Source organism: Acidovorax sp. SRB_14 (assembly GCF_012932145.1).
In the GTDB taxonomy this organism is placed as follows: domain Bacteria; phylum Pseudomonadota; class Gammaproteobacteria; order Burkholderiales; family Burkholderiaceae_C; genus Simplicispira.
Map to the genome: position 1 here is coordinate 79,454 of NZ_MWOK01000012.1, position 43,696 is coordinate 123,149.

Genomic DNA, 43,696 nt, shown 5'->3' on the forward strand with positions numbered 1-43,696 from the left:
AGCGAAGCGCAGGGGTCGCAGACTTCGGGTCGCCTTTCTTTTGGTTACGTTTCTTTGGCGAAGCAAAGAAAAGTACCTCGCCCGCCGGGGCGAGGCCCGGCCTCCACCCTCAGCAAAAAGCGCACAGCCACTCAATTGAACGGAACGCAGCGACAAGAATAAAAAGATAGCTACCAACATAAGCCCCACAAGCGCCAGCCCCCGATTCACCCCGAAAAACAAACCCCATGCCCTACCACGACCTGCGCGACTTCATCGCCCAGCTGGAGCAGTCCGGCGACCTGCGCCGCATCACCGAGCCCGTCTCGCCGCACCTCGAAATGACCGCGCTGTGCAACCGCGTGCTGCGCGCTGGCGGCCCCGCGCTGCTGTTTGAAAACCCCACCGGCCACTTCATGCCCGTGCTCGCCAACCTGTTCGGCACGCCCGAGCGCGTCGCGCGCGCCATGGGCGTGGACAGCGTCGCCGGACTGCGCCCGTTTGGCGAGTTGCTGGCCGCGCTCAAGGAGCCCGAGGCGCCCAAGGGCTTGAAGGACATGGCCGGCATGGGCGGCCTGCTCAAGACGCTGTGGCACATGGCGCCCAAGGAGCGCAGCTCGGCGCCGTGCCAGGACGTGGTGTGGGAGGGCAGCGATGTGGACCTGGCGCGCCTGCCGATCCAGCACTGCTGGCCCGGCGACGTGGCGCCGCTCATCACCTGGGGGCTGGTCATCACGCGCGGGCCGCACAAGAAGCGGCAGAACCTGGGCATCTACCGCCAGCAGGTGCTCTCGCGCAACCAGCTCATCCTGCGCTGGCTCGCGCACCGCGGCGGGGCGCTCGACTTTGCCGAACACTGCAAGCAGAACCCCGGCCAGCCCTACCCGGTGGCCGTGGCCATTGGCGCCGACCCGGCGACCATCCTGGGCGCCGTCACGCCCGTGCCCGACAGCCTGTCCGAGTACCAGTTCGCCGGCCTGCTGCGCGGTGCGCGCACCGAGACCGTGCCGGCGCTCGGCGTGCCGCTGTCGGTGCCGGCCTCGGCCGAGATCGTGCTCGAAGGCCATATCCAGCCCGACGCCCACCACGCGAGCGGCTGGCAGCACGCGCTCGAAGGGCCGTACGGCGACCACACCGGCTACTACAACGAATGCGCCGAGTTCCCGGTGTTCACCGTCGAGCGCATCACGCTGCGCAAGGGCGCGATCTACCACTCGACCTACACCGGCAAGCCGCCCGACGAGCCGGCCGTGCTCGGCGTGGCGCTCAACGAGCTGTTCATACCGCTCTTGCAGCGCCAGTTCCCCGAGATCGTCGACTTCTACCTGCCGCCCGAAGGCTGCAGCTACCGCATGGCGCTGGTGCGCATCCGCAAGGCCTACCCCGGCCACGCGCGGCGCGTGATGATGGGCGTGTGGAGCCACCTGCGCCAGTTCATGTACACCAAGTTCATCGTCGTCGTCGACGAGGACGTGGACGTGCGCTCATGGCCCGAGGTGGTCTGGGCCATGACGACGCGCATGGACCCGGCGCGCGACACGATGCTGGTCGAGCACACGCCGATCGACTACCTCGACTTTGCCTCGCCCGTGAGCGGCCTGGGCAGCAAGATGGGGCTGGACGCGACGAACAAATGGCCGGGCGAGACGCAGCGCGAATGGGGCCGGCCCATGGCGATGGACGCGGCCGTGGCGGCGCGGATGAAGCTGCTCGGGGATGCGCTGGGGCTGTAGAGCCGGCTCTCAGCCCAGCAGGCCCTTGGGCACCTTGTCGGCCTTGGTTTCGACCGGGTTGGCGGCCAGCCAGTTGGCCGGGTACTGGCGCATGAACTCCTTGGCCTTCTCGGTGCGCGCGCTCAGCCAGGCGCCGTAGGCGCCTTCATTGAGCACCACCGGCATGCGTTTCTCGCTGCCCGGCGGTTGGTAGCGGCGCAGCAGTGCGTGGTTGTTGGCGTTCATGGTCAGCAGGGTGTAGCTGATGAGCTGCTCGCCCTCGGGGCCGGTCCAGACGGCCCAGAGGCCGGCCACGCCCAGGGGCTGGCCGTCCACGCGCGAGATGCGCGTGGGCACGGCCTTGCCGCTGCGCCAGTCGTCTTCGAAGAACGCCGCCATCGGCACGATGCAGCGTTGCCCGGCGAGCCACGCGTCGCGGAAGGCGCGCGTGCTCGACACCGATTCCGAAGCGGCGTTGACCAGCTTGGGCGCGCGCAGCCGGCCGTCCGACGCCGACTTGACCCAGTGCGGTACCAGGCCCCACTGCGCGGCGACCAGCTCGCGCGCGGGCGGCGCGGTGTCGGCGGCAGGCGCCGGCGGGGCGTCGGGCGGCGTGCCGGGTGCTGCGCCCTCGGGCGTGGCCGCCGGGGCCGCCGCGCGGATGAAGAAGCCGCTCTTGCGCGGCCGCATGTGGCGCTCGGGCGCGGCCTCGGGCGGCGCGACGTCGAACGCCTCGCGGTAGCTGGTGGCCTGCGCCAGGGTCTCGTAATGGGTGCTCATGCGCGGATCGTACCCGGGCAGGCGGCAGGCTTTCGATGAAAAAGGCCTCCAGAGCTTATCCTGCATGCGCTGAAAGCTATCAAAATAAGAGCATCTTGGCGGACCATCGCCGCTGTCACCTGCGTTGTGACAGCGCTGCGCACAGCTTTGAAAATATCCCATGGACTTTGCCCACACCCCCCGGGCGCAGGAACTGCGCCAGCGCCTCGATGCCTTCCTGCAGCGCTACCTGCTGCCCTACAACGCGGCCTGGCACCGCAGCGTGCAGGACGGCGTCTACCCGCCGCCCTTCCTCGAAGACCTCAAGGCCCTGGCGCGCGACGAAGGGCTGTGGAACCTGTTCCTGCCCACCTTGCGCGACGACGAGCCCGGCACGCGCCTGTCGCACCTCGACTACGCGCCGCTGGCCGAGTCCATGGGCCGCCTGCCCTGGGCGGCCGAGGTCTTCAACTGCAGTGCGCCCGACACCGGCAACATCGAGCTGCTGCACCGCTTTGCCAGCGCCGCCCAGCGCGCGCAGTGGCTCGCGCCGCTGCTGGACGGCCGCATGCGCTCGGCGTTCGCCATGTCCGAGCCCGACGTGGCCTCGTCCGACCCGACCAACCTGCAGACCACGGTGCGGCGCGAGGGCGACACCTTGGTGGTCCACGGGCGCAAGTGGTTCATCACCGGCGCGGCGCACCCGCACTGCCGGCTGCTGGTCGTGATGTGCCGCAACGCCGGCGCGGCGGGCCTGCAAGGGGAGGGCGCAGACCCCGCGGCGCACCACCGGCAGCACAGCATGGTGCTGGTGCCGCTGGCCACGCCCGGCGTGCAGGTGCTGCGCAACATCAGCGTGCTGCACCACCATGCGCCCGAGGGCCACTGCGAAATCCTACTGCAGGGCGTGCGCGTGCCGGCCGACCATGTGCTCGGCGACTGGGGCGCGGGCTTTGCGATGGCGCAGGCGCGCCTGGGGCCGGGGCGCGTGCACCACTGCATGCGCACCATCGGCCAGTGCGAGCTGGCGCTGCAGCTGGCGGCCGAGCGCACGCTCGAGCGCCAGATGTTCGGGCGCTACGAGTCCCAGTTCTCCAACGTGCAGGACTGGCTGGCCGAGTCGCGCATCGAGATCGACCAGGCGCGCCTCCTGGTGCTGCAGACGGCCTGGCTGCTCGACCAGGGCGGTGCGGTGGACGCGGCGCAGGCGCGCACCCAGGTCGCCGCCATCAAGGTGGTGGCGGCGCGCCTGCAAAGCCGCGTCGTCGACCGCGCCATGCAGGTGTTCGGCGCCATGGGCCTGTCGCCCGACACGCCGCTGGCGCAGTTCTGGAGCTGGGGCCGCGCGCTGCACCTGATGGACGGGCCCGACGAGGTGCACCTGCGCAGCGTGGCGCGCCACGAACTGGCGCAGGCACGGGCGCGCGCCGGCGCTGGCAGCGCCTGGTTCACCACGCCCGAGCAGCTGCAGGCGGCGCCGCGCATCCGCTGAAGTCTGCTCTTGAATCAATAGCGCGCAGCGCTGTGCGGGCGGGCGTTGCAGGCCTAAAACACCGCAATGTCTGACACCGCCGCCGCGGCGGGCGCGGGCGGCGGCGCGGCCTCGACCACGCGGTTGCGCCCCTGCGATTTGGCCTGGTACAGCGCCTGGTCGGCCTGCTCCAGCAGCTGCACCACGCTTTTGCCGGGCGTGCGCGCGGCCACGCCGATCGACACCGTGATGCCCACCCGCTGGCCCTGCACCACCACATCCTGCGCCCGTACGGCCTCGCGCACGCGCTCGAGCACCGGCCGTGCGGCGGACGGCTCTGTGTCGTGCAGCAGCAGCAGGAATTCCTCGCCGCCCCAGCGCGCCAGCACGTCGGTGCCGCGCACCGCCGCGCGCACCGTGGCGGCAAAGGCCTGCAGCACCTGGTCGCCGGCGGCGTGCCCGTGCGTGTCGTTGACCTGCTTGAACAGGTCCACATCGAGCAGCGCGGCCATCCACACGCGCCCGTCGCGCTGGCTGCGCAGGTGCTCGGCCTCCAGCAGCGCCATCATGTGGCGGCGGTTGGGCAGGCCGGTGAGCTCGTCGTGCGTGGCCAGTTGCTGGATCAGCGCCATGGCGCGCGTCAGTTCAAGCTTTTGCCGCGCCACGTGGGCGCGGATCCTCTGCAGGCGCATCGCCAAAAAGGTGCTGCCCAGCAGCACCATGACGGTGATGGCCGCGTTGGCCGCTTCCAGCGCCGAAATGCGGCCGGGCTCGTCCAGCCAGGCCACCAGGCCAAACGCCGCGCTGAACAGCAGCAACGCATAGGCCATGTTCCAGCGTATCTGGTGCGCCGACATGCCGAAGATGCCAAATACCAGGATCAACGACAGGATCACCGGCACGCCGCCGCGCGCCTGACCGGCCAGCACATAGGCCGCCGCCGTGCAGGCCAGCGCATAGCGGATCTGGAACTGCGTGAGCGCAGGGTCGCGCCAGTGCCGCGTGCGGCCGCTGCGGATCAGCAGGATCGCCGCTACCGGGCCGCAGCCGGTGGCCAGCGTCCACCAGATCGTCCAGTCCTGGCGCATCAGGCCGGCCATGGCCATCAGGTTCATGAGGACCATGCAGCCCAGCACCAACAGGCCCGCAGAGCCGGCCATCGCCATGCGGATGCGCTGGTGCGGGTCGGTGGTCAGTAGCCAATCCGTCAGCGCCTTGCCGTGCTTGCCAAGGGGCATGCCTGTCCTTTGTGTGGGAGGGAAATGGATGGGCGTGGCAGGCAGGGTGTGCGCTGCGCTGCATATGTGACAAATTGTGCCAAATGTTTCGCCCGTGGCAATAGGGGAAGCTGCCTGCGTGACCACGGCGCCGCCGTGGTCGCGGGCCAAGCGGGCGCCTGGCGGCGCCGTTTGGCGCAGGCGCCGCACCTGCTTGCGGTGCGGGGGCTGGGTTCTGCTATTGCAAGAAAAGCATTCAGCGCTGGCCCAGCAAGCGTTTGAGGACGATTTAAGTAAAAACTTAGCGCAGCGTGAGCGCCGCCAGTGCGGCCAGCGGCGCGGTTTCGGCGCGCAGCACGCGCGTGCCCAAGGTGACCGGCGCAAAGCCGTGCTGCAGCGCCAGGTCTTCCTCGGCGCCCGACAGGCCGCCCTCGGGGCCCGAGAGAAAGAGCACGGGAGCGCTGCCCGGCGCCGCCGCGTGCAGCGGCTGCGTGCCCGGGCGCAGCGACAGCAGCAGGCGCTGGCCCGCGTCGGCCGGCGCGCTGCGCAGCCAGTCGGCCAGGCTGTGCGCGGGGTGGATCGCGGGCACGCGGTTGCGCCCGCACTGCTCGCAGGCGGCCACGGCCACGGCCTGCCAGTGGGCGAGCTTCTTGTCGGCGCGCTCGCCCTTCAACTTGAGCACGCTGCGCTCGGCCAGCAGCGGCGTGATGCTGGCCACGCCCAGTTCGGTGGCTTTCTCGACCAGCCAGTCCATGCGCTCGTTGGCCGTGATGCCGGCCAGCAGGTGGATGGCGCGCGGCGCCTCGCGCTCGGTGGCGTGGTGCGCGCCGGCCTGCACGCGTACGCTGCTGCGGCCCATGTGGGTGACGGTGGCGTCCCACTCGCCGCCGGCGCGGTCGCCAAACAGCGTGATGCCGTCGCCCGGCTGCAGGCGGAGCACCTGCACATGGCGCGCGGCGCCCGCGGGCAGGTCGATTTCAAAGCCGGTGGCGAGCTCAACAGGGCAGTGGAAGCGGGGCATGCAGTTCTCTTTTGATAGCTGCTTGCGCAAGCCGGGTAAGCGTTAGAGGCCGATTTGGCTTAAATGTCTTCACACGCGGCCAAAGGCGTAGCCGGTGGCGGTTTCAATGCCTTCGATCTGGTCGATCAGCTTGAGCAGCGGGCCGAGCTCGCGGTAGCGGTCGGCCGTGGTGCGGATGTAGTGCAGAAAGCGCGGCGCATCCTTCAGGTACTTGGGCTTGCCGTCGCGCAGCGTCAGGCGCGCAAAGATGCCGGCTACCTTGAGGTGGCGCTGCAGGCCCATCCATTCGACGCTGCGGTAGAACTCGCCGAAGTCGGCGCCCCAGCCGCTGGCGCTGTGCGCGCCCACCAGGCCGGCCTTGCGCGCTTTTTCCCAGTAACGCACGGTAATGTCGATGACAAAGTTCTCGTCCCAGCTGATGAAGGCGTCGCGCAGCAGGCTGGCGATGTCGTAGGTGATCGGGCCGTAGACCGCGTCCTGGAAGTCGAGCACGCCGAGCGGGCCGCCGGGCTGCTGCGGCACCATCAGGTTGCGCATCATGAAGTCGCGGTGCACGAACACGCTCGGCGCGGCCAGGTTGTGCGCGACGATGCGGTCGAAGGCGTGGTCGAGCACGGCCTGCTGCGCGGCGTCCAGCGTGGCGCCGCGGTGCTGCGCCACGTACCAGTCCGGGAACAGCGCCAGCTCGCGCCGCAGCAGGGCCGCGTCGTAGGCGGGCAACACGCCGGGGCGGGACGCCAGCTGCCACTGCAGCAGCGTGTCGGTGGCCTGCTGGTACCAGGCGTAGGCGTCCTGCGGGCGCGCGGGGTCGAGCCGCTCGATCACGGTCTGCGTGCCCAGGTCCGACAGCAACATGAAGCCCTGCGCCTCGTCCCAGGCCAGGATCTGCGGCACGCTCAAGCCGGCCTGCTGCAGCAGCGCCTGCACCTGCACGAAGGGGCGGCAGTCTTCCTGGTCGGGCGGCGCGTCCATCACGATGCAGCTGGCGCCCGGCGTGCCGGTGTCGATGCGCAGGTAGCGGCGAAAGCTCGCGTCGGCCGAGGCCGGGCGCAGGCTGGCGCGTTGCAAACCGTGCACCGGCACCAGCGGCGCGAGCCAGGCCTCGAAGGCGGCGCGGCGCGCGGCGTCGGGCCAGTCCACGGTGGTGGGGAAGGGCGGGGCGGGTGCGGCCGGCAGGGCCGCGGGCGTGGGGGAGGCGGGGTGGCTCATGGATAATCCGATTTTACAAACCCGGCCCGCCCGGCACGGGTGGCTGGCGGGCACGCAGCCTGCGCTCCCGCCCGCCGACTCCATGGACCGACTCCCTTGCCCGACCTGCACCGCCGACTCTCCCCGACCGTGAGGCCCCGCACCCGCCGCGCCCTGGCGCCCCAGCGCACGGTGCTGGCGCAGCTGGCTGCGGGCCTGCTGTGCGGCCTGCCGCTGGCCGCCCTGGCGCAGGGCGCCGCCGTGGCCGACGCGCCGCCTGCGGCCCTGCGCGCCAGCCCCATGCTGCGCGAAACCCTTCCCGACGCCGTGCGCGCGCAGATGCCGGTGTTCGTCTTTGGCGACCGCATCACCGGCCAGCCCGACATCGACACCGTGATCGAGGGCCACGCCGAGCTGCGCCGCGCCGACACCGTGATCCGCGCCGACCGCATGGAATACAGCGTGCCCGACGACCTGGCCAAGGCGCGCGGCCAGGTGCGCATCAACCGCGCCGGCAATGTCTACGAGGGCTCGGCGCTGGACCTGTATGTCAACGCGTTCTCGGGCTTCTTCACCGATGCGCGCTACCGCTTCCTGGCCACGCAGGCGCATGGCGAGGCCACGCGCGTGGACTTCATCGACAGCGACCGCGCCGTGGTGCACAACGCGACCTACACCACCTGCCAGCGCAACGACGAGGCCAGCTGGCAGCCCGCCTGGATCCTGCGCGCCAAGACCATCCACCTCGACAACGAGGAAGAGGTCGGCACGGCCGATGGCGCGGTGCTCGAGTTCAAGGGCGTGCCCATCCTGCCGATTCCGCACATCAGCTTTCCGCTGTCGGACAAGCGCAAGTCGGGCCTGCTGCCGCCCACCATCGGCATCAACAACGTCAATGGCGTCGAGTACGACCAGCCCTACTACTGGAACATCGCACCCAACCGCGACGCCACCTTCCATGCCACGCTGATGGCCAAGCGCGGCATCAACGCCGGCGGCGAGTTCCGCTACCTGGAGCCGACCTACAAAGGCCTGGTGCGCGCCGACTACATGCCCTCGGACCGCCTGCGCCAGCACGACCGCTGGAGCTACACGCTGCAGCACAACGGCACCGTGGCCTCGCCCGTGGGCAACCTGGGGCTGAACCTCAACCTCAGCCGCGTGAGCGACGACAACTACTGGCGCGACTTCAACACGCGCACCATCGGCAGCACCGACCCGCTCACGCAGCGCCTGCTGCCGGGCGACGCGTCGCTGAACTGGGGGCGCGGCGACATGTCGTTGAGCCTGCGCACGCTCAAGTGGCAGACCCTGCAGGACCCGCTCGCGCCGATCGTGCCGCCCTACGACCGGCTGCCGCAGCTGCACTGGCGCTATGCGCCGAGCAATCTCGCGGGCGGGTTTGACGCCAGCGTCGAGGCCGACGCCACGCGCTTTCATGCCGATCCACTGCTGACGCGCCAGCCCAACGCCACGCGCAGCTATGCCCTGGCGCAGATCAGCCGGCCGTTTCTCGCCCCGGCAGGCTTTGTCACGCCGCGCCTGCAGCTGCACGCCACGCAGTACGCGCTCGACACGCCGCTGGCCAACGGCGCGCGCTCGGCCAGCCGCGTGCTGCCCACCTTCAGCCTCGACAGCGGCCTGGTGTTCGAGCGCGACGCACGCTACTTCGGCCGCGCGTTCACGCAGACGCTCGAGCCGCGCGCGTTCTACACCTATACGCCGTTCCGCGACCAGCGCCTGCTGCCGGTCTACGACACGGCGGCCAACGACTTCAACTTCGCCACCATCTACACCGAGAACGCCTACGGCGGCCAGGACCGCATCGCCGACAACAACCTGCTGACCCTGGGCGTGACGACACGCCTGCTCGACCCCGGCACCGGTGCCGAGGCAGTGCGCCTGGGCGTCGCGCAGCGCGTGCGCTTTTCCGACCAGAACGTCACGCTGCCCGGCGAGGTCGCGGCCAACGACCGCCTGTCCGACCTGCTGCTGGGCGCTGGCATCCAGTGGACGCCGCAGTGGGGCCTGGACTCGACCGTGCAGTTCAACCCCAAGACGCAGCGCTCGATCCGCTCCACGGTCAGCGCGCGCTACAGCCCCGGCGCCTACCGCACCATCAGCGCCGCCTACCGCCTGCAGCGTGCCACCAGCACGCAACTGGTGGGCAGCGAACAGATCGACGTGGGCTGGCAGTGGCCGATCAATGACCTCTGGGGCGACAAAGGGCAGGACCTCGGCGCCGGGCGCGGTCAGGGCGGCGGGCGCTGGTACAGCGTGGGCCGCCTCAACTACAGCCTGCCCGACCGCAAGCTGGTCGATGCGGTGGTCGGCTTCGAATACGACGGCTGCTGCTGGATCGGCCGCGTGGTGCTGCAGCGCCTGCAAAGCAGCCTCGTCTCGGCCAACACGCGGCTGCTGTTCCAGCTCGAGTTCGTCGGTTTTTCGCGCCTGAGCCTGGGCGCCAACCCGCTCACCAGCCTGAAGCAGAATATCCCGCGCTACCAGTACCTGCGCGAGCAGGTCAGCCCGCCCAGCCGCTTCAGTAATTACGATTGAGACCATGAACCACCGTGTTTTCGCCCTGGGCCTTGCCTGCCTCGTTTCCTTCCTGTTCCAGGGTGCCGCAGCGCAGGGCCTGCGCCCTTCGGGCACTGCCAGCCAGGGGCTCAACCGGGCCCTCTCGGCACCCCCTTCCGTGCCGTCCCCCGCCCCAGGCAACGCCAGCGCAGTGCGCCAGGCCGACTTCATCGTGGCCGTGGTCAATTCCGAACCCATCACCAACCACGAGGTGCGCGTGCGCCTGGAACGGGTCGAGCAGCAGCTGGCGCGCCAGGGCGGCGCGCAGCCGCCGCGCGAGCTGGTGGCGCGCGAGGTGCTCGAACGCCTGATCCTGGAGAAAGCGCAGCTGCAGGCGGCGCGCGAACTGAACCTGCGCGTCGACGACCTCGCCGTGCAGCAGGCCGAGCAGTCCGTGGCCAGGCAAAACAGTGCCTCGATCGACGAAATGCACCGCCGTCTTGCGGCCGATGGCATCAGCCCCGAGCGCTTTCGCGAAGAGCTGCGCAACCAGCTGCTGCTGCAGCGCCTGCGCGAGCGCGAGATCGAGTCGCGCGTGCGGGTGAGCGAGCTCGACGTCGACCAGTACCTGCGCGACCAGCAGACGAGCGCGCCCGCCGCCAACGCCGAGATCAGCCTGGCCCAGGTGCTGGTGGCGGTGCCCGAGGGCGCCAGCGCCGCTGAGGTGGCGCAGCGGCAGGCGCGCGCGCAGGCGGTGGCCGACAAGGCCCGCGCCGGTGAAGACTTTGCCGCGCTGGCGCGCGAAACCTCCGATGCGCCCGACAAGGCCACGGGCGGCGCCATGGGCCTGCGCCCCGCCGACCGCTACCCGGAGCTGTTTGTCGAGGCCACGCGCGCGCTGCCCGTGGGCGGCATCGCCGGCCCGGTGCGCTCGGGCGCGGGCTTTCACGTGCTCAAGGTAGTCGAGCGGGCACAGGCCGGCGTGGCCACCATGGCGGTGCAAAGCCATGCGCGCCACATCCTGCTGACCACGGGGCCGCAGCTGTCCGAGACGGCCGCGGCCCAGCGCCTGGCCGACTACCGCCGCCGCATCCTCGCCGGCCAAGCCGACTTTGCCGAGCTGGCGCGCGAGTATTCGAAGGACGGCAGCGCCAAGCAGGGCGGCGATCTGGGCTGGGCCACGCCCGGCCGCTACGTGCCCGAGTTCGAGCAGGCCCTGAATGCGCTCAAGCCCGGCGAGATCAGCGAGCCGCTGGTGTCGCGCTTTGGCGTGCACCTGATCCAGCTGCTCGAGCGCCGCGAGGTCAAGCTGGGCCAGCGCGAGCAGCGCGACATGGTGCGCGACATCGTGCGCGAGAAAAAGCTCGACGAGGCCTACGCCAACTGGGCGCGCGAACTGCGCGGCCGCGCCTATGTCGAATACCGGGAAGCGCCGCAGTGAAGCACATCCCGCGCAAACGCTTCGGCCAGCATTTCCTGTCCGACCACGGCATCATCGACGCCATCGTCGCGGCCATCGCGCCGCAGCCGGGCGACCCGATGGTCGAGATCGGGCCGGGTCTGGCGGCGCTCACGCAGCCCCTGGTCGAGCGCCTGGGGCGCCTCACGGTGATCGAGCTCGACCGCGACCTGGCGCTGCGCCTGCGTTTGCACGGCCAGCTCGACGTGATCGAGTCCGATGTGCTCAAAGTGAACTTCACGCAGGTGGCACAAGCGCTGGGTGCTCCTAAAATAAGAGTGGTTGGCAACCTGCCGTACAACATCTCGACGCCCATCCTGTTCCACCTGCTGGGCCATGTGGACGTGATCGCCGACCAGCACTTCATGCTGCAAAAAGAAGTGATCGACCGCATGGTGGCCGACCCTTCCACGTCGGACTATGGCCGCCTGTCGGTCATGCTGCAGTGGCGCTACGCGATGGACAACGTGCTGTTCGTGCCGCCCGAGAGCTTCGATCCGCCGCCGCGCGTGGACAGCGCCGTGGTGCGCATGCTCCCGCGCGCCGCGCCCGTGGCGATGGCGCCCCAACTGCTCGAAGAACTGGTGCAAGTGGCTTTCAGCCAGCGGCGCAAGCTGCTGCGCCACACGCTCGGGCGCTGGCTCGAGGCGCGCGGCTTTGCCGGCAGCTTCGACGTGCAGCGCCGCGCCGAGGAGGTGCCGGTGCACGAGTACACGGCGCTGGCCGCCGGCCTGTCCGCGCCCGCATAGGGCAAGCGCGCGGCGCTGCGGCCGCACGCGCCTGTCAGGCCGCCTGCAGCGCGGCCGCCATGCCCGGCGTGCGCCACAGGCGCTGGTCGCGCTCCGCCACCAGGGCCTGCACCTGCGGCCGGCCGCGCAGCAGCGCGCGCGCGCCCTCGCTGCCCAGCACCATCATGGCGGCGCCCAGGCCGTTGACGCTGGCGGCGTCGCTTGCCAGCAGGCTCACACCGTGCGGCCCGTGCGTGGGCCGGCCGGTGGCTGGGTCGAGGATGTGGTGTTGGCGCTCGCCCTGCGCCATGAAAAAACGCTCGTAGTCGCCCGAGGAGGCCACGAGGGCCTGGCCTTGCAGCGCCAGCACGCCCAGCACGCGCTCTGGCGCGCGCGGGTCGCGCAGGCCCACGCGCCAGGGGCGCCCGCGCAGCTGTCCGGCCACGAGCACGTCGCCGCCGCCGTCGATCAGGGCGTTGGCGATGCCATGGCGCTTCAGGGTCTCCATGCCTGCTTCGAGAATCGGCAGTTTGGCGATGCCGCCCAGGTCGAGCGCCATGCCGCTGCGCGCCAGGCGCGCGGTTCCGGCGCGGGCATCGAGTTCGAGCCCGCGGTAGCCGACCAGGCGGCGCTGGGCTTCGATGTCGACCGCAGAGGGCAGCGCACTCTGGCCAGCATCGAAATGCCAGGCCCGGAGGGCGCCCACGGTGATGTCGAAGGCGCCGTCCGTTTGCGCGGCCAGATGTTGTGCGCTCTGCAGCACTGCCATGAGTTCTGCCGGCACCGCCACGGCGCGCCGTCCGGCTGCGCGGTTGATCGCGCTCACGGCGCTGCCGGGTTCGTAGCGCGTCATCAGGGCCGCCAGGCGTTCCATGTCGCGCCAGGCGTGCGCCATGGCCGCGCGCACGGTGGCGTCGCTCTCGCCTTCGACCACCAGGGTGACTCGCGTGCCCATCAAGGCCTTGGCCTCGCGCTGCACCGTGGCCTGGGGACTGGCCGCCGAAGGCAGCCAGGCAGCGGCGCCCAGCAGGGGCAGCGCCAGGGCCATGCGCCGCCGTGTCAGGCCAAGAGGCCGGTTCGTTCCGTGCATGGCCATCTCCTGCTTACATCGACTGGGCAACCATGAAGTCGACGGCGGCCTTGACTTCGTCGTCGGTCAGGCTCGAGCCGCCGCCGCGCGGCGGCATCATGCCCTTGGCGCCGGTGAAGCCTTCGATCGCGTGCTTGTACAGCGTGTCTTTGCCCTGCGCGATGCGCGGGCCCCAGTCGTCCTTGTCGCCGGGCTTGGGCGCGCCGGCCACGCCTGCCGAGTGGCACAGCGCACAGGTCTTGCCGTACACGCTCTTGCCGACGCTGTTTTCCGCGACCGGGGCGGCTGCTGGCGCTGGCGCTGGTGCGGGCGCAGCTGCCGGGGCCGCAGGTGCTGCGGTCGTGGGCGTCTGGTTTTTGTCGCCGCACGCAACCAGGAAAAGAGACAGGGTTACGGTGGCTACGAGGCTAATTTTTTTTTTCATGGAGTCTTTCGTGCTGAGATGAATTGAAAAAAGCTGGTTGCCAAGCCACTGCAGGAAGCGGTTGCTGGACAGAACGCAGCCCGAGTGCGTTGCGCGCTGGATTGCACGCAAGCGGCCTGGAAAACATCACGGACTGGCCGGATTCGGCGCTTTGACAGGGCCGATAAGAATGATAAGGAGAATCCATCGTTCTACAAAATCTGTTCAGGTAATGTAATTTGATCAAGCCAGATGCATGCATTCCGCCCAAAGCGATGCTTGATCTAAATCAATTGATTCATTTTGCATGACTCTAAACTTGTCAACCATGAAAACCCTCAGAGCACTAACAACGTTGCGCTTGTGGGTAATGGTATGGTTTGCGCTGGCCCACGGGGAAGCAGTGGCATCGCCCCTGGTGAAGCCCCAAGCCACGGAAACCGTCTGCGCTTTCTCGGGCATGGCCAAGGTGGTCGTGCATACCGAAGTCGCCAGCGCAGATGCTGATACGTAGAACCATGATTGCCCCTGTGTCTGATTGCTGCCGCTCCGCTGGTTACCACTTTGGCATTGCTCCAGGTGTTTGCGGTACGGACATACCTCTCAGCGCATCTTCCTGCTTCTCCCGTCGTCGCTATCGCGGCAGCACCACTGCCGGCGCGCGGGCCCCCCTTTTTTCCTGAGCCCATCCTAAAAAGGTAAAACCGTGAACGAGAAAAGAGAGAGCCTCCCCAAAACGACCGGCCTGGGTCGACGTAGTTTCATCAACACGGCCGCCCTGGTCGGGTTGACTGCCGGCGTTGCCGCCTGCAACGACAAGCCGGCCACTGCTGCTGGCGCAACGCCAGCGGCAGCTCCAGGAACAGCACCAAGCGCACACGCCAGTGCCAATGCCACGCACCTCAAGCCGGGCGAACTCGACACCTACTACGGCCTATGGAGCGGCGGCCACACCGGCGACATGCGGGTGCTGGGCCTGCCCTCGGGCCGTGAGATCCACCGCATTCCCTGCTTTGTGCCCGATGCGCTGGTCGGCTGGGGCGTGACCAACGAATCCAAGAAGATCATGGGCACCAAGCCCGATGGCAGCTTGAAGTACACGGTGGCCGATTCGCACCACACGCATGCCTCGTACAAAGATGGCAACTACGACGGCCGCTACGCCTGGATCAACGACAAGATCAACAGCCGTATCGCGCGCATCCGCCTCGACTACTTCGTCTGCGACAAGATCACCGAGCTGCCCAACGTGCAGGGCTTCCATGGCATTTTCCCGGACAAGCGCGATCCGGTCGACCCGGCCATCAACTACACCACGCGCGTGTTCTGTGGCGCCGAGTTCCACATTCCGCTGCCCAACACCGGCGCCGACCTGGAAGCGGCAGAAAAATACCGTGCCATGTTCAGCTGCGTCGATGCCGAGAGCATGGAAGTGCGCTGGCAGGTGCTGATCGACGGCAACTGCGACCTGACCGCCACCTCGTACGACGGCAAGCTGGCCGCCACCAACCAGTACAACATTGAAAACGGCGTGCACTACGAGGACATGATGTCGTCCGAGCGCGATGCCTGCCTGTTCTTCAATATTGCGCGCATCGAAGAGGCCGTCAAGGCCGGCAAATTCAGGACCTTCGGCGACTCCAAGGTGCCCGTGGTTGACGGTACGCGCGCGTCCAACAAGGACCCCAAGACCGCGCTGACGGCCTATGTCAGCACGCCGAAGAACCCGCATGGCGTTAACGCCACGCCCGATGGCAAGTACTTCATCTGCGCCGGCAAGCTCTCGCCCACCTGCACGGTGATCGAGCTGGCCAAGGTGCTCGACTGGTTCGACGGCAAATCCGAAAAGCTCGACGACGCCATCGTGGCCGAGCCCGAAGTCGGCCTGGGTCCACTGCACACCGCCTTTGACGGCCGTGGCAACGCCTACACCACGCTGTTCCTCGACAGCCAGATGGTGAAATGGAACATCGAAGCGGCCATCAAGGCGCACGCTGGCGACAAGAATGCCAAGTATGTGGTCGATCGCCTCGACGTGCAGTACCAGCCCGGCCACGTCAACGCCTCGCACTCCGAAACCGTGGCGGCCGACGGCAAATACATGGCGGTGGGCTGCAAGTTCTCGAAAGACCGCTTCCTGCCGGTGGGTCCGCTGCATCCCGAGAACGAACAGCTGATCGATATCTCGGGCGACAAGATGGTGCTGCTGGCCGACCACCCGGTGCGCGGCGAGCCCCACGACTTCATCATCTTCAAGCGCGACATTGTGCGACCCAAGCAGGTGTATTCGCACGATGATTTCCCGCTGGCCATCCGCGACTCCAAAGAAAGCGGCGTCACGCGCAATGGCAAGAAGGTCACCGTCAAGATGACCTCGCAAGCGCCGGCCTTCAGCCTGCGCGAATTCAAGGTCAAGAAGGGCGATGAGGTCACGCTGATCCTCACCAACCTCGACAAGGTCGAGGACCTGACCCACGGCTTTGCCATCCCGAAATACAACGTCAACTTCATCGTCAACCCGATGGAGACGGCCTCGGTGACCTTCGTCGCCGACAAGCCCGGCGTGTACTGGTGCTATTGCACCCACTTTTGCCATGCACTGCATTTGGAAATGCGCACACGCATGATCGTCGAGGCCTGATACCAGGCCCTGAGGGGTGCCGCGCAGGCGCGCGGCACCCCATCTACAGGAAAGCGTGATGACTTTGCTACGCCAAAGGGTTGCGATCTTCGGGATCGCTTTTTTTCTCGTTCTTGCGTTGTTTGCGCCCCGCGTTCAGGCCAACGCCTACGAAGCCGAGCTTCCCGCCGGGCTCGCCAGCGCCGCCGACATGTGCGCGCTGCTGCCGTGCGCCGAGGTATTTCCGGGCGCGCGCCATTTCTCCGAACGCAAGGGCCAGCCGCCCTATGTCGAGGCCTATGACCATGCGGGCGCCGACAAGAAGCTGCTCGGCTATGTGATGCTCTCGACCGACATCACCGACACACCCGCCTATTCCGGCAAGCCGGTGGTCACGCTGATCGGCATGGACACCCAGGGCGTGTTCGTCGGTGTCAAGGTGCTCAAGCACTCCGAACCCATCTTGCTGCTCGGCATTCCCGAGTCGGCACTGCTCAATTTCAACGCCCAGTACCTGGGCAAATCGGTGGCCGACAAGATCGAGGTCGGCCAGTCGCGCCCCGACGAGGGCGTGCTCGGGCTGGATGCCATCTCGGGCGCCACCGTCACGGTCATTGCACAGAACCAGGTCATGATGGCCTCGGGCTCGGCCGTCGCCCGCCAGGTCGGAATTCTGGCGCCCACGGTGCGCGATCCGGCCCGTTATGTGGTCACGGGCAAGCGCTTTACCTGGGACGAGCTGGTCAAGCAGGGAGCCGTACAGCGCTTGCAGGTCTTGCCCGAGCAGGTTGGACTCGAACGCGGCCCTGAGCCTTTCATCGAACTGTGGTTTGGTGACCTGAACCAGCCCGACATCGGCAAAAGCGTGCTGGGAGACAACAGCTGGAACAACCTGCGCATGCAGATCAAAGAGGGCGACAGCGCCCTTTTCGTGATCCGCACCCGGGGTGCCGAGTCGTTCAAGGGCTCGGGCTTTGTGCGCGGTGGCATCTATGACCGCATCCAGGTGCGCCAGGGTGCCGACGCCTTCACCTTCCGCGACCTGGACGCCATCAACCTGTACGGCATCGAGGCCGCAGGCGCGCCATCGTTCAACGAATCGGCCATTTTCATCATCCGCTCACCGTCCTTCTCAGCCGCCTATCCGTGGAAGCTCAGTTTCCTGGGCAACCGCGTCGACCGGGCCACGGGTGCGCGCAGTTTCACGAGCTTTGACAGCCCCTACTGGCTGCCTGCCGCCACCCTCGAAGGCGGACGCCCGAAGGTGGTCGAGCCGGACGCACCCTGGGTGCGCATCTGGAAGTCGCGCGCCGTCGAAATTGTGCTGTTTGCGGTGCTGCTGGTCGCCGTCGCGGTGGTCTATGCCTACCGCGAAACGCTCACGCGCAAATCCACGCACAAGAACAAGTGGCCCGTGAACGCCTTCAAGTACACCGCCTGGGGCCTGAGCATCGTGTTCGTCGGTTTTGGTGCCATGGCGCAGCCGTCCATCACGCAGGTGCTGACCTGGTTTCACTCGCTGTTGTTCAAGTGGACCTGGTCGCTGTTCCTGTCCGATCCGTTCATCTTCCTGTTCTGGATCTTCATCATCGTCACCGTGTTCCTGTTCGGACGCGGGCTGTTTTGCGGCTGGATGTGCCCGTTTGGCTCGCTCTCCGAGGCCATCTTCAAGATTTCACGCAAGATCGGCTTCAAGCGCTTCCAGACGCAGGTGCCGCAGCGCTGGCACGACCGGCTCAAGTGGCTCAAGTACATCATCTTCTTTGGCCTCATCACGGTCTCGATGTTCTCCATGGGCTTGGCCGAGAAGCTCTCCGAGGTCGAACCGTTCAAGACCACCTTCCTGGTGGGTGTCCTCAACCGCCCCTGGCCTTACGGCCTGTTCGTCGCCGCCATCCTGGGCCTGTCGATCTTCATCGAGCGGCCGTACTGCAAGTACATCTGCCCGCTCGGTGCATCGCTGGCCATGCCCAGCACCTTTCGCTGGTTCGGTCTGAAGCGCAAGCAGGACTGCAACAGCTGCAAGGCCTGCGCCGTGGGCTGCGGCGCGCAGGCCATCGACGCCGACGGCCGCATCGACCACCGCGAGTGCCTGCACTGCCTCGATTGCATGGTCTTGTACACCGACACCAAGGCCTGTCCGCCGCTGGCCAAGGAGCGCAAGCGCCGCGAGAAGGACGGCCTGGAGCTCACGCCGATCGGCAAGAACGGCTACTTCATCCCGATCCACCCGGACACCAGCTTCACGGCACAGATCAGCGCCAAGGCGGTGAACGGCCCCGACCCGCGCATGCCCACGCCGCCCATGCTGCCGGCGCACAAGAACGGCGCGCGCGGCCTGGCGTGGTTCTGGCTCGAGGTGCGCGACCACCTGTGGCCCTGGAGCGCCGAGGGCTGGCGCTCGCAGCGCGCGCTGCAGATCGCCGGCATCTCGCTGGCCATCGCGGCCAGCGTGGCCTGGGTGATGGCGGCGCTGGGCAGCCTCTCTTCGGGCGCCATCATCGGCTGGTGGTTTGGCTGGAGCGTCTACGAGGTGCTGATCCGCCTGTCGGGCAAGCGCTACGTCAAGGACGGTCCGTGGTGGCGTGACCAGTACCGCGTGGCCGGCGTGGTGGACATGGTGAGCTACGTGGGCTTCAAGAACCTGATGCTGGGCGCGGCGCTGTTCCTGGTGCTCAAGTCCCTGGGTTGGTTGCTGCCATGAAGCCCTTTTTGCCGCGCCTGGCCCGTGTCGCGCTGCTGGGCCTGATTGCCTGGCACGCGGCGCACGCGGCCACGCACAGCGTGCAGCCCGGGCAAGACCTGCAGGCCGCCATCGACGCCGCCGCGCCTGGCGATGAGGTCGAGGTGCAGCGCGGCTTCTACCGCGCCAACCTGCGCATCGACAAGCCGCTCACGCTGCGCGGCGTGGGCCGCCCCACGCTCAGCGGCGGGCAGACCGGCGACACCATCCGTGTCACCGCGGCCGACGTGCGCATCGAGGGCCTGATCGTGCGCGACTCGGGCGGCAGCCTGAAAGAGCAGAACGCCGGCATCTACCTCTACCCCGGCGCGCACCGCGCCGTGGTGCTGAACTGCGACCTGACCTACAACCTGTTCGGCCTGTGGATCGAGAAGGCCAACGACGTGCGCATCGAGGGCAACCTGATCACCGGCAAGCGCGACTTCGCCTCGGCCCAGCGGGGCAACGGCATCCAGCTCTACAACACCCAGCGCGCGCAGATCCTGCGCAACAACATCAGCTTCGTGCGCGACGCGCTCTACGTGGACGTCTCGCACCACGCCATCTTCCGCGGCAACAGGCTGCACCACAGCCGCTACGGCACGCACTACATGACGTCCTACCACAACGTCTGGGAGGACAACGACACCTACTACAACCGCGGCGGCCTGGCGCTGATGGAAGTGCGCGAGCAGGTGGTGCGCGGCAACCGCGCCTGGGGCAACTCCGACCACGGCATCATGCTGCGCTCGGTGCAGGACGCGGTGGTCGAGAACAACGTGGTCGCCGGCAACAACCGAGGCTTCTTCATCTACGACGTCGAATACGCCTCCTTGAAGAACAACCTGGTGGTCGACAACGCCGTCGGCGTGCACCTGTCGGCCGGCTCGACGCGCAATGCGGTCGAGGGCAACGACTTCATCGGCAACCGCGAGCAGGTGCGCTACGTCGGCGCGCGCGACGAGCGCTGGGGCCAGGACAGCGGCAACCACTGGAGCAACTACCTGGGCTGGGACCGCAATGGCGACGGTGTGGGCGACGTGCCCTACGAGGCCAACGACATGGTGGACCGCCTGACCTGGCGCCACCCGAGCCTCAAACTCTTGCTGGCCAGCCCCGCAGTGCAGGCGCTGCGCTTGGTGGGCCAGCAATTTCCGCTGCTGCGCGTGCCTTCGGTCGTCGACCCGAAGCCGCGCATGCAGCCGACCCACCAACATTGGAGTGAATGGCGTGGCAAGCATTTCCCCGGTCAGTAACGTCGCCGCGGTCTCGCTGCGCGGCGTGGCCAAACACTACGGCGCTCTGCATGCGGTCGACGGCGTCGACCTCGACATCGCGCGCGGTGAGATTTTCGGCCTCATCGGCCACAACGGCGCGGGCAAGAGCACGCTGTTCAAGATGATGCTGGGCCTGGTGCCCGCCACCGCCGGCGAGATCCGGCTGGGCGGTGCGCAGGTGGGCGGGCGCGGCTTTCGCGCTGCGCGCCGCCACCTGGGCTACCTGCCCGAGAACGTGGTGCTCTACGACAACCTGAGCGGCCTCGAGACGCTGCGCTTTTTCGCGCGGCTCAAGGGTGCGCCGGCCGGGCTATGCCAGGGCGTGCTCGACCGCGTGGGGCTGGCGCACGCCGGCCAGCGCCCGGTGCGCGAATACTCCAAAGGCATGCGCCAGCGCCTGGGCTTCGCGCAGGCGCTGCTGGGGGCGCCCCAGGTGCTGTTCCTCGACGAACCCACCAACGGCCTAGACCCGCAGGCCATCCGCGACTTCTATGCCACGCTGCGCGGCCTGCAGGCGCAAGGCGTGACCGTGGTCATCACCTCGCACATCCTGGCCGAGCTGCAGGAGCGCGTGGACCGCCTGGCCATCCTGTCGGCGGGCAAGCTGCAGGCGCTGGGCAGCGTCCAGGCGCTGCGCGAGCAAACGCAGATGCCGCTGCGTTTCGAGCTGCAGCTCGATGCGGCCGACGCGCCGGCCGTGGCCCAGGCGCTGCACCAGGCCACGGGCACCGTGGCCGAGCACAGCGCCACCGGCCTGCGCCTGTCGTGCCTGCGCGAACACAAGATGGCGGTGCTCGCTGCGCTGGCCCCGCTGGGCGCGCGCGTGCGCGACCTGCAGATGCACGAGCCCTCGCTCGAAGACGTGTTCTTCGGCTTTGCGGATTGAAGGACCACCCCATGGAATGGACGCAAATACTCACCCTGGCCGCGAAGGAATTCCGCGACCGCATGCGCAACCGCTGGGTGCTGGCGGTGGCGCTGGTGTTCACGGTGTTCTCGCTCGTCATCGCCTACTTTGGCGGCGCGCAGCAGGGCGCCGTGGGCTTTCGCTCGATCGAGTTCACCATCGCCAGCCTGGTCAGCCTGGTGATCTACCTGATCCCGCTGATCGCGCTGCTGCTGGGTTTTGACGCCATCGTCGGCGAGCGCGAGCGCGGCTCGCTCGACCTGCTGCTCTCGCTGCCGATCACGCGGCTCGAACTGCTGCTGGGCAAGTACCTGGGCCTGGCGGCGGCGCTCACGCTGTCCACGCTGGCGGGCTTTGGCCTGGTGGCACTGCTGCTGTGGCAGCGCATCGACGCGGCGGGCCTGTACCACTACGCCGGCTTCATGCTCAGCTCGGTGCTGCTGGGCCTGGCCTTCCTGAGCCTGGCCGTGCTGGTGTCGGTGGTGGCGCGCGACCGCACGCGCGCCTCGGGTCTGGCGATTGCGCTGTGGTTCTTCTTCGTGCTGGTGTTCGACCTGCTGCTGCTGGGCGTGCTGGTCGGCACGGGCGGGCGCTTTGGCGGCGAGGCCTTTGCCTGGCTGCTGCTGCTCAGTCCGGCGGACGTGTTCCGCCTTCTCAACGTGTTTTCGCTCGACGATGTGCGCACCCTCTACGGGCTGGCCAGCATCGTGCCGACGTCGTTGGGCAGTCCTGGGGTGATGGGCGGCGTCATGCTGACCTGGATTGCGCTGCCGCTGGTGGTGGCGCGTTGGAGATTCAAATGATGGTGAACCGTAAACAAACCCTGTTGTCCCTGGCCACCACGGCCGTTCTCAGCGCCGCACTGGGCTGGGCTCTGGTGGCTTGCGACCAGACCTCGCAGGCAGTGTCGCTGGCGCCGGTCGAGATCGACCGCGCCACCAGCTGCGAGCTCGACGGCATGCTGCTGGCCGACTACCCGGGCCCCAAGGCGCAGGTGCACTACGCCGGTCAGGCGCAGCCGAGCTTCTTTTGCGACACGGTCGAGCTGTTCAGCACGCTGCTGGCGGGCGAGCAGGTGCGCCACGCGAGTGCCATCTACGTGCAGGACATGGGCCAGGCCGACTGGGAGCACCCGAGCGGCCACTGGACAGACGCCAAGGCCGCCGTCTATGTGCTGGGCAGCAAGCGCCACGGCTCCATGGGCCCGACCATTGCCAGCTTTGCCCAGGAGGCCGACGCCAAGCGCTTCGCCGCCGAATACGGCGGCAAGCTGCTGCGCTTTGCCGACATCACGCCCGACATGGTCGATTTGAGCGGCGGCGCGCTGCACGACACGCGCATGTAGGCGCCGCGATGCACCGCCTGCTCCGCTTCACGCCGCTGCGCGCCAGCATGCTGGGCATGGGGCTGCTGGCCGTGGCCGCGCTGGCGCTGTGGCAGGCACCGGCGTTGCGCGCGGCGCTTGCACCGCAGGCAGAGTTGGCGCCCGACGTCTGCGTGGTGGCCCCTCCCACCCCCTACGACCCGGCCCTGGGCCTGCCCGTGCATGCGGCGCGCGCCGTGCCCGCGGGCGTGCGCTGTCCGGTGTGCGGCATGTATCCCGAGCGCGCGCCGCAATGGGCCGCGCAGGTGATTTTTGCCAATGGCGACGCGCACTTCTTCGACTCGCCGCTGAGCCTGTTGATGTACCTGGGCGAGGTCGGCCGCTACAGCCCCGGGCGCCAGGCCGGCGACATCGTGGCGCACTACGTCACCGACACCGCCAGCCAGCGCTGGACCGACGCGCGCCAGGCGTTCTATGTGCACGGCTCGTCGTCGGCACGCGGCCCCATGCGCGCGGGCAACCTGCCGGCGTTTGCCGCGCGCGATGCCGCCGAGCGCTTTGCCGCGCAGCGCGGCGGCGCGGTGCTGGCCTTTGGCGCCATCGATGCGGCGACGGTGCAGCGCCTCGGTGGCCAGGCCCACGCCAGCCACTGAGGCACACCCGGCCGCGGCGGCACAATGCGGGCCATGCCTGCACTCTCGCGCCGCCAGCTCACCGTTCTGGCCCTGCTCACCGTGGTCTGGGGCCTGAACTGGCCTGTCATGAAGATCGGTGTCACCGGCTTTCCGCCGCTGACCTTCCGCGCCCTCTCGCTGTGGCTGGGCCTGCCGGTGCTGGCGCTCGTGCTGCGCGCCGCCGGCATGCCGTTTGCCGTGCCGCGCGCGCACTGGGCTGCGCTGGCTTGGCTTGCGCTGTTCAACATGGTGCTGTGGCACGTGCTCATCATGCTGGCGATCCCCCAGCTCTCGAGCGGGCGTGCGGCCATCCTGGGCTACACCATGCCGATTTTCTCGGCTGTGCTGGGCAGCGCGTTCTTCGGCCAGCGCCTGGCGCCGCGCGCCTGGGGCGGCGTGGCGGCGGCGGCACTGGGTGTGCTCTTGCTGCTGTGGTACGAGTTCTCGCAGCTCGGCGGCCGGCCGCTGGGCGTGGCGCTGATGCTGGCCGCGGCCGCGTTCTGGGCGCTGGGCACGCAGATGCTGCGGCGCAGCAGCCTGCCCGTGCCCACGCTGACTCTGGCGTTCTGGATGATGGCCGTGAGCACGCTCGCCCTGAGCCTGCTGGCCGTCGGCTTCGAGCGTCCGGCCTGGCACGCGCCGGGCACGGCGACCTGGGGCGCCATCGCGTTCAACGCGGTGCTGGCGTTCGGCTTTGCCCAGCCGGCCTGGTTCTTTCTGGTGCGCGGCCTGCCGCCGGTGGCGTCCACGCTCAGCGTCATGCTGATTCCGGTGCTGGGCGTGTTCAGCGGCGCGCTCTGGCTGGGCGAACGGCTCCACTGGCAGGACTGGGCGGCGATGGGCTTGATGGTGCTGGCCATCGCCTCGGTGCTGTGGCCGCAGCGCGCGCCGTCACCGGCCCGCGCCGGGGCGCGCCATGGGCGCGATGTCACTCCTTGATTGATAGCTGTCAGCGCTTGATGGGCGGGCGTTTGATGGGCTTTTGACCCAAAATCCGGGTCGCTTTGACTCGCCGCCCCGCGTTCAGCGCCCCCCCGCCAGCAGCGGGAACAGCTTGCCCAGCCCGTCGGCCATCACCTCGACGGCCAGCGCCGCCAGGATCAGGCCCATGAGCCGCGTCATCACGTTGATGCCGGTCTTGCCGAGCACGCGCGCTATCGGTTCGGCGAGCGAGAAGCAGACGACCGTGGCCGCGGCGATCACCACGCCGTAGCCCACCAGCGCCACATGCTGCAGCCAGGTGTGCGCGCGGTCGGCGTAGATCACCACGGTGGACATGCAGGCCGGGCCGGTGAGCAGCGGAATCGTCAGCGGCACGACGGCGATGCTGGAGCCGGCAGCGGCCTTTTCCGCGCCTTCCTCCAGGTCGTTGGTGGCGGCCTTGGCCTCGGCCGGCTGGGCGTTGAGCATGTTCATCGCGCTGATCAGCAGCAGCATGCCGCCGCCGACCTGGAAGCTCTGCAGCGAGATGTTGAAGAACTCCAGGATCTGCAGGCCCAGCAGCGCGCACACGGCGATCACGCAGAAGGCGCTGAAGGCGGCGGTCTGGATCGTGCGCCGGCGCTGCGCCGGCGAAAAGCCCTGGGTGTAGTGGATGAAGAACGGCACGATGGCCAGCGGGTTCACGATGGCCAGCAGCGTGATCAGCGGTTTGAGGTCCATCAACGGCCTCCGGAGACGTCGAGCAGCGACGCGGTGGTGTAGCTGGCCGCATCCGAGAGCAGCCAGACGATGGCCTGCGCGACCTCCTGCGCCGTGCCGGCGCGCTGCATCGGCACCGTGTGCGCCAGGTCGCGCACGCGCTCGGGCAGGCCGCCGCTGGCGTGGATCTCGGTGTCGATCAGGCCGGGGCGCACCGCATTGACGCGGATGCCCTCGGCCGCCACCTCGCGCGCCAGGCCGAGCGTGAAGGTGTCGATGGCGCTCTTGCTCGCGGCGTAGTCCACGTACTGGTGTGCCGCGCCCAGGCGCGCGGCCGCGCTCGAGACGTTGACAATGGCGCCGCCCGCGCCGCCGTGGCCCGTGCCCATGCGGCGCACGGCCTCGCGCGCGCACAGAAAGCTGCCGACCACGTTGGTGTTGAAGATGCGGCGCAGGCGCGCGGCGTCCATCTGGTCCACGCGTGCGGGCATGTCCACCACACCGGCGTTGTTGACCAGGGCCGTGAGCGGGCCCAGCTTTGCGTCCACCCGCGCGAACAGGGCCTGCACCTGGTCCTCGTGCGCCACATCGGCCTGGACGGCGAGGGCCGTGCCACCCGCAGCGCGGATCTGGCGCACGACCTCGTCGGCGGCCAGCGAGTTGCTGTGGTAGTTCACGGCCACGGCATGGCCTTGCTGCGCCGCCAGCAGCGCCGTGGCCGCGCCAATGCCGCGCCCACCGCCGGTGATGAGTGTCACTTTGTCCAAAGGTCTGTCTCCTGCAAGAATGCGAGGTCGCGGAATGTGCGCCATTACAGCATTGCCATGGCGCATGGCGCATGGCGCACGGCCACCGCGCCGACCGTCCCCCACCACCAAGGAGCAAGAACATGGGCAGTTTTGTGGATTTGACCGCCGCCGACGGGTTCGCCGTCCCCGCCTGGGTCGCCGAACCCGAGGGCACGCCACGCGGTGGCGTGGTCGTGCTGCAGGAGATTTTTGGCGTGAACTCGCACATCCGCGGCGTCGCCGAGCGGTTTGCCGCGCGCGGCTATGTGGCCGTGGCGCCTGCCACCTTCGCGCGCACCAAGCCGGGCGTGGAGCTCGGCTACAGCGACGCCGACATGCAGGCGGGCTTTGCCCTCAAGACGGCGGTCGACCAGCTGCCCGGCGCCGGCGTGATGCCCGACATCCAGGCCGCCATCGACCACGCTGCAGCGCGCAGCGGCGGCAAGGTCGGCATCGTCGGCTTCTGCTGGGGCGGCCTGCTGACCTGGCGCGCGGCCTGCGAGCTGCGCGGCTTGGCCGCGGCCGTGTGCTACTACGGCGGCGGCATGACCACGGCCGAGGAGGCGGCGCGCAAGCCGCACTGCCCGGTGCTGGCGCACTTTGGCAGCCGCGACCACTGGATCTCGCAGGACAGCGTGCAGGCCTTTGCGCGCGCGCAGCCGCAGGTGCAGGTGCATGTGTACGACGCCGACCACGGCTTCAACTGCGACCAGCGCGGCTCCTACGACGAGGCCGCCGCAGTGGCGGCACGCGAGCGCACGCTGGCGTTTTTTGCGCAGCACCTGGGCTAGAAGCCGATCCCGCCCGCGGGCGCTGTGTCATCCGGCCGCTGGCAAGAGCCGGAGCGCAGTGCGCGCGGGCGGATGCGCAGGGTGGGCCACAGGCGCGCTGTCGCGCGTCTCCGGCCAGCGTGAACACCGCAATGGACTGCACCTGGCCCTGCGCCTGGGCCCCGAGCCGTTCTTCGTACATGGAGTGCAGCGCGGCGTTGGAGCGGCTGATGCCCCACAGCCCCAGGCTGCCCATGGTCAGCACCAGTAGGCACAGAGCAGGCCCGCCAGCGCGACGATGCGGGTGGAAATCTTGAAACGGTTCAGGCAAGGTTTCGGTGCTCATCCCGCCCAGGCGGCCGCCGGTTGTGGTGCGTTGGAAGGGGCGGTGGGCACGCTGGCGTGGTGCGCCAGCCAGTGCTCGAACTGCGCCAGCGGCAGCGGCCTGCTCAACAGGTAGCCCTGGAACAGCGGGCAGCCCAGGTGCAGCAGCGCCTGGCGCTGGTCTTCGGTTTCCACGCCCTCGGCAATCACGTCCAGGCCCAGGTTGTCGGCCATGCCGATGATGGTTTGCACAATGGCTGCGTCGCTGGGCTCGGTGACGATGTCCTGCACGAAGCTGCCATCGATCTTGAGCTGGTGCAGCGGCAGCCGCTTGAGGTGGGTGAGCGACGAGTAGCCGGTGCCGAAATCGTCGAGCGCAAAACGCACGCCCTGCCGACGCAGGGTCTGCATCTTGTGGATGGTGTCGGCGATGTCGTGCAGCATCAGGCTCTCGGTCAGCTCCAGGACCAGCCGGGCCGGGTTGGCGGTGGTGTGCGCCAGCGCGTTCTGCACCTGGACGAGAAAATTGGGGTGGGCGAACTGGCGCGCGCTGACGTTCACGGCCAGCACCAGCGCCTGCGTCGAGGCATGGCTCTCCCAGCGCTTGAGCTGCATGCAGGCCTGCTGCAGCACCCATTCGCCCAGGGGCACGATCAGGCCCGACTCCTCCGCGACGGGGATGAACTGTGCCGGCGAGACGCTGCCGAAGTGCGGGTGCGTCCAGCGCAGCAGCACCTCGGCGCCGGTGGCCTGGCGCTGGGCGTTGACCTGGACCTGGAAGTGCAGTTGAAGCTGCCCGGCATCGATGGCGCCATGCAGCGCGTCCTGCAAGGACATGCGGTGCTCAAGCCGCGCCTGCAGTGCAGGGTCGAAAAAGCAAAAACCATTGCGCCCCGTGTTCTTGGCCTGGTACATGGCCACGTCCGCACGCTTGAGCAGCTCCTTGATGGTGGTGTTGTTGTGCCGGAACAGGCTGATGCCGATGCTGGCGCTGGAGCGGTGCACTTGGTTGGCCAGCCGGCTGGGTTTTTGCAACAGGGCCAGAAGCTGCTGCGCCATCGCTCCGAGTTCCTCCTTCGCACAGGTCTGCTGCGGCGGCAGGTCGTCGACAAGGATGACGAACTCGTCGCCACCGAGGCGCGCGATGGTGTCGCTGGCGCGCACCGCGCCGCGCAGGCGTTGCGCAATGTCCACCAGGAGCTGGTCGCCCACTTCGTGGCCCAGGGTGTCGTTGACGGTCTTGAAGTTGTCCAGGTCCAGCAGCAGCACGGCGCGATGGCGGTGGTCCCGGCCACTGGCCTCCAGGGCCGAATGCAGGCGCTCGCGCAGCAGGCGGCGGTTGGGCAGGTGCGTGAGCGGGTCGTAGTAAACGAGCTGGTCGATGGCCTTTTCGTTGGCGCGCAGCTTGCGTTGCAGCGCCTGCAGCGCGCGCATCACAGCGCTGATTTCGTCCTTGCCGCGGATGCGGATGGGGGTGTCGAGCTTGCCATTCTCGATATGGCGAAACACCTTGATCACGTGCCGCAGTGGCCCGACGATGGAGCGTATGAGCAGCACGCCGAGCAAGGTCAGCACCGCCATTGCCAGCACCAGCGCGCCCACGGCGCCCCGGTAGGTCTGCTGGTAGCGCTGCACACCGGCGCTGTAGGCCGCCTGCGCGGCGTCGAACTGCAGGTTGATCAGTGCCTGGATGTCGGGCTGGGCGCGCTCATAGAGGGCGTGCGCCCGGGAAGCGGGGCGCCCAAGGTCGTGGTACGCCCGCGTGCGCAGGGCCGTGATCGCGGGCAGGACGGCTTCCTGCACGTACTGGTCGCGGCGCGAGGCAAACCGCTGTGCCAGGGCGCGCTCCTGCGCGTCGTCCAGGTTGCCTTGGTAGGCGGCCCACAACGCGTTGATGGCTTCCATGTTGTGCGCCAGTTCCTCGGCGACTGCGTCGGCGGCGCCAGGGCGGTGGACGATGGCGCCCTCGTCCAGCGCGATCTGCAGTTGCAGGCGGTTGGACAGCATCAGGTGGGAAATCTGGGCCAGTGCGCGCACCGGCTTCATGCGGTCCTCGTAGACCAGGCGCAGGCTGTCCTGCGAGGCGGCAAGACCGCTGATGCCAGCCGCTGCCAACAGCACCGCGACCAGCATCGCCAGCGCCATCATCCAGGCCAGCCGCGTGCCGATGCGCAGGCGTGAAAAAAGCGGGTGGCCACCCTGCCAGCGCCGGGCCAGGCGCCGCAGCCAGCCCAGGCAGGAGCGCCTGGCGTGGTGCGCTCTCATGGGATGGCGCCGCGGGGTCGACCATGGTCGGGGCCCAGCCGGGGGCAGGAGACGGGAAGAGGCGGTGGCGAAAAGCGGGAAAGGAGCCTGAACATGCGTGCGTCCGACCCTGGAGCGGTGCCAGGGTCTACAAGGTGCTTGCGCTCGGCATGGCAAAACGCCGTGGGCAAGCCGTTGCAAGGCAGGGTCGGGGCCTTGGGGTCGCCTGTGCTGCGGGAGCGCGGCAGCCAGACAAAGAGCCGCTTTTTATACCTGTGATCGTGCGGCTTCGCAATGCGCGGCGACAGAGAGGATGCGGTTTTTTGGGTCAGGGAGGCAGCAAGGCCTCGTGGGCATCGATGGCCTTGGCCGCCAGGGCCGAGAGCTTGATGCGCTGCGTGCGCGAGGCTGCCCGCAGAAGTTCGAACGCCTGGGCGCGGCGCAGCCGGTGCTGGGCCATGGCGATGCCGGTGGCCACATTGATGTCCCGGTCGCCATCGAGCGCGGCCTGCAGCTGGGCGCGTATCTGGCGCAGGCCATCGAGTTCGCGGGCGCGTTGCAGCGCCGCCTCGATGGTCGGGCGGATCTGGAAGATGTCCAGTGGCTTGACCATGTAGCCCAGCGCGCCCGAGTGCGCGGCGCGGGCGACGGTCTCGGGGTCGCTGTAAGCGCTGAGCATGACGAACGGAATACGGTCGAGGTCGCGCAGGCGTTCGACCCATTCCAGGCCACCGCGGCCGGGCAGGTGCACGTCCAGGATCACTAGGTCTGGGCGCATGCCGCTGGCCAGCAGGGTTTCGACGTCGTCCACCGAATCGGCCGTGCTGACGCGGTAGCCGGCCTCGCGCAGGCCGCGGGCCATGGTGGCCAGGATCAGCCGGTCATCGTCGACCAGCAGCAGGTGGGGGGACGCGGGCAGGGACGGGGTGTTGCTGGGGTTCATGCGGTGGCGGGGCATTCGAGTTCAATCACGGGCGGCTGCAGCCGCAGCCGCACCACGGCCCGCCGCCCGGATTGCTCCGTGCTCAGGGCGGCACCGCGGCGCGGCATCAGGGCCGCAACCAGGTCCAGCCCGATGTGCGCGGCGGCTGCCTTCTCCTGCCATTGTCCGGGGTTGGAGATGGTGATCTGCACCACATCGGCCTGGCCACCCTTGCGCAGTGCGATGCGCACGTCCTGGTGCCCCTGGCCACCATGCTTGATGGCGTTGAGGATCAGCTCGTTGAGCACCAGCGCCACCGGCACGGCCTCGGCATGGTGCAGGCGGCAGGGTTGCCAGTTTTCCGGAATGTCCAGCGCAATCGGCACCTGCCACAGCGATTGCAGGCCTGCGGCCACGGCACGGGTGAGCTCGCACAGCCGCACCTGGTCGACGCAGGCACGCCCTTGCAGGCCGTGGATGACGGCAATGCTCTGCACCTGGCCGATGAGCTGTGTTACTGGGCCCTGCAGTTGCGGGTGCGCACGGCCGAAGTCCCGCATGATCCCCATGATGCCCTGCAGGTTGTTCTTGATGCGGTGGTGCACTTCCCGCACCAGCGCATCGCGCAAGGCCTGTTCGCGCTGGTTGCGCTGCACCTCCTGTTCGCGCAGGCTGGTCACGTCGGACACGGTCAGCACGTAGTGCGTGGTGCGCGCATGGCGGTCCAGCACCGGCGTGATGCCGACCCAGGCCGGGTAGAGGGCGCCGGATTTGCGCCGGTGCCATTCCTGGCGCTGCACGGCGTGGCGCAGGGGCTCGGCGCAGGCGCTGGTTGCGCCATGGGCCTCTGTCCCGGACGGCGCTTCGGGCCTGTCCGGCTCAGGTGCGCGCAGAAACTGCGGTGTCTTGCCCAGCACCTCGTGCGCGCCGTAGCCGGACATGGCCAGGAACGACCGGTTGGCCTGCAGGATCACCTGGCGGGCATCGGTGATGAGCAGGCCCTGCTGGCATTCAAAGGCAATCGCGGCCACGCGCAGATGGGCGTCTTGCCGCCGGCGCTCGGAAAAATAGGACGCCAGCGACATGCCGACCAGCGACAGGATCGCCATGAACGACCCGTAGCCGAATCCCTGGCTGAGCGCGATGTCCCGCGCAAAGAAGCCGGTGCCCTGGCAGATGCCCCACAGGGCCTGCAGCGCCACCAGGCACAGCAACCCCACTGTGCCCAGCAGGCCCAGGCGCACGCCGGCCCAGGTGACGAACAAGAACATCCAATAGGCGTTGGCCACCGGATCGAGCAGGTCGCTGCGCCAGCCGGCAAAGATCACCTGCCCCGCCAGGAGGGTCAGCCCATACACCAGGAGGCCCTCGGGCAGGCGCGTCAGCGCCTTGGTCGTGCCCAGGGTGCGCCACCATGCCAGGACCAGGGCGGCGACCAGCACCGTGCCCAGGGCTTCGCCCATCCACCAGCGCAGTACCGTGAGCGGCCAGGCGCTGGTGCTGACCAGCCCCGCGGCAAGCACGGCCGTGGCCCCCGCCAGTGCGCCGGCCCCCGCGCCGGCAATGCCGGCATAGGCCAGCAGCTGCCGGCAGGCCCGGAATGAATGGCAGCGCAGATCGAAATGTCCCACGTGCAGCAGCAGCCAGGCGCCCAGCCACGCCGCCACCATGGCGGCCAACGCCTCGCTGGCCAGTACCGCCGGCGACATGCCAGCGTGGGTGGCATGCACCAGTACCGTCCCCACCAGCACGCTGGCGACGCCGCGCCGTCCGCCCAGCAGCGCCAGCGCCAGGGCCAGGCCGCCGGCGGGACGAAACAGGTGGGTGAAGTGCGGGTCCAGCCCATGCGCTGGCGCCATGTCGGCCACCAGCATGTAAAGCAAGGTGGTCGCCAGGAAGGCCAGCGGCGAGAAGGGCTGGGAAGGGTAGGGCACGCGCAGGCAGGCAAGCAGAAGATGTATCCAAGTGTGCACCATCGCGCCCCACCCCCTGGCGTCCGCACATGCGGCGTGGGCCCCTGGGTGCGAGTGGGGCCCGCGCGGAGGGCGTGGTCAAGCCACGCCGAGGGCCGCCTGCAGCTCCAGCGCATGGCCTGTGGCGTGGCCCAGCGCGGTGTTGTCGAAGATGCACCATGCCTGGGCCCCTGCGGCGCGTGCCGCCTGCAGCTGCGCCGCGACGGCGGCGAGCGCGGGCGCGCCGTAGGGCGAGTAATAGACCTGCGGCGCCCCGTGCAGGCGCAGGTAGCGCAGGCCGGGCCAGCCGCCGGGCGCGCTGCCGCCCGCGTGCAGCACCGGGTCGGCCTGTACGCGGGCGATCTGCGCGGCGTGCAGCAGCGCGTCGGCCTGCGGCGTGAACCAGCTGGCGTGGCGCGGCTCGAGCGCGACCGCGCCACCGTGGCGTGCGCGCAGCAGCGCGGTGAAAGCCGCCGCCGTGTCGGCGTCAAAGCGCAGGCTGGGCGGCAGCTGCACCAGCAGGCACCCGAGGCGCCCGCCCAGGCCTTCGACCTGCGCCAGGAAGGCGTCGAGCAGTGCGGCGCAGCCGTGCAGGCGGCGCTCGTGCGTGATGCTGCGCGGCAGCTTGACGCTGAAGCGGAAGTCGCCCGGCACGCTGGCCGCCCAGCGCGCATAGGTGGTGCGCTGGTGCGGGCGGTAGAACGAGGAGTTGATCTCCACCGCCCGCAGGCGCGTGGCGTAACGCTGCAGGTGCGTGCCGTCGGCGCCAAACTGCGGCCACAGCGGCCGCGGCAGGCTCCAGCCGGCGCAACCTATGTACACGCTGGCCGGGGTCGACGGCGCTGGCACGCCTGCCGCCATCAGCCGCTTTCCAGGCGGCGCAGGTAGCGCTTGCGCCAGAACAGCACCACCAGCGCCACGGCCATCAGCGCCATGCCGGCCATGGCCCACCAGAAGCCGCCCTGCCGGTGCACCAGCGGCAGCACTTCGAAGTTCATGCCGAAGATGCCCGCGATCAGGTTGAGCGGCAGGAACACGGCCGTGAGCGCGGTGAGCGTGCGCATGATGGTGTTGGTGCGGTGGCCCTGCACGCTGAAGTGCATCTGCACCGCCGTCTCGGCGCTCTGCCCGAGCCGGCGCACGTGGTGCAGCACCCGGTCGATGTGCTCGAGCACATCGCGGCTGCGCACCTTGAGCAGCTCGAGCACCTCGGCCGCCGCGCTGCCGGCCCCGTCGTTGTCACCGGGGCTGCCCGCGGTGGCCGGGGCCGGCAGCGTCTCGAGCGCCGCCATCCAGGCGCGCAGCGCGGTGCGCTGGTCTTCACACAGGTCTTCGAGCTGGTGCAGCGTCAGGCGCGCCTCCAGCAGCCCATGCCAGTTGGAAAAGCGCGAGCGCGGGTCCAGCAGCACCGCCTGCCACTGGTCCAGCTGCTGCGTGAGTTCGCGGCGCGCCCCGAGGAAATCGTCCACCGCCAGCCCGACCAGCTGCAGCATCAGGTCGGCCGGGTGGGACAGCACGCGCGCTCCCACCAGCGCGGCGCTGGCACTGCAGTCGCGCGTGCCGGCCAGCAGGCGCTCGGCGCAGCTGCGGGCCAGCGCGCTGTCGTCGGGGTGCACCGACAGCAGCACGCGCTCGAACACGGCGCAGCCCATGGCGTGCGTGGCGATCTGCGCCAGCCGCGGCGGTGAGGGGCGGGCGCGGTGCGTGGCCTTCGGCGCGCCGCGGGCCGACAGGCCCGGGCCGGGCGCCGCCGCGAGGCAATGAAACACCATCAGGTCGTACTGCGAGGTGTAGTCGTACTGCGACGGCAGCTGCGCGTTGAGCAGGTCGCTGACATGCAGCTCCAGCAGCCGCGCGCCCGCCAGGCGCATGAGCGCCTCCTGCACCGGCGCCACGTGCGCGCTCAGGTGCGCATGCGTGGTGGCCAGCCACAGTGTGCCTTCGGTAGGCAGCTGCGCCGGCAGCTCGGCCAGTTCGGTGGCGCCGCCACCGCCGTGAAGGTGCAGGATGCGCATGCGATGGGGGCTGAAAATGGGCTTTAACGCTTACTGGAAAAGCGCTTGCAGCTCTTATTTCCGGAGCAAGCGCGCTGCCTCCCGCGCGAAGTACGTCAGCACCCCATCGGCGCCGGCGCGCTTGAAGGCCAGCAGGCTTTCCATCATCACGGCATCGTGGTCGAGCCAGCCGTGGGCGGCGGCGGCCTTGAGCATGGCGTATTCGCCGCTCACCTGGTAGGCAAAGGTCGGCACCTTGAACTCGTCCTTGACACGGCGCACCACGTCCAGGTACGGCATGCCGGGCTTGACCATGACCATGTCGGCCCCTTCGGCCAGGTCCGATGCCACCTCGCGCAGCGCCTCGTCGGTGTTGCCGGGGTCCATCTGGTAGACGTTCTTGTCGGCCTTCCCCAAGGCACCGCGCGTGCCGACGGCGTCGCGGAACGGGCCATAGAAGGCGCTCGCGTACTTGGCGCTGTAGGCCATGATGCGCGTGTGGATGTGGCCGTGCGCTTCGAACGCGTCGCGGATCGCACCGATGCGCCCGTCCATCATGTCGCTGGGCGCGACGATGTCCACGCCCGCCTCGGCATGCGCGAGGGCCTGGCCCACGAGCACCTCGACGGTCTCGTCGTTGAGGATGTAGCCGGTCTCGTCGAGCAGGCCGTCCTGGCCGTGGCTGGTGTAGGGGTCGAGCGCCACGTCGGTCATCACGCCCAGGTCGGGGAATTCCCGTTTGAGTGCCCGCACCACGCGCGGGATCAGGCCGTCGGGGTTCAGCGCTTCCTTGCCGTCGGGCGTCTTGAGCGCGGCGTCGATCGACGGGAACAGCGCCATGACCGGGATGCCCAGCTGCACGCAGTCCTCGGCCACGGGCAGCAGCAGATCGAGGCTCAGGCGGTCCACGCCGGGCATGGACGGCACGGCCTGGCGCAGGTTCTGGCCCTCGTGCACGAACACCGGGTAGATCAGGTCGTGCGGCGTGACGGCGTGCTCGCGCACCAGGTTGCGGGTGAAGGCGTCGCGGCGCAGGCGGCGCGGGCGCTGGGTCGGGAAAGGGGGAGGGCTGGAGAGGTGCATGGGGAAAATTGTGCCCCATCCGCACGCGGGCGGGGCCGCGGCGCCCACACGCCCGTGCCGGCCATGCAGCTGGCGTGTGGCGCAGCCCACTAAACTGGCGCCATGCTTTGGGTCAAATCGTTTCACATCGTCTTCGTGGCCAGCTGGTTTGCCGGCCTGTTCTATCTGCCGCGCATCTTCGTCAACCTGGCGATGGTGTCGCCGCAGTCGGCGGCCGAGCGCGAGCGGCTGCTGCTGATGGCGCGCAAGCTGATGCGCTTCACGACCCTGCTGGCCGTGCCCGCCGTGGCGCTGGGCCTGTGGCTGTGGCTGGGCTACGGCATCGGCCGTGGACCGGGCAACGGCTGGATGCACGCCAAGCTGGCCGTGGTGCTGCTGGTGCTCGGATACCACCATGCGTGCGGCGTGATGCTGCGCCGGCTCGCGGCCGGCACCAGCGCGCGCAGCCATGTGTGGTTCCGCTGGTTCAACGAAGTGCCGGTGCTGCTGCTGACGCTGGCGGTGGTGCTGGTGGTGGTCAAGCCGTTTTGAGCGCCGGGGCTGCCCGTCCGCCCGCCGCGCCGCCGCTGGACGAGCCCATGCACAAGACCTCGGCCTGGCCGCTGGCGCTGGTGTATGCGGCGCTGATTGTTTTTGCGAGCCTGTTCCCGTTCTATGGCTGGCGCGCCCAGGGCATTTCGCCCGAGGTGTTTCTGTGGGCGCCCATCCCGCCGCCGTACTGGACCGGGTTCGACGTCGCCATCAACGTGCTCGGTTATGCGCCGCTGGGCTTTTTGCTGGCGCTGGCGCTGCTGCGCACCGGCTGGCCCCAAAGCGCCGTGCCGCTGGCGGCGCTCGCGGGCCTGTTGCTGTCGGCGGGCATGGAGTTCCTGCAGATCTACCTGCCCAAGCGCGTGCCCTCCAACCTCGACCTCGTGCTCAACGCGGCCGGGGCCTTAAGCGGTGCGCTGCTGGCGGCGCTGCTCGAGCGGCTGGGCGCCATCGACCACTGGAGCCGGTTTCGCACCCGCTGGTTCGTGGCCGATGCGCGCGGCGCGCTCGTCCTGCTGGCGCTGTGGCCCTGGGCCCTGCTGTTTCCGGCGGCCCAGCCGTTTGGCCTGGGCCAGGTGCTCGAACGCCTGGAACTTGCGCTCGAGGACCTGCTCGAGGACACGCCTTTCCTGACCTGGCTGCCGGTGCGCGAGGAGGCGCTGCAGCCGCTGTCGCCGGCCGCCGAGCTGTTGTGTGTGGCGCTGGGGCTGCTCGTGCCCTGCCTGCTCGGCTACGCGGTCATTCGCCACGTCGGGCGGCGCGCCGTGTTTGCGCTGGCGGCGGTGGCCGTCGGCGTGGCGGCGACGGCGTTGTCGGCCGCGCTCAGCTACGGCCCGGCGCACGCCTGGGTGTGGCTGGGCATGCCGGTGCGCGCTGGCATCTGGGTCGGCTTGGTGATGGCGGCGCTGCTGCTGGCGCTGCCGCGGCGCGCCTGCGCCGTGCTGCTGCTGCTGGTGCTGGCGGTGCACCTGAACCTGCTCAACGATGCGCCGACCAGCGCCTATTTCGCGCAAACCTTGCAGGCCTGGGAGCAGGGGCGTTTCATCCGCTTCTTCGGCATCGGCCAGTGGCTGGGCTGGCTCTGGCCTTATGCCGCGCTCGTGTATCTGGTCCTGCGCGCCTCGCGCGGCGAACAGGCTTCCTAGAATGGCAGGCATGACCGACACCCCCGCTGCGGCGCCCAGCTACTTTGCGCGCCACATCTTTTTTTGCCTCAACGAGCGCGCCAACGGCGAGAACTGCTGCGCGCAGCACGGCGCGCAGGCGGCGTTCGAGCATTGCAAGAAGCTGGTCAAACAGGCCGGCCTGGCCGGTCCCGGCCAGGTGCGCGTGAACAAGGCCGGCTGCCTGGACCGCTGCGCCGCCGGCCCCGTGGCCGTGGTCTACCCCGAAGGCACCTGGTACAGCTACGTGGACGCGAGCGACATTGACGAAATCGTCGAGTCGCACCTGAAAAACGGCGTGGTGGTGGAGCGCCTGCGCACGCCGGCGGAACTAGGGCGCTGATCGGCACTCCACCCTGTTTCCAGCTTTTTGGGCTCCAGCGCTTTTCCAGCAAGCGTTGGCAGCTATTGATCGGATAGCAAACGTGAATGCACAGACTGAACGCCTGAGCCTGGCGGGCGCCGCAGGCGCCATCGAGGCCGTGCGCGATGCGGCCCAGGTGGGCGTGGGCGCTGCGCCGCGCGGCGTGGCCGTCATCGCCCATCCCCATCCGCTGTTTGGTGGCACCCTGGACAACAAGGTGGTGCAGACCCTGGCGCGCGCCTTCGTGCAGTGCGGCTGGACGGCGGTGCGCTTCAACTTCCGCGGCGTCGGCGCCAGCGCCGGCGTGCACGACGCGGGGCAGGGCGAGGCGCAGGACTTTCTCTCCGTCGTCGCGCAGGCCGCACCCGAAGGGCCGATCGCCCTGGCCGGCTTCTCGTTCGGCGCCTTCGTCACCAGCCACGCGCTGGCCGCCCTGTGGGGCGCGCGCAGCGTCGAGCAGGTGGTGCTGGTCGGCACGGCCGCCAGCCGCTTTGGCGTCGCACCGCTGCCCCCCGAGGCGCATCTGCGCACCCTGGTGGTGCACGGCGAGCACGACGACACCGTGCCCCTGGCCGCCGTGATGGACTGGGCGCGCCCGCAGACACTTCCTGTCACAGTCGTGCCGGGAGGCGGTCATTTCTTTCACGGACAATTGCCGCTGCTGAAAAACCTGGTGGTGCGCCACCTGCAATCGCGCGCCTGACGCGCTCTTCGCCCGCGCCACCGCCGCCCCGCTGCGGAGCGCCCTGTGCGCGGTTCCTTATCCTTTTCCCGACTGCTCTCACTGCCCTCATGAAACGCATCCTGTCCGTCTTCCGCTCCCTCGTCCTGGTGATCGGGGTCTCTTCGGCCGCCCTGGTGGCCCAGGCCCAGGCGCCTCAGCCCCCGGAAATCGCCGCCCGCACCTACATGCTGGTCGACGTGACCGCCAACCAGATCCTGGCCGCCAAGGACATCGATGCCCCCGTGGAGCAGGCTTCGCTGACCAAGCTGATGACCGGCTACCTGGTGTTCGACGCGCTGCGCGCCAAGAAGATCGACCTGCAGCAAAAGCTTCCCGTGAGCGTGCGCGCCTGGAAGATGCCGGGTTCGCGCATGTTCATCGACCCCAAGATGCAGGTGCCCGTGGAAGACCTCATCAAGGGCATGATCGTGCAGTCCGGCAACGACGCCACCATGGCCCTGGCCGAGGGCGTGGGCGGCACGGCCGAACAGTTCGTCAAGCTCATGAACGACCAGGCCAAGGCCCTGGGCATGACCGGCACCAGCTACAAGAACCCCGAAGGCCTGACCGAGCCCGGTCACCTGACCACGGCGCGCGACCTGAGCATCCTGGCGACGCGGCTGATGCGCGATTTCCCGCAGTTCATGCACTATTACGCGACCAAGCAGTACAGCTACCCGGGCACGCCCTCTTCCAACGGCAACAACCGGAACTCGCTGCTGTTCCGCGACCCCACCGTGGACGGTCTCAAGACCGGCCACACCGCCGCCGCCGGCTACTGCCTGGTGGCCACGGCCAAGCGCGAATTCCCCAACGTCGGCACGCGCCGCCTGCTCTCCATCGTGCTCGGCGCCGGAAGCGAGAACGCCCGCGCCAACGAAAGCCAGAAACTGCTGAACTGGGGCTACACCGCGTTCGACGCCGTCAAGCTCTTTGACGCCGGCCAGAGCGTGGCCACGCCCGCGGTCTGGAAAGGCAAGGGCAGCACGGTCAAGATGGGCCGCGACGACGCCATCGTCGTCGCCGTGCCTTCGGGCAGCGCCGGCAAGATCACGACCCAGGTCTCGCACCAGGACCCGCTGATCGCCCCGTTCGGCAAGGGCCAGGCCATCGGCGCGCTCAAGGTCGTGCTGGGCGAGCAGTCGCTGCGCGAAGTGCCGCTGATTGCGCTCGAAGGTGTCGAGCAGGCCGGTGTGCTCGGCCGCGCCTGGGACGCCATGCGCCTGTGGATCAAGTAACCACTATTGAAAGCATAGCTTTCAGCGCTTGATGGGTAAGGGTTAGGCGCTGTTTTTGCTTGAAACCGTGGCCGCGCGCCACGGAGCGCAGGCATTCTGGGGCCGCAATTGCCGCTTGCCACCAGGGGCTTGCGCTGGTAGAGTCGAGGGCTTTTCGGAAATTCCGAAGGGATTCACGTTTTCGTTTTTTACGTTTAGGGACGATAGTATTCATGCCAACCATTAACCAGCTCGTGCGTCACGGGCGTGAGGTCGAAAAGACCAAGTCCAAGAGCCCGGCGATGGAAAACTCGCCGCAGCGCCGCGGTGTGTGCACCCGTGTGTACACCACGACGCCCAAGAAGCCCAACTCCGCTCTGCGCAAGGTCGCCAAGGTGCGCCTGACCAACGGTTTTGAGGTCATCTCCTACATCGGCGGCGAAGGCCACAACCTGCAGGAACACAGCGTGGTGCTGGTTCGCGGCGGTCGTGTCAAGGACTTGCCCGGTGTGCGTTACCACATCGTGCGCGGTTCGCTCGACCTGCAAGGCGTGAAAGACCGCAAGCAGTCGCGCTCCAAGTACGGCGCCAAGAAGCCCAAGGCGAAATAAGCCCTGGCGCTGCCAACAAACGGTGTTTGATTCGCCTGGCTGGCGGCATCAAACGTAGTGACCCCAAGCGCGGAGTGCTCCGTGTGGGTCGAGTAAGTGGGATTCAGGATGGATCTCGCGGTGTCTGAAAAGACGCCAACTGAAGCAAATTAGAGGTGAAAAATGCCACGTCGTCGCGAAGTCCCCAAACGTGAAATTCTGCCGGACCCTAAATTCGGCAACGTAGAGCTGTCCAAATTCATGAACGTGATCATGGAAGGCGGCAAAAAAGCAGTGGCCGAGCGCATCATTTATGGTGCCCTCGACCTGATTGAGAAGAAGCACCCTGACAAGGACCCGCTGGAAGCTTTCGTGGTTGCCATCAACAACGTCAAGCCCATGGTCGAAGTCAAGTCGCGCCGCGTCGGTGGTGCCAACTACCAGGTGCCCGTCGAAGTGCGCCCTGTCCGTCGCCTGGCCCTGTCCATGCGCTGGATCAAGGAAGCCGCCCGCAAGCGCGGTGAGAAGTCGATGGCCCAGCGCCTGGCCAACGAGCTGCTCGAAGCGACCGAAGGCCGTGGCGGCGCCATGAAGAAGCGTGACGAAGTGCACCGCATGGCCGAAGCCAACAAGGCATTCAGCCACTTCCGTTTCTAAACCGGAAGACCTTCCCGAGTCCGCACAGGCCGCCGGCATTCATGCCTGCGGCCTTGTGTTGATTCAGAGGGCTCTCATATACAGAGGCTGGGCGCACGCGCTGCCTGTCGCAGCGCCGACCCACCCCAGACGATCAATCAAGGATCCATCATGGCTCGCAATACCCCCCTCGAGCGCTACCGCAATATCGGTATCTCGGCGCACATCGACGCAGGCAAGACCACCACGTCCGAGCGCATTCTTTTCTACACGGGCGTGACCCACAAGCTCGGCGAAGTGCACGACGGCGCAGCCACCACCGACTGGATGGAGCAAGAGCAAGAGCGCGGCATCACCATCACGTCGTCCGCCGTGACCTGTTTCTGGAAGGGCATGGACCTGTCCCGCCCCGAGCACCGCATCAACATCATCGACACTCCCGGCCACGTGGACTTCACGATTGAAGTCGAGCGCTCCATGCGCGTGCTCGACGGCGCCGTCATGGTGTACTGCGCCGTGGGTGGCGTGCAGCCACAGTCGGAAACCGTGTGGCGCCAGGCCAACAAGCACAAGGTGCCGCGCCTGGCTTTCGTGAACAAGATGGACCGCACCGGCGCCAACTTCTTCAAGGTGGTCGAAGGCATGAAGCTGCGCCTGAAGGCCAACCCCGTGCCAATCGTGGTGCCGATCGGCGCCGAAGACAAATTCGAGGGCGTGGTCGACCTGATCAAGATGAAGGCCATCTACTGGGATGACGCATCGCAGGGCATGAAGTTCGAGTACCGCGACATCCCCGCCGATCTGGTGGGCGTGTGCAACGAGTGGCGCGAGAAGATGGTCGAGGCGGCCGCCGAAGCCACCGAAGAGCTGATGAACAAGTACCTCGAAGAGGGCACCCTCTCCGAAGAGGAAATCATGGCCGGTCTGCGCCAGCGCACCATCGCCACCGAAATCCAGCCCATGCTGTGCGGCACCGCCTTCAAGAACAAGGGCGTGCAGCGCATGCTCGACGCCGTGCTCGACTTCCTGCCCTCGCCCGTGGACATCCCTCCCATGGCCGGTACCGATGAAGACGAGAACCACATCACGCGCAAGGCCGACGACAACGAGAAGTTCTCGGCGCTGGCCTTCAAGCTGATGACCGACCCGTTTGTCGGCCAGCTCACCTTCGTGCGCGTCTACTCCGGCGTGCTCAAGAAGGGCGACACCGTGCTGAACTCGGTCAAGGGCAAGAAAGAGCGCATTGGCCGCATCGTGCAGATGCACGCCAACGAGCGCCAGGAAGTGGACGAAATCCGCGCCGGCGACATCGCTGCCTGCGTGGGTCTGAAGGACGTCACCACGGGCGAAACCCTGTGCGACATCAGCGCCCCCATCATCCTGGAGCGCATGGTGTTCCCCGAGCCCGTGATCGCACAGGCCGTGGAGCCCAAGACCAAGGCCGACCAGGAAAAGATGGGCATTGCACTGCAGCGCCTGGCCGCGGAAGATCCGTCTTTCCGCGTCAAGACCGACGAAGAGTCGGGCCAGACCATCATCGCCGGCATGGGCGAGCTGCACCTGGAAATCATTGTCGACCGCATGAAGCGCGAGTTCGGCGTCGAAGCCAACGTCGGCAAGCCGCAGGTGGCCTACCGCGAAACCATCCGCAAGACCGTCGAAGATGCCGAAGGCAAGTTCGTGCGCCAGTCCGGTGGTAAGGGCCAGTACGGCCACGTGGTGCTCAAGATCGAGCCCAACGAGCCGGGCAAGGGCATCGAGTTCATCGACGCCATCAAGGGTGGTGTGGTGCCGCGCGAATACATCCCTGCGGTCGAGAAGGGCATCAACGAAGCCGTCACCCAAGGCGTGCTGGCCGGCTATCCGGTCGTCGACGTCAAGGTCACGCTGCACTTCGGTTCGTACCACGACGTGGACTCGAACGAACTGGCGTTCAAGATGGCTGCCATCTTCGGCTTCAAGGAAGGCTGCCGCAAGGCCAGCCCCGTGATCCTCGAGCCCATGATGGCCGTGGAAGTGGAAACGCCTGAAGAGTACGCCGGCAACGTGATGGGCGACCTGTCGTCGCGCCGCGGCATGGTGCAGGGCATGGAAGACATGATCGGTGGCGGCAAGGCCATCAAGGCCGAAGTGCCGCTGTCGGAAATGTTCGGCTACTCGACCTCGCTGCGCTCGGCCACGCAAGGCCGCGCCACGTACTCGATGGAATTCAAGCACTACAGCGAAGCCCCGCGCAACGTGTCCGAAGCCATCATGGCGGCACGCGCCAAGTAATGAACGAAGGGGCAGAGCGGCGGGGCCGTTCTGCCCTGGTTAATGGCTGAAATTGGCCTCCAGTGCTTGCCCTGTAAGCGTTGGATGCTATTGATTAAATAGCAAAGTTTTTTGCAATCTGCGATCCGGTGCCGCCCCGTTGCCTGTGCAGGGCGAATCCGCAATCGGATGCAGACGTTAAACCACAACACAGGCGCTGCTCTTTGGAGAATTGAAAATGGCAAAAGGTAAGTTTGAACGCACCAAGCCGCACGTCAACGTGGGCACGATCGGCCACGTCGACCATGGCAAGACGACGCTGACGGCAGCGATTGCCACGGTGCTGTCCAAGAAGTTCGGCGGCGAAGCCAAGGACTACTCGCAGATCGACAACGCGCCCGAAGAAAAGGCCCGCGGCATCACGATCAACACCTCGCACGTCGAGTACGAAACCACCGGCCGCCACTACGCGCACGTGGACTGCCCCGGCCACGCCGACTATGTGAAGAACATGATCACGGGCGCCGCGCAGATGGACGGCGCCATCCTGGTGTGCTCGGCCGCTGACGGCCCCATGCCCCAGACGCGCGAGCACATCCTGCTGGCCCGCCAGGTGGGCGTGCCCTACATCATCGTGTTCCTCAACAAGTGCGACATGGTCGACGACGAGGAGCTGCTTGAGCTCGTCGAGATGGAAGTGCGCGAGCTGCTCGACAAGTACGACTTCCCCGGCGACGACACCCCGATCATCCGCGGCTCTGCCAAGCTCGCCCTCGAAGGCGACACCGGCCCGCTGGGCGAACAGGCCATCCTCAAGCTCGCCGATGCCCTCGACAGCTACATCCCCACGCCTGAGCGCGCGGTGGACGGCGCCTTCCTGATGCCCGTCGAAGACGTGTTCTCGATCTCTGGCCGCGGCACCGTGGTCACGGGCCGCATCGAGCGCGGCATCATCAAGGTCGGCGAAGAAATCGAAATCGTCGGCATCAAGGACACGGTCAAGACCACCTGCACGGGCGTGGAAATGTTCCGCAAGCTGCTCGACCAGGGCCAGGCCGGCGACAACGTGGGCCTGCTGCTGCGCGGCACCAAGCGCGAAGACGTCGAGCGCGGCCAGGTGCTGTGCAAGCCCGGCTCGATCAAGCCGCACACGCACTTCACGGCCGAGGTGTACGTTCTGTCGAAGGACGAAGGCGGCCGCCACACGCCCTTCTTCAACAACTACCGCCCCCAGTTCTACTTCCGCACGACGGACGTGACGGGCGCCATCGAGCTGCCCGAAGGCAAGGAAATGGTCATGCCGGGCGACAACGTGTCGATCACCGTCAAGCTGATCAACCCCATCGCCATGGAAGAGGGCCTGCGCTTTGCCATCCGCGAAGGCGGCCGCACCGTGGGCGCTGGCGTCGTGGCCAAGATCATTGCTTAA

The 43,696-nt window shown here is 68.1% G+C and carries 38 protein-coding genes; 23 read left to right on the top strand and 15 right to left on the bottom strand.

Annotated features, from left to right (window positions below; translation table 11 throughout):
* Positions 1-227: 227 nt before the first annotated feature.
* Entirely contained in the window at positions 228-1,712 is a 1,485-nt protein-coding gene (ubiD, locus tag B2J86_RS11255) for a 4-hydroxy-3-polyprenylbenzoate decarboxylase (protein ID WP_173025607.1), read from the top strand.
* Positions 1,713-1,721: 9 nt separating this feature from the next.
* On the opposite strand, the gene B2J86_RS11260 is transcribed toward ubiD, so the two are convergent.
* Positions 1,722-2,471, bottom strand: coding sequence for an SOS response-associated peptidase (locus tag B2J86_RS11260; protein ID WP_173025608.1), 750 nt, complete (start codon positions 2,469-2,471; stop codon positions 1,722-1,724).
* A 160-nt stretch (positions 2,472-2,631) separates the two neighbouring features.
* Between B2J86_RS11260 and B2J86_RS11265 the strand changes: the two genes are divergently transcribed.
* Complete coding sequence (locus tag B2J86_RS11265; RefSeq protein WP_169636176.1) at positions 2,632-3,942, top strand: acyl-CoA dehydrogenase family protein; 1,311 nt, start codon at positions 2,632-2,634, stop codon at positions 3,940-3,942.
* A gap of 53 nt (positions 3,943-3,995) precedes the next feature.
* Here the strand turns inward: B2J86_RS11265 and B2J86_RS11270 are convergent, their stop codons facing one another.
* The 3 genes from B2J86_RS11270 to B2J86_RS11280 all read right to left on the bottom strand — a co-directional run bounded on the left by B2J86_RS11270 (position 3,996) and on the right by B2J86_RS11280 (position 7,368).
* On the bottom strand, positions 3,996-5,159 hold the full coding sequence (locus B2J86_RS11270; protein WP_254068066.1) for a diguanylate cyclase: 1,164 nt from the start codon (positions 5,157-5,159) through the stop codon (positions 3,996-3,998).
* A 280-nt stretch (positions 5,160-5,439) separates the two neighbouring features.
* Entirely contained in the window at positions 5,440-6,159 is a 720-nt protein-coding gene (locus B2J86_RS11275; RefSeq protein ID WP_169168138.1) for a 16S rRNA (uracil(1498)-N(3))-methyltransferase, read from the bottom strand.
* Between the two features lie 69 nt (positions 6,160-6,228).
* Entirely contained in the window at positions 6,229-7,368 is a 1,140-nt protein-coding gene (locus B2J86_RS11280) for an aminoglycoside phosphotransferase family protein (protein ID WP_173025609.1), read from the bottom strand.
* Positions 7,369-7,473: 105 nt separating this feature from the next.
* Here B2J86_RS11280 and B2J86_RS11285 point away from each other — a divergent pair, with 105 nt between their 5' ends.
* The 3 genes from B2J86_RS11285 to rsmA are packed head-to-tail and all read left to right on the top strand — an operon-like array spanning position 7,474 to position 12,075.
* On the top strand, positions 7,474-9,906 hold the full coding sequence (locus B2J86_RS11285; RefSeq protein WP_371736446.1) for an LPS-assembly protein LptD: 2,433 nt from the start codon (positions 7,474-7,476) through the stop codon (positions 9,904-9,906).
* Between the two features lie 4 nt (positions 9,907-9,910).
* Positions 9,911-11,308 (top strand): peptidylprolyl isomerase, encoded by a 1,398-nt coding sequence (locus tag B2J86_RS11290; RefSeq protein ID WP_169168135.1) that lies wholly within the window; start codon positions 9,911-9,913, stop codon positions 11,306-11,308.
* On the top strand, positions 11,305-12,075 hold the full coding sequence (gene rsmA / locus B2J86_RS11295) for a 16S rRNA (adenine(1518)-N(6)/adenine(1519)-N(6))-dimethyltransferase RsmA (protein ID WP_173025610.1): 771 nt from the start codon (positions 11,305-11,307) through the stop codon (positions 12,073-12,075). The genes B2J86_RS11290 and rsmA overlap by 4 nt, the downstream gene beginning before the upstream one ends.
* 34 nt (positions 12,076-12,109) lie before the next feature.
* On the opposite strand, the gene B2J86_RS11300 is transcribed toward rsmA, so the two are convergent.
* A complete protein-coding gene (locus B2J86_RS11300; RefSeq protein WP_173025611.1) occupies positions 12,110-13,144 on the bottom strand; it encodes an FAD:protein FMN transferase in 1,035 nt (344 codons plus the stop codon).
* A gap of 13 nt (positions 13,145-13,157) precedes the next feature.
* Positions 13,158-13,568: a cytochrome c5 family protein gene (locus B2J86_RS11305; RefSeq protein ID WP_173025612.1), complete on the bottom strand. Its 411-nt coding sequence runs from the start codon at positions 13,566-13,568 to the stop codon at positions 13,158-13,160.
* A gap of 685 nt (positions 13,569-14,253) precedes the next feature.
* Here B2J86_RS11305 and nosZ point away from each other — a divergent pair.
* From nosZ to B2J86_RS11345, 8 genes are read left to right on the top strand one after another with little or no spacing between them, the layout of a single operon-like run.
* The gene (gene nosZ / locus B2J86_RS11310; RefSeq protein ID WP_173025613.1) at positions 14,254-16,188 is read left to right on the top strand and encodes a TAT-dependent nitrous-oxide reductase; all 1,935 of its coding nucleotides are present in this window, start codon (positions 14,254-14,256) and stop codon (positions 16,186-16,188) included.
* Positions 16,189-16,246: 58 nt separating this feature from the next.
* Positions 16,247-18,871: a NosR/NirI family protein gene (locus B2J86_RS11315; protein ID WP_173025614.1), complete on the top strand. Its 2,625-nt coding sequence runs from the start codon at positions 16,247-16,249 to the stop codon at positions 18,869-18,871.
* Positions 18,868-20,145, top strand: coding sequence for a nitrous oxide reductase family maturation protein NosD (locus B2J86_RS11320; RefSeq protein ID WP_173025615.1), 1,278 nt, complete (start codon positions 18,868-18,870; stop codon positions 20,143-20,145). The genes B2J86_RS11315 and B2J86_RS11320 overlap by 4 nt, the downstream gene beginning before the upstream one ends.
* Positions 20,120-21,052 carry an ABC transporter ATP-binding protein gene (locus B2J86_RS11325; RefSeq protein ID WP_173025616.1) on the top strand — a complete coding sequence of 311 codons (933 nt, stop codon included), beginning with the start codon at positions 20,120-20,122 and terminating at the stop codon, positions 21,050-21,052. The genes B2J86_RS11320 and B2J86_RS11325 overlap by 26 nt, the downstream gene beginning before the upstream one ends.
* 11 nt (positions 21,053-21,063) lie before the next feature.
* Positions 21,064-21,876 (top strand): ABC transporter permease, encoded by an 813-nt coding sequence (locus tag B2J86_RS11330; protein ID WP_173025617.1) that lies wholly within the window; start codon positions 21,064-21,066, stop codon positions 21,874-21,876.
* Positions 21,876-22,418 (top strand): nitrous oxide reductase accessory protein NosL, encoded by a 543-nt coding sequence (locus tag B2J86_RS11335; RefSeq protein WP_169168156.1) that lies wholly within the window; start codon positions 21,876-21,878, stop codon positions 22,416-22,418. The genes B2J86_RS11330 and B2J86_RS11335 overlap by 1 nt, the downstream gene beginning before the upstream one ends.
* 47 nt (positions 22,419-22,465) lie before the next feature.
* Positions 22,466-23,050 (top strand): nitrous oxide reductase accessory protein NosL, encoded by a 585-nt coding sequence (locus tag B2J86_RS11340; protein ID WP_173025630.1) that lies wholly within the window; start codon positions 22,466-22,468, stop codon positions 23,048-23,050.
* A gap of 33 nt (positions 23,051-23,083) precedes the next feature.
* A complete protein-coding gene (locus B2J86_RS11345) occupies positions 23,084-24,010 on the top strand; it encodes a DMT family transporter (protein ID WP_173025618.1) in 927 nt (308 codons plus the stop codon).
* A gap of 84 nt (positions 24,011-24,094) precedes the next feature.
* Here B2J86_RS11345 and B2J86_RS11350 read toward each other — a convergent pair whose 3' ends face one another.
* Together B2J86_RS11350 and B2J86_RS11355 are read right to left on the bottom strand one after the other, a co-directional pair.
* Entirely contained in the window at positions 24,095-24,733 is a 639-nt protein-coding gene (locus tag B2J86_RS11350; protein WP_169168125.1) for a MarC family protein, read from the bottom strand.
* On the bottom strand, positions 24,733-25,479 hold the full coding sequence (locus tag B2J86_RS11355) for an SDR family oxidoreductase (protein ID WP_173025619.1): 747 nt from the start codon (positions 25,477-25,479) through the stop codon (positions 24,733-24,735). Before B2J86_RS11355 ends, B2J86_RS11350 begins: the two co-directional genes overlap by 1 nt.
* A 122-nt stretch (positions 25,480-25,601) precedes the next feature.
* Between B2J86_RS11355 and B2J86_RS11360 the strand changes: the two genes are divergently transcribed.
* The gene (locus B2J86_RS11360) at positions 25,602-26,291 is read left to right on the top strand and encodes a dienelactone hydrolase family protein (protein ID WP_169168123.1); all 690 of its coding nucleotides are present in this window, start codon (positions 25,602-25,604) and stop codon (positions 26,289-26,291) included.
* Between the two features lie 321 nt (positions 26,292-26,612).
* Here B2J86_RS11360 and B2J86_RS11365 read toward each other — a convergent pair whose 3' ends face one another.
* The 6 genes from B2J86_RS11365 to hemB form a co-directional block, all read right to left on the bottom strand.
* The gene (locus B2J86_RS11365; RefSeq protein WP_173025620.1) at positions 26,613-28,859 is read right to left on the bottom strand and encodes a bifunctional diguanylate cyclase/phosphodiesterase; all 2,247 of its coding nucleotides are present in this window, start codon (positions 28,857-28,859) and stop codon (positions 26,613-26,615) included.
* A 307-nt stretch (positions 28,860-29,166) separates the two neighbouring features.
* Entirely contained in the window at positions 29,167-29,781 is a 615-nt protein-coding gene (locus B2J86_RS11370) for an ANTAR domain-containing response regulator (RefSeq protein WP_169168154.1), read from the bottom strand.
* Positions 29,778-31,694 carry an MASE1 domain-containing protein gene (locus B2J86_RS11375; RefSeq protein WP_173025621.1) on the bottom strand — a complete coding sequence of 639 codons (1,917 nt, stop codon included), beginning with the start codon at positions 31,692-31,694 and terminating at the stop codon, positions 29,778-29,780. The genes B2J86_RS11370 and B2J86_RS11375 overlap by 4 nt, the downstream gene beginning before the upstream one ends.
* Positions 31,695-31,811: 117 nt before the next feature.
* Complete coding sequence (locus tag B2J86_RS11380; protein WP_169168120.1) at positions 31,812-32,573, bottom strand: DUF72 domain-containing protein; 762 nt, start codon at positions 32,571-32,573, stop codon at positions 31,812-31,814.
* Positions 32,573-33,727, bottom strand: a complete 1,155-nt coding sequence (locus B2J86_RS11385) for a magnesium transporter CorA family protein (RefSeq protein ID WP_169168119.1) — start codon at positions 33,725-33,727, stop codon at positions 32,573-32,575. The genes B2J86_RS11380 and B2J86_RS11385 overlap by 1 nt, the downstream gene beginning before the upstream one ends.
* 54 nt (positions 33,728-33,781) lie before the next feature.
* Entirely contained in the window at positions 33,782-34,789 is a 1,008-nt protein-coding gene (hemB, locus tag B2J86_RS11390) for a porphobilinogen synthase (RefSeq protein WP_169168118.1), read from the bottom strand.
* Positions 34,790-34,891: 102 nt separating this feature from the next.
* Here hemB and B2J86_RS11395 point away from each other — a divergent pair, with 102 nt between their 5' ends.
* The 5 genes from B2J86_RS11395 to B2J86_RS11415 all read left to right on the top strand — a co-directional run bounded on the left by B2J86_RS11395 (position 34,892) and on the right by B2J86_RS11415 (position 38,809).
* On the top strand, positions 34,892-35,320 hold the full coding sequence (locus B2J86_RS11395; RefSeq protein WP_169168117.1) for a CopD family protein: 429 nt from the start codon (positions 34,892-34,894) through the stop codon (positions 35,318-35,320).
* A 47-nt stretch (positions 35,321-35,367) separates the two neighbouring features.
* Positions 35,368-36,465, top strand: a complete 1,098-nt coding sequence (locus B2J86_RS11400) for a VanZ family protein (protein ID WP_169168116.1) — start codon at positions 35,368-35,370, stop codon at positions 36,463-36,465.
* 10 nt (positions 36,466-36,475) lie between these two features.
* Positions 36,476-36,826 (top strand): ferredoxin, encoded by a 351-nt coding sequence (locus tag B2J86_RS11405; protein WP_169168115.1) that lies wholly within the window; start codon positions 36,476-36,478, stop codon positions 36,824-36,826.
* Positions 36,827-36,908: 82 nt separating this feature from the next.
* Positions 36,909-37,550, top strand: coding sequence for a CocE/NonD family hydrolase (locus B2J86_RS11410; protein WP_173025622.1), 642 nt, complete (start codon positions 36,909-36,911; stop codon positions 37,548-37,550).
* Positions 37,551-37,639: 89 nt separating this feature from the next.
* Positions 37,640-38,809, top strand: coding sequence for a D-alanyl-D-alanine carboxypeptidase family protein (locus tag B2J86_RS11415; protein ID WP_169168113.1), 1,170 nt, complete (start codon positions 37,640-37,642; stop codon positions 38,807-38,809).
* Here B2J86_RS11415 and B2J86_RS11420 read toward each other — a convergent pair.
* Positions 38,802-39,023, bottom strand: coding sequence for a hypothetical protein (locus tag B2J86_RS11420; RefSeq protein WP_169168112.1), 222 nt, complete (start codon positions 39,021-39,023; stop codon positions 38,802-38,804). The genes B2J86_RS11415 and B2J86_RS11420 overlap by 8 nt on opposite strands.
* Here B2J86_RS11420 and rpsL point away from each other — a divergent pair.
* The 4 genes from rpsL to tuf all read left to right on the top strand — a co-directional run bounded on the left by rpsL (position 39,022) and on the right by tuf (position 43,696).
* Entirely contained in the window at positions 39,022-39,399 is a 378-nt protein-coding gene (gene rpsL, locus B2J86_RS11425) for a 30S ribosomal protein S12 (RefSeq protein WP_056266875.1), read from the top strand. The two genes, B2J86_RS11420 and rpsL, sit on opposite strands and share 2 nt — an antisense overlap.
* 162 nt (positions 39,400-39,561) lie before the next feature.
* The gene (gene rpsG, locus B2J86_RS11430; RefSeq protein WP_169168111.1) at positions 39,562-40,035 is read left to right on the top strand and encodes a 30S ribosomal protein S7; all 474 of its coding nucleotides are present in this window, start codon (positions 39,562-39,564) and stop codon (positions 40,033-40,035) included.
* 150 nt (positions 40,036-40,185) lie between these two features.
* Positions 40,186-42,288, top strand: coding sequence for an elongation factor G (gene fusA, locus B2J86_RS11435; protein WP_169168110.1), 2,103 nt, complete (start codon positions 40,186-40,188; stop codon positions 42,286-42,288).
* A gap of 217 nt (positions 42,289-42,505) precedes the next feature.
* Positions 42,506-43,696 (top strand): elongation factor Tu, encoded by a 1,191-nt coding sequence (tuf, locus tag B2J86_RS11440; RefSeq protein ID WP_169636161.1) that lies wholly within the window; start codon positions 42,506-42,508, stop codon positions 43,694-43,696.

Coding starts and splice junctions, on each gene's coding strand:
- ubiD (WP_173025607.1), top strand. CDS start 228: ATGCCCTACCACGACCTGCGCGACTTCATCGCCCAGCTGGAGCAGTCC.
- B2J86_RS11260 (WP_173025608.1), bottom strand. CDS start 2,471: ATGAGCACCCATTACGAGACCCTGGCGCAGGCCACCAGCTACCGCGAG.
- B2J86_RS11265 (WP_169636176.1), top strand. CDS start 2,632: ATGGACTTTGCCCACACCCCCCGGGCGCAGGAACTGCGCCAGCGCCTC.
- B2J86_RS11270 (WP_254068066.1), bottom strand. CDS start 5,159: ATGCCCCTTGGCAAGCACGGCAAGGCGCTGACGGATTGGCTACTGACC.
- B2J86_RS11275 (WP_169168138.1), bottom strand. CDS start 6,159: ATGCCCCGCTTCCACTGCCCTGTTGAGCTCGCCACCGGCTTTGAAATC.
- B2J86_RS11280 (WP_173025609.1), bottom strand. CDS start 7,368: ATGAGCCACCCCGCCTCCCCCACGCCCGCGGCCCTGCCGGCCGCACCC.
- B2J86_RS11290 (WP_169168135.1), top strand. CDS start 9,911: ATGAACCACCGTGTTTTCGCCCTGGGCCTTGCCTGCCTCGTTTCCTTC.
- B2J86_RS11300 (WP_173025611.1), bottom strand. CDS start 13,144: ATGCACGGAACGAACCGGCCTCTTGGCCTGACACGGCGGCGCATGGCC.
- B2J86_RS11305 (WP_173025612.1), bottom strand. CDS start 13,568: ATGAAAAAAAAAATTAGCCTCGTAGCCACCGTAACCCTGTCTCTTTTC.
- B2J86_RS11315 (WP_173025614.1), top strand. CDS start 16,247: ATGACTTTGCTACGCCAAAGGGTTGCGATCTTCGGGATCGCTTTTTTT.
- B2J86_RS11320 (WP_173025615.1), top strand. CDS start 18,868: ATGAAGCCCTTTTTGCCGCGCCTGGCCCGTGTCGCGCTGCTGGGCCTG.
- B2J86_RS11330 (WP_173025617.1), top strand. CDS start 21,064: ATGGAATGGACGCAAATACTCACCCTGGCCGCGAAGGAATTCCGCGAC.
- B2J86_RS11335 (WP_169168156.1), top strand. CDS start 21,876: ATGGTGAACCGTAAACAAACCCTGTTGTCCCTGGCCACCACGGCCGTT.
- B2J86_RS11340 (WP_173025630.1), top strand. CDS start 22,466: ATGCTGGGCATGGGGCTGCTGGCCGTGGCCGCGCTGGCGCTGTGGCAG.
- B2J86_RS11345 (WP_173025618.1), top strand. CDS start 23,084: ATGCCTGCACTCTCGCGCCGCCAGCTCACCGTTCTGGCCCTGCTCACC.
- B2J86_RS11350 (WP_169168125.1), bottom strand. CDS start 24,733: ATGGACCTCAAACCGCTGATCACGCTGCTGGCCATCGTGAACCCGCTG.
- B2J86_RS11360 (WP_169168123.1), top strand. CDS start 25,602: ATGGGCAGTTTTGTGGATTTGACCGCCGCCGACGGGTTCGCCGTCCCC.
- B2J86_RS11365 (WP_173025620.1), bottom strand. CDS start 28,859: ATGAGAGCGCACCACGCCAGGCGCTCCTGCCTGGGCTGGCTGCGGCGC.
- B2J86_RS11370 (WP_169168154.1), bottom strand. CDS start 29,781: ATGAACCCCAGCAACACCCCGTCCCTGCCCGCGTCCCCCCACCTGCTG.
- B2J86_RS11380 (WP_169168120.1), bottom strand. CDS start 32,573: ATGGCGGCAGGCGTGCCAGCGCCGTCGACCCCGGCCAGCGTGTACATA.
- B2J86_RS11385 (WP_169168119.1), bottom strand. CDS start 33,727: ATGCGCATCCTGCACCTTCACGGCGGTGGCGGCGCCACCGAACTGGCC.
- hemB (WP_169168118.1), bottom strand. CDS start 34,789: ATGCACCTCTCCAGCCCTCCCCCTTTCCCGACCCAGCGCCCGCGCCGC.
- B2J86_RS11395 (WP_169168117.1), top strand. CDS start 34,892: ATGCTTTGGGTCAAATCGTTTCACATCGTCTTCGTGGCCAGCTGGTTT.
- B2J86_RS11400 (WP_169168116.1), top strand. CDS start 35,368: ATGCACAAGACCTCGGCCTGGCCGCTGGCGCTGGTGTATGCGGCGCTG.
- B2J86_RS11405 (WP_169168115.1), top strand. CDS start 36,476: ATGACCGACACCCCCGCTGCGGCGCCCAGCTACTTTGCGCGCCACATC.
- B2J86_RS11415 (WP_169168113.1), top strand. CDS start 37,640: ATGAAACGCATCCTGTCCGTCTTCCGCTCCCTCGTCCTGGTGATCGGG.
- rpsL (WP_056266875.1), top strand. CDS start 39,022: ATGCCAACCATTAACCAGCTCGTGCGTCACGGGCGTGAGGTCGAAAAG.
- B2J86_RS11420 (WP_169168112.1), bottom strand. CDS start 39,023: ATGAATACTATCGTCCCTAAACGTAAAAAACGAAAACGTGAATCCCTT.
- rpsG (WP_169168111.1), top strand. CDS start 39,562: ATGCCACGTCGTCGCGAAGTCCCCAAACGTGAAATTCTGCCGGACCCT.
- fusA (WP_169168110.1), top strand. CDS start 40,186: ATGGCTCGCAATACCCCCCTCGAGCGCTACCGCAATATCGGTATCTCG.
- tuf (WP_169636161.1), top strand. CDS start 42,506: ATGGCAAAAGGTAAGTTTGAACGCACCAAGCCGCACGTCAACGTGGGC.